This window comes from Flavonifractor sp. An92, from assembly GCF_002159175.1.
Classification (GTDB): Bacteria; Bacillota; Clostridia; order Oscillospirales; family Oscillospiraceae; genus Pseudoflavonifractor_A.
The window spans coordinates 57,672-114,807 of record NZ_NFGZ01000003.1; the positions used below are offsets into that span (position 1 = coordinate 57,672).

Here is a 57,136-nt window from a genome sequence, read left to right on the forward strand (position 1 = left end):
GACCTGGAGAGCGGAGAGATCCGGGTGTGGGAGATGGAACAGCCGGAGGTGGAGGGTAAGCGGATCCTGTGTCTGAAATACTCCAGGGTGCTGCTGGACCGGAACTTCCTGTACCTGGACGGCGAGCTGCTGGACCGGAACGAGGACGGAAAGATGGTTGAACAGGATGCCAGCCTTCGCTTTGATTTGGAAGCGGGGACATTCAGCCTGCTCTGGCAGGGAAATGGCTGGACGGGCTATGGAAAGCCCTGCTTCTTCGATTTTGACCATCAGATCATGTGGACCCATCCCCGGGAGATGGAGATGAAGCGCCGGGGCTGGGATGAAGAGGCCAAGAAGTTCCAGAAAAGCATGCTCCCCCTGGTGCCCCGCAAGCTGGCGCCCAACAGCCCCATCCTGGACACGAAGCCGGTCTGGTGGTTCCCGAAGGAGTATACCAACAACTGGAGTTATTTTGACGGGGCTAACGGCGTTGCCTATTACGCCGAATGTTATTGGAAGTTCCAATCGGTCCAGCAGGACGGCACACTCTCTCCCAGCTGGTGCAAGACCCCCCATGGCCGGACCGAGGAGAGCGTGGTGTGGAACGATTGCCTGCTGGCCGACCTGGATGCAGACTACTACTACACCATTTACCGGGGCCATCCCTTTGAGCGCCCCGAAACGGACTGGAATAAGGATCGCCTGAAGCCCGAGAAAGTGAGGGCATAACATCCCGCTGTGGGCAGTTGGGAAGGAGGAAGAGCCATGGAATCGAATTGGGAGAACCTGGACGCCTTTGTGGGCGGGCGGCCTCTGCGCCGCCGGCTCCTGCTGGCCCTCTCCCGGAGCGTGGGGCGGCGGCTGCTGGCCCAGTGCGCCCGCCGGGGGGTCCTGGTGGTGGGAGTGGAGGCCCATTCCCTCTTCACCCTGGCGCTGGAGCTGTGCGGCGGGGAGAAGCTGCGCTTTCTCACCCGGCTCCAGACCGAGGAAGAGGTGGCGTGGCTGCTGAGCCGGACGGAGGACCCGCTGCTGGCCCGCCCGGCCTTCCGCACCCCCGGCGCGGCGGGGGCGGTGTGGCGGCTGCTGGAGGAGCTGGAGCTCCATTGCTGTGAGCCGGTCCCCACGGAGGACCAGCCCCTGCTCAGGAGCCTGCTGTCCTTCGGGGCAACCCTGCGGAAGGAGCTGGCGGAGCGGGGATTGCTCACCCGGCCCGCCCTCTACCGCCTGGCCCTGGAGAAGCTGGAGCGGGACGAGATCGGCGTACCCGCTCAGCAATATGCCCGGCTGTCCACCGTGGAGCTCACCCCGCTGGAGGAGCAGCTCTGGCAGCGGCTCACCGGCGGGGCGGCGGAAGTGATCCCGGTGCCGGAGCGGGATGTGGTCCCGCTGGCTGAGGGCCTGAAGGGCCGCTGCCGCTTTGTCCGCTGCCGGGGCCGGGAGAACGAGCTGCGCTGGCTCTTTGCCGACCTGGCCAGGCGGGGAGAGCCTCTGGACCGCTCGGTGGTGGCGGTGACCGGACCGGACTACGGCCTCTCACTGTGGCGGGAGGGCCTCCGGCTGGGGGTCCCCGTGGCGGTGGATGGCGGCATCCCCCTGCGGCACAGTGCCCTCTTCGGCCTGCTGGAGGGCCTTTCGGACTGGCGGGAGAGCGGCTATGAGGCCGAGCGCTTCCTTCCGCTCCTCAGCTGCGCCGGGTTCCGGGTGGCGGGGAAGGGGAGACTCCAGAAGGAGCTGCGCCGCCGGAAGATCTGCTGGCAGAAGGAGCGCTACGCTCTGGTGTGGGCCCCGCAGGAGGACGACACCGAGGAGCTGACTGCCCTGCGGCGGGACTGGGAGGACCTGGTTGCCCGGCTCTTCGCCGCGCTGGAGCCGGGAACGGGTCAGAAGGAGGCGCTGCGGACGCTGCTGTTGGAGCGGTGGCAGACTACCTCCCGGGAGTCGGCGGCGGCGGGACTGCACACCCGCTCCCTGCTGGAGCAGCTGGAGCCTCAGCCGGAGCGCTCCATTCTGGAGGAGCTGCTCCGGGTGGTGGGGGACAGCCGCTACCTGACCGGCTCGCCCGGCGGGAATATCCTCTACTGCGGCAGTCTGGAACAGTGCCCCACCGCCGGGACGGGGACCCTTTACGTCCTGGGCCTGGACCAGTCCAGCCTGGAAGAGCGGCCTGCGTACTCGCCGTTCCTGTCACGGGAGGAGCGGCGGGCCCTGGGGCTGCCCGAGCGCACAGGGACCTCACCCTGGGCCGCCCTGGAGCGGTTGCTCTCCGGGTGGGAGGGAGAGGTAGTCCTCATCCGACCCGATTTCACGGTGGCGGAGCTCCAGGAGCAGCCCCCAGCCCCCTTTTATGAGGAATTGTTGGCCCTTTGCGGCGGGACAGAGGAGTTTTTCGGATTTCCCGACATGCCGCCCCTTCCCACAGCGGCAGCTCCGGCTCCTGTCCCCACCAGTGGGGATTCGCCGGAGGAGGCAGAGGTGGTGGAGGAGCCGGAAGAGCACGACGAGGTGACCTTCCCTGATCTGCGCGCCTGGGTGGAGCGCCACGTTTTTTCCGCCACAGCGTTGGAGCGGGCGCTGGAGTGTCCGTATCGCTTCTATCTGGAGTATGTGCTGAACCTGCGCCAGCCCCAGCCGGTGCGCCGCCCTCTGGAGCGCTGGCTGGAGCCGGGGCCCTTCGGTACCCTGGTCCACCAGGTGCTGGAGGACTATTTCGGCGCTGTGAAGGATGGAACTGTTCTGGACCCTAGAGCACTGCTGGAGGAGCGGGCGGCGGAGCTGCGGACGACGGAGCCCCCCGCCCCGCCGGAGCGGATGGCCGCGGATGTGGAGCGGGCCTGGTTGTACATCGAGCGGGCCATCGGGGACTTTGACCCGGCCCACCAGGTGGCGGGCACCGAGTACGCCTTCGGGCAGGAGGACGGCGGCCTGCCCATCCGGATCGGCAAGTACACCATCCACATCCAGGGCAGCATCGACCGGCTGGACCGGCTGCCGGACGGCACCTATGCCGTGGTGGACTACAAGACCGGCGACAGCAAAAAGTACCGGGACCACCCCCAGCGCTATGTCCAGCCGCTGCTCTACACCCTGGCGGCTCAGGCCCTGCTGGTGGAGGGGGCCCGGGTGTCCCAGGCGGGCTATCTCTTCCTCAAGAGCGAAGAGGACCGGGAGCTGGTCTATCCCCAGACCGAGGAGAGCCTGCGGGACGGCGTAAACAAGCTGGAGGCTCTCCTGGACTGGCTGTGTGCTCCGGAGGGCTGCCGGACGAAACACCCCTGTTTTACCTGGGACGGCACGGCCCTGGAGCCGGGCAGCGACAAGGAGCGGGCTGACCACAGGGCCTGCGGCACATTCTGCCCCTATCGGGAGCTTTGTGGGGAGGAGGGATGACCAATGACAGAACCGGAACTGCGTAACCACCTGATGGGGGAGGGGGACGACTCCAGTTTTCAGACCAACTGGCTGGTGGAGGCGGGGGCCGGCGCGGGCAAGACCTACACCATTGTCCGGCGTATCGTGAACCAGCTGCGCTCCGGCCACTGCCGGCCGGAGGAGGTGGTGGCCATCACCTTCACCAACAAGTCCACCAACGAGCTGCGGGAGCGGGTGACCCGGGCCCTGCGGGAGGCGCGGGACGCGGCCCAGGACGAGGTGGACCGGCAGAGGCTGGACGGGCTCTACCATCAGGTGGAGGCCATGCAGATCAGCACCATCCACGGCTTCTGCCAGACGCTGCTCACCGAGATGCCCCTCCAGGCCGGCCTGGGGCTGGACGCCCGGGTCATGGACGAGGAGGAGAGCAGTGCCTATGAGCGGGAGTTCTTCCGGGAGAGCTATCGCGCCCACCCGGCGTGGTTCGCCCCGCTGGAGGAGCACGGCCTCTCCTGGCGTCTGGCCGAGGGAGCGTTTCGGGAGGGGATGCGCCATAGCGGTGTGGAGCTCCAGGGCATTTCCATGGGCTCCCCGGCCTACGATGCCCTGTGCGGGGAGCTGATCCGGGAGGCGGAGAGCCTGCGTGCCCAACTCCACCGCCATTTCGACGCCCAGCCTCACCCTCTGCGTGGGAGCTGGCTGGGGGAGGCCCTTGCGGCCGACGCAATCACCACCGTCCGGGAGGCTCTGATGTGGAACGCCCGGATGGACCGCCTCTGGCGGGGAAATGGGAAGCCATGTAAGGTCCTCAGCGGCGGCACGCGGCCTGACGGGCGGGCAGACACCCGGAAATACGACCTCCAGGGTTTGGTGGCGGAGGACCCGTCGGTGCTGGACGCCTGGAAGGGGTATCTGGACGCGGCCAAGCAGCTGCGGGAGCTGCGAAAAGCCCTGGAAAAAGAGCGGCAGAAAAAGCGGCAGACTGACCTGGTCCAGGCGCTCATCCGGGACCTGGAGGCGCAGAGCCGTCGGGCGCAGACCGAACTGGAGCAGTGGGAACAGAAGCCCGCCTGCCGCATGGTGAGCGCCGCCATCGCCTTTCTCCAGAGCTGCGAGGGAAGCGATGGCCTCTCCAAAGCGGCGGGCCGTGTGTGCCACGCGCTCATCCTGGAGACGGCCCGCCGCTGTCTGGCGGCGGCTGAGGCAGAGAAGGCAGAGCGGAGCCTGCTGAGCTACGACGACCTGCTCCGCCGCACCCGGGATCTGCTCCGGGACGACCGGCAGGCCCGCAGTCGTTTCCGCTCCCGCTATCGGGTCCTCTACGTGGACGAGTTCCAGGACACCGACCCGGTACAGGCCCAGATCCTCTTCTACCTCACCACGCCGGAGGAGGATTTTTCCGCCGACTGGACGAAATGCCACCCCCGTCCGGGGAGCCTCTTTCTGGTGGGGGACCCCAAGCAGTCCATTTATCGCTTCCGGGGGGCAGACCTCAACATCTACAACCAGGTACACCAGCTGTTTGAGGAGGAGCGGGCCCGGAGCGGCGGCTATACCATCGCGGTACTGCGGCAGAATTTCCGCAGCACCCGGCGCATCTGCACAGATGTGACTGCCACCTTCCGGCCTCTGCTGACCGGGCGGGACGGACAGGCCGCCTTTACCGAGATGGAGGCAGCTGGCGCGGGCGCCGGGCAATCGGACGTGGGTTTTCGCTCTTTTGTGTCGGAAGGGGATGCCCAGTGCGCCGCTCAGATCGCCGCGTTCATCGAACAGGCCGTGCGGGACGGCAAGGCCCGCTTCGGGGACTTCCTGGTGCTCACGCCCCGGCGGAAGGACGCCAATCTGTACCGGGAGGCCCTGTGCCGCCGGGCCATCCCCACCGAGCTGAGCGGGCAGCATTTCCTGGGGGACACCGTCCCCATCCGCCGTGCGGCGGAGTGGTGCGATCTTCTGCTCCACAGCGGGGACGATGTGGCCCTCTACCAGGTGCTCCACAGCTGCTTCGGCGCGGAGCCGGAGGGGCTCTACGCCCTCCAACAGCAGACCGGCAAGAGCCTGCGGCAGCTGCGCTATGCCGGAGCGGAAGAGCTGGAAGCCCTGCGCGCCCAGGTCAAGCCGGAGCAGCAGACTTTGCTGGACGCTTTAAAAGTGGTGGAGCGGGTGACCGGCCTGGCCCGGAGCCTGCCGCCGGTGGCTCTGCTGAAGGAGCTTTTTGGGGGCGACTACGGCCTGTGGCCCGGCGGGACACGGGACGGGGAGGACTATGGCTGGGTGTGCCAGTACCTGGAGAAGCTGCGCAGCTTGCCCCGGCAGACCTTCCAGAGTGTACTGCGCGCCGCGGTCTCCCTGGCGGAAAGCCAGATGGAGCGGGCGCTTCCCCTGGACGCCGGAGAGGACCGGGTGCGGGTGATGAACCTCCACAAGGCCAAGGGCCTGGAGAGCCGGATCGTGATCCTGACCAGCTATTCCGTCCGCCACCGGGCCCCCATGTCCCATATTCAGGAGGGGAAAGGCTGGTTTGCCGCCCGTGAGACCAACTTTTTCCCCGATGGCAGCAGCTGTGCGATCCACGCCATGCCGCCGGACTGGGACCGGCTGGAGCAGCTGGAGGAGGCGGCCCATCGGGCGGAGGCGGAGCGGGTGCGCTACGTGGCCGCCACCCGGGCCAAGGAGCTGCTGCTGGTTTGCCGTCTGCCGAATGGGGCGGACGGAGAGCCCAAAGACACCGATTTCTGGCGGAGCATCCAGGCCCTTCCCTTAAAACGGGAGGATGCCCCGCTGGGGTGTTCCACCGCGCCGCTTTTTGACCCGGACGGGGTGACGCCCAAGCTGACGGCGGTGTGTCCGGTGCTGCCGGACGGGGCCTGGGACCGGGCACTGAAAGCGGCGGTCACCGCCCTCCCGCCCAGCGGAGACCTGGCCATCACTCCCAGCGGCCTGGACCACCCGGCCCCGCCTGCGGGCGGGGAGGAGGATGGGGCTTCCGCCGCCGAAGCCAGCCTTTCCGCCCCGGAACCCCGGGAGGAAGCGCCCGCTTCGGAAGGACCATTCCACCCCTACGGACCGGACTGGGGCACCATCGTCCACCGGACGCTGGAGCTGCTGGTGAACCGTGGGGACTATGGAGAAGAGAGCCGCCTTTCCTGTGCTGCCCGGGCAGTCCGGGAGACCCTCCCTCCGGAGGTCCCGCTCACGGCGGCACAGCGCCGGTATCTGGCCAATGGGGAGCCCATCGCCCCCGAGGCGCTGGCCGAGGATCTGAGCCGGGCGGCAGCGGCGGCTACCGCCTTCTTGGACCGGCCCGACAGCCCGCTGCGGGACGTGCTGGGGCGCGGGACGCCCTGGACGGAGCTGCCTTTCTACCTCCATGTGCCCGACCGGACTGACCCGCTCTATGCGCACATCACCGCCCATCTGAAAATGGGGAGCATCCCGCCGGAGACGCTGGACGTGCAGGGAGTCATCGACCTGGCGGTCCAGACGCCGGAGGGCTGGCTGGTGGTGGACTACAAGACCGACCGCCTTCGTCCCGGCGAGAGCGAAGCTGCCTACCGGCAGCGGCTGCGGGCGGAGTACGCCCCCCAGATCCGGGCCTATACCCTGGTGCTGGAGCGGCTGGGCATGGGCGCGGCGGGGGAGGCCTGGCTGTGCTCCATCCCGCTGGGCGGTGCGCTGATTCCGCTGTTTTCCGAGGATGACCCGCCACAGTCCCAAGGGGAGGAACAGAACGACGAAAAGGAGAGAGAACAAGGCATGGGACAGAATACCTCTAACATTTGGACGCTGACCGATTTCCCTCAGATGGAGAGCTGGACCAACACCCGGGCCGTAAAGCTGGAGATCTATAAGAACGGCGTACTGGACAAGTGCATGAAAGCCGACAACTGCAAGGCTAAGGCCACGGCCACCTATCTGCGCACCTTTCAGATGCTGCAGGACTACCTGAAGGAGGAGCCGGACTGGACCAATTGGCTGTCCGATTATCTGCTGAGGCAGGGACCCAATTACGCGGTGCGGACGGAAACGGAGATGACCGGCGAACCGAAGCGATACGCGCGGTGGAACAAAGCGCCCTATTCCCATCTGCCGGAGCTCTACGTCTATACCAACCTCAATTCCCGCAGAGAGTACACGGAAAAAAGCCCGGCCAGCACATTGGTGGGCCGTATCCATCTGATGGCCAAGGCACTGAAAGAAAAGCGCCCTGACCTGGAGCTGAAGCTCTATACCGAGACGGTTTCCGGAGCAAATGTGGGGCAGAAGGCCCCTTCCTCCGGAGCGAATCAGAGCGCCGACGGCGACGAGGAGGGAGACGGGGCGTCCGGGACAGAGAGCTGTGAGCTGGAGTTGAACACCATCCTCTACGGCCCGCCGGGCACCGGCAAGACCTACCACACCCGCTATTACGCCGTGGCCATCGCCCGGGATGAACCGCTGGAAAAGGTGCTGAAGGAGCCCTATGAGGACATCTGCAACGAGTATCAGGCGCTGGAGAAGGATGGTCGGGTGCACATGGTGACCTTCCACCAGTCCTACGGGTACGAGGAGTTTGTGCAGGGCATCCGCCCGGTGATGGAGGGGGAGAAGGGCGACAGCGGCGAGCTGCGCTATGAGGTCCGCAGCGGCAGCTTTGTGGCGTTCTGCAATCAGGCGCGGGAGCACCAGGAGCAGCACTACATCTTCATCATCGACGAGATCAACCGGGGCAATATCTCCCGGATCTTCGGCGAGCTCATTACCCTCATCGAGAAGTCCAAGCGGGAGGGAGGCTCTGAGCCTCTGAAGGTCCATCTGCCCTATAATAACGAAACCTTCTGTGTGCCGGCAAACGTGTACCTTCTGGGCACTATGAACACGGCGGACCGCTCTCTGGCGCTGCTGGATACAGCGCTGCGTCGCCGCTTTGCCTTCCGGTTCATGGCCCCGGACCCCACCTGTCTGCGTGGGATGGAGGTGCAGGACGCCAAGGGGGAGAAGCTGGAGCTGGATGAACTGCTTGAGAAGCTCAACGAGCGCCTGGAGCTGGCCCTGGACCGGGAACACACCCTGGGCCACGCCTATTTCCTCGATGTACAGACCATGGACATGCTGGCCGACGTGATGGAGCAGAAGGTGATCCCTCTGCTGCAGGAGTTCTTCTATGAGGAAGACTCGATGCTGGCGTGGGTCCTGGGCAAGCAGATCATCCGGGCAAAACCGGCCAACAGCAGGCTGGCGCAGAGCATACCGGGCCGCCGGAGCAGCCAGACGCCCTTGCTCTATACCGTGGACCGGGCAGCCCTGCGGCGGGTGAGCGCTTACCAGTCGATTCTGGGAAAGGCCGATCCGGAGAGCAGCGCAGATGAGTAAGACCGTCTGTCTGTTGGAGTACGAGCGCCTCAGCGAGCGGGACAGACGGCTGGAACCAGGGGATTTTTCGGCCATCCAGGCATACATCGGGGACTGCGAGGAGCAGAAGATTCCCTGCGGCCTGAAAATGGGCTGCCAGAAGGGGGCTCTCTATGTCACCGCTTCCAATTACGTGGGCCTCATTGCCTTTCCCGGGGATTTCAAGCTGGAGATCCTCCCCAAGCTGCACCTGAGCTGGGAAGGGGAGGATGAGGAGGCGCGACGGGACCGGACCCGGCAGTTTTTCTTCCATATGCTGACCAGCTGCGGGGTGATCCCCTCCCGGCCCTCCACCCACACGGGACTGGACCGCCGGGAGCAGGATATGCTGGAGTGCTTCTATGACGCCTTTGTGGCGCAGGCCCGCCGCCTGGTGCGGCAGGGCCTGGCCTCGGGCTACCACCCCCACACCGAAAACCAGCCCTTTTTAAGGGGACGGCTGGAGACAAACGGCCATCTGCGGTACAATCTGGCCCACCGGGAGCGTTTCTATGTGACCTATGAGGTGTTCGACCAGGACCGGCCGGAGAACCGGCTCCTCAAGACCGCCCTCACACTGGTGGGGCGGCGGACCGGCTCCCTGGAATTGAAGCGGCAGGTCCGGGGTCTGCTGGACGACATGGATGCCATTCCGCTCTCCGCCCATCCGGACATCGATTTCCAGCGCTGTACAGGGGAGCGCTCGGTACGGCGCTACGACTGCGCCCTGAGCTGGTGCCGCCTCTTCCTCCAGCACGAGAGCTTTACCACCTACTCCGGCGACAACGGGACTCAGGCGGTGCTCTTCCCCATGGAGCGGATCTTTCAGGACTACGTGGCCGGGGAGCTGGAGCGATGCCTGCCCGCGTGGAGCATCTCCACCCAGGAACACCGCCACCATCTCTTTTATCAGGATGGGCAAGGTAAATTCCGCCTGACACCGGACATTGTGGCCCGACACCGTCAGAGCGGCCATGTGGTGGTCATGGACACCAAGTGGAAGAAGCTGGACCGGACCAAGCAGGGCAACGGGATTGCCCAGGCCGACCTCTACCAGATGTACGCCTATGGCAAGAAGTACCGGGCGTCCCGGATGGTGCTGCTCTACCCGGACCCCGGCGAGGAGGGCGTCCGGGAGCTGGACGGCCTGCGCCTTCACAGCGGGACAGAGGAGCGGGAGCCGGTGGAGGTGCTTCTCCGCTTGGTGCGGCTGGACCGCCTGGAGAAGGAGCTGATCCCCGCCCTGAATACGGAACTGGAAGAGGTCCTTTCTTCCTAAAAGAATCAACACGGCCCGGGCAGACAAACGTCTGCCCGGGCCGTGTTTTAATTCTGGGGCCGGTAGAGGCGGCAGGGCCGCCCGCCGGTGTCGTAATTCACCGTGCTGGCCGCCTCGCCCCGCTTCACCAGATAGTTGACATAACGGCGCACCGTTACCACCGAGAGACCGGTCTGGCGGGAGACGGCCTCGCTGGTGAGCCCCTCCTTCGGGGCGGAGGCGAGGCACTGCCGGATGCGCTCCAGCGTGCTCTCCTGCATGCCCTTGGGAGCACCGGTCCCGGCGCTCCCGCCGTGGGCGAAGAGCCGGTCCAGCGCGCCCTGGGTGACCGCCTCTCCGGCCATGGCCTCCCGGTGGCGGCAGAAGGTGTCCAGCGCCTGCTGGAAGCGCTCAAAGGTGAAGGGTTTCACCAGATAATCCACCACACCCAGCTTCAGGAGCTGGTCCACGGTGGACGAGTCGTTGGCGGCGGTGACCATGATGGCGTCCACCGGGATGTCCCGCTCCCGCAGGGCGTGAAGAAGCTCCACACCGGTGAAGAGGGGCATGTACACATCCACCACCGCCAGATCGGCGGGGTTCTGCGACAGCCACTCCAGGGCGGACCGCCCGTCGGAAAAGGTCTGCACCACCCGGAAGCGGGGGTCTTTTTCGGTAAAGGTGCGGTCCAGCAGGGAGACCATGGGGTCGTCCTCCACGATGACAACGCGGTACAATGCGATCACTCCTTGACGGCCGGGGATTCCTCCTCCCGGCAAAAGCTGAGAAAGAACGACGTACCCACGCCGCTCTCGGATTCGACACGGATCTGGCCGTGATAGGCCTCGGTTACCTCCCACACCAGGGAGAGGCCGGTGCCGCGGCCCTTGCCCTTGGTGGTGGCGCCCCGCTGGAAGAGGGTCTGCTGCAACTCGGCCGGGATGCCCGGGCCGGTGTCCTCCACGCACAACAGCAGGCTCTCCTCGCTCTCCCGGATGCTGACGGTGATCTCCTTGGAGCCGCTCCGGGACTGATTGAGCCCCTCAATGGCGTTTTCGATGAGGTTGCCCAGAATGGTGACGTAGGCGTCGGGGGGGAGCCAGGGGCTCTCCTCGCTGAGAGTGCTCTCCCGGTCCAGGGTCAGGCGGATGCCCAGCTCGTTGGCCCGGCTGGTCTTGCCCACCAGCAGCGCCGCCACCGAGGGCTGATGGATCTGGTTCATGATGCGGCTGACGCCCTTGCGCTGGGTCTGGGTGGTGTCCATGATGTACTCCTGGGCCCGCTCGGGCTGGCCGATCTGCAACAGGCCCAGGATCACATGGAGCTTGTTCATGAATTCGTGGGTGTAGGCCCGCATGGCGTCCACCATGTGGCGCACACCGGTCAGGTCGTCGGCCAGCCGGGTGAGCTCGGTGCGGTTGCGGAAGATGCTCACCGCCCCGGCCAGCCGGCCGTCCTCGTAGAGGGGGAGGCGGTCGGCCAGGACGCGGATGTCCTTGAGGGAGCTCATGCTCACGTTGTACTCGGCCTGCCCGGTGCGGAGGATGCGGTCCAGGGTGGAGCGGGGGTAGACCTCGTGGAGGGGCTTGCCCAGCACGGTCTTGGGGTCCAGCGAGAGCATGGCTGCCGCGGCGGTGTTGAGGAAGATGACGTTTTTCGCCCCGTCGATGGCCAGGATGCCCTCCTCCAGGGCGTCCAGGATGTCCTCCCGCTGGTGGAACTGGTGGGCGAAGGCGTCGGGCTCATAGCCCAGAAGGGAGCGCTTGATGCGCTGGGACAGGCGCAGCGCCAGCAGGCACCCCAGGGCCGCGGCCACCACGCCCACGGCCAGCAGCTGGGCGGCCAGGCGCAGGGACACCAGGGCCATGCTGCGGAAGTAGACGCCCACGATGACGAAGCCGATGACCTGGCCGCTGCTGTCCCGCACCGGCGCGTAGGCCGAGTGGTCGGAGCCCATGGGTCCGGTCTCGTTGGAGGTATGGGGGGCGGCGCCCAGCAGGGCCTGCTCCTGGGCGGTACCCGTGTAGGTGGTGCCGATGAGGTCGTGGTCGGGCACGTAGAGAAGCTCCTTTTCGGTGTTGCCCACCAGGATCAGGTCGATGTCGGAGGTGTGCCGGATGGTCTCGTCCAGGTAGGAGGCCAGGTCCTCCTCGGACAGCTCCCCCTGGAGCGCCTCCTGGATGAGGGGCACCTGGGAGAGGATGGAGGCGGAGTTGAGCAGGTTGTTGTCCAGGGCGGCCTGTTCGCTGTTGAGGGTAAAATAGAGCGTACCGATCAGGGACAGGGTGATGGACACCACCACGATCACCAGGCTCAGCCACATGAGCTGGGAGCGGATGGAAGGTCTGGCCTGTACATGCATGGCGTTCCGCCTCCTTTTCTATCAGTATAGGGGAAATCGGGAGGGCTGTCAAACCGGTGGGGGAGGGGCCCAGTTTTTGGCTGTGGGAAAACCTTCGGTTTCGATACTTTTTTTACTTTCGAAAGGGTTACACAAATCCGGCGGAAGGAGTATGATAGCCCACGCGAAAACGAGGTGATGTGTTTGGATGCATTCAAGGAATCCCTGGTGGAAGAGCTGGGGAACCACACCGCCTTCACGATCCCGCTGCTGGGCGGTATCCAGGTGGCGGAGTCGGTGGTGGTGTCCTGGATCATCATGGCGTTGCTGATGGTGTTGACCCTCCTGCTCACCAGGAGGCTCAGCGTGCGGGAGCCGGGCAAGGTACAGACGGCGCTGGAGAGCGCGGTATCGTTCCTCAACGGTTTCGTCAAGACCAACATCGGCAGCCACTGGCGGTCCTTCGCCCCCTATCTGGGCACGGTGGCGCTGTACATCGCCCTGTCCAATGTCATTGGGATCTTCGGCCTGACGCCGCCCACCAAGGACATCAGTGTGACAGCGGCGCTGGCGCTGATGAGCATGCTGCTCATCTATGGAGCGCAGTTCCGGTACAACGGGCTGCTGGGCGGGCTGAAGAAGTTCGCCGAGCCCATGCCGCTGCTGCTGCCCATCAATCTGATGGAGGTGGCCATCCGGCCCCTGGCGCTGTGTATGCGGCTGTTCGGCAACATTCTCGGCGCGTTCATCATCATGGAGATGCTCAAGTTCGTCGTTCCGGTGGTCCTGCCGGCGGTGTTCAGCATCTACTTCGATCTGTTTGACGGGATCATCCAGACCGTTGTCTTTGTGTTCCTGACCACCCTGTTCACCGGTGAGGGCATCAAAGAGGAAGAGTAAAACCACGTGATTCATTGATTGGAGGAAACTACTATGTCTATGGGTATCATCGCTGCTGCTATCGCAGTTTTCACCGGCATCGGCGCCGGCATCGGCATCGGCTTCGCCACCGGCAAGGCCAGTGAGGCCATTGCCCGCCAGCCCGAGGCCTCCGGCAAGATCAACAGCGCTCTGCTGCTGGGCTGCGCCCTGGCGGAAGGCACCGCGATCTTCGGCTTCATCACCGCCCTGCTGATCATCTTCGTGGGTTAAGGGGGCGGCCCCGATGCTGGAGTTCCATGTTTCCACCATCCTCTTTACCGTGATCAATCTGCTGGTGCTGTACGCCTTCCTGCGCAAGTTCCTCTTTGGCCGGGTCAACGCCGTGCTGGAGGAGCGGTCCGCGCTGGTCCGGCAGGAGCTGGCCTCCGCGGAGGAGCAGAACCGCCAGGCGGAGGAGCGGAAGAACGAGTATGAGGAGAAGCTGACCGGCGCCCGCCAGGAGGCGGCCAAGATCGTGGCCGACGCCCAGACCCGGGCCCAGCGGGCCTACGAGGGGCGGCTGGCCCAGGCGGAGGCGGACGCCAAGCGTCTGCGGGGCGAGGCGGAGGCCCAGATCGCGTCCGAGCGGGACGCCATGCTGCGGGGCGTCCGGAGCGAGGTGGCCTCGCTGGCGCTGCTGGCCGCGTCCAAGGCGGCCCAGCGGGCCCTGGACGGCAGCGACGACCAGGCTCTGGTGGACGCTTTCCTATCGGAAGTGGGTGAGCGGGTATGAACGAGCTCTCCCGCCGCTACGCCCGGGCGCTCTACGCCGTCTCCCCGGACGGGGAGGGGCTGCGCGCCACGGCCGGAGCCCTGATGGAGGACGCCGCCCTGTGGGAGGCTCTGCGCTCTCCCGCCATCCAGTCCTGGGAGAAGGCCCGGGTGCTGGAGCGGCTGCCGCAGCTGGACGGCCACACGCTGCTGCGTCAGTTTTACCGCCTGCTGGCGGAGAAGGGGAGAATGGCCCTGCTGCCGGACATTCTGAAGGCCTATGAGGACCTGGAGCTGGCCGGGCGGGGGGCGGTGCGCTGCCGCATGACCTGCGCCCGCGTCCCCGGCGAGGCAGAGCAGGAAAAACTCAAAAAGGCCCTGTGCCGCCTCCATCACAAGGCGGACGTGGTCTTTGATATCCAGGTCGACCCGGCCCTGCTGGGCGGCTTCATTCTGGAGCTGGAAGGGGTCACCTATGACAAGAGCGTCCGCGGGGCGCTCTCCGGCCTGAGCCGGCAACTGGAAGAGAGGCGAATGGCATGAACGCAAAACCCGAAGAGATCGTCTCCATCCTGCGGGAGGAGATCGAGGGGTATGATACCCGCGTCCGGCGGGAGGAGACCGGCACCGTTCTGGAGGTGGGCGACGGCATCGCCACCGTCTACGGCCTGGACAAGGCGGTGTACGGCGAGCTGGTGGAGCTGGACACCGGCGTGAAGGGCATGGTAATGAACCTGGCCCGGGACAGCGTGGGCGTGGTGCTGCTGGGCAGCGACGCCGGCGTGAAGGAGGGCACCGTGGTGCGCCGCACCGGCCGTGCCGCCGACGTGCCGGTGGGGGACGCCCTCGTCGGCCGCGTGGTGGACGTGCTGGGCCAGCCCCTGGACGGCCTGGGCCCCATCGCGAGCACCGAGACCCGCCCCATCGAGCACGAGGCCAGCGGCGTGGTCACCCGCGAGCCGGTGAATGTGCCCCTCCAGACCGGCATCCTGGCCATCGACGCCATGGTGCCCATCGGCCGGGGCCAGCGTGAGCTCATCATCGGCGACCGCCAGACCGGCAAGACCGCCATCGCGGTGGACGCCATCCTGAACCAGAAGGGCCAGGACGTCATCTGCATCTACGTGGCCATCGGCCAGAAGGCCTCCACCGTGGCCCGCATCCAGGACACCCTGAAAAAGCACGGGGCCATGGAGTACTCCATCATCGTCTCCTCCACCGCCAGCGACCCCGCGCCGCTGCAGTATGTGGCGCCCTATTCCGGCGCGGCCATGGGCGAGTACTTCATGAGCAAGGGCAAGGACGTGCTCATCGTCTACGATGACCTCTCCAAGCACGCGGTGGCCTACCGCACCCTGTCCCTGCTCCTCAAGCGATCTCCCGGCCGTGAGGCCTACCCCGGCGACGTCTTTTACCTGCACTCCCGTCTGCTGGAGCGGGCCTGCCGTCTCACCAAGGAGTACGGCGGCGGCTCCATGACGGCTCTGCCCATCATCGAGACCCAGGCCGGCGACGTGTCGGCCTACATCCCCACCAACGTCATCTCCATCACCGACGGCCAGATCTATCTGGAGAACGACCTGTTCTTCGCCGGCCAGCGGCCCGCCGTCAACGTGGGCCTGTCCGTGTCCCGTGTGGGCGGCTCCGCCCAGACCCGGGCCATCAAAAAGACCGCCGGCACCCTGCGCATCGACCTGGCCCGGTTCCGCGAGCTGGAGGTGTTCACCCAGTTCGCCTCCGATCTGGACAGCGCCACCCAGCAGGCTCTGGACCACGGCCGGCGTCTCCTGGAGCTGCTGAAGCAGCCCCTCTACCACCCTATGCCGGTGAGCCGTCAGGCCATCATCCTCTATGTGGCCACCAACGGCCTGGTGGACGACGTGCCGCTGGACAAGGTGCGCTCCTTCGTCCTGGACTTCGCCCAGGAGATGGAGGACGAGCACGCCGACGTGGTGGAGGAGATCCAGACCACCGGCAATCTGAGCGGCCCGGCCATTGAGCTCATCCGCTCGGTGCTGGAGAACGCCAAGAAGCGGGTGAGCGCCACATGGCAAGCATAAAGGAGATCCGGACCCACATCAAGAGCGTGGAGCAGACGTTGAAGATCACCAACGCCATGTATCTCATCTCCTCCTCCAACCTGCGCAAGGCCCGCAAGCAGCTCAATGATGTGGAGCCCTATTTTCAGAAGATCGAGACCACCATCTCCGACATCCTCCACCATTCGCCGGAGATCGACCACCGCTTTTTCGACAAGCGCCCCGAAATTCCCGCTGAGAAGCGGAAAGTGGGCTACATCGTGGTCACCGGCGACAAGGGCCTGGCCGGCGCCTACAACCACAACATTCTGAAGCTGGCCGAGCACAAGCTGGAGAAAACACCCAACGCCTCCCTCTTTGTGGTGGGGCAGGTGGGGCGCTCCTACTTCCAGGAGCACGGCATCCCCATCGACGTGGAATTCCTCTACACCGCCCAGGACCCCAATATCGGCCGGGCCCGGGACATGTCCGAGCTCATGGTGGAGCTCTTTTTAAAGGAGAGCCTGGACGAGGTGTACATCCTCTTCACCAAAATGGTCAACTCCTTCCGCATGGAGCCCACCGTCCACAAGCTGCTGCCGCTGGACCCGGACGTGTTCCCCGTCTGTGAGGACCACTCGCCCTACCACCAGCATGTGACCTATGTGCCCTCGGTGAAGGCGGTCATGGACCGTCTGGTGCCCGGGTATGTGAAGGGCGACATCTTCGGCGCGCTGGTGGAGTCCTATTGCTCGGAGCAGAACGCCCGCATGACGGCCATGAAGTCCTCCAGCGACAACGCCCGGGCCATGCTCCAGAACCTGAACCTGTCCTACAACCGGGCCCGGCAGGCCGCCATCACCCAGGAGATCACCGAGGTGGTGGGCGGGGCCCAGGCTTCCATGTGACGGCCTGACCATCAACCAAAACGCCCGAAAGGGGATTATGATATGAGTGAGAACAAGGGAACCATCGTACAGGTCATGGGACCTGTGGTGGATGTGGCCTTTGAGAGCGGCGTGCTGCCGGAGATCAAGGAGGCCCTGGAGGTGGAGCTGGACGGCAAGCGCCAGGTCATGGAAGTGGCCCAGCACACCGGCGGCGACACGGTGCGCTGCATCATGCTCTCCCCCAGCGAAGGGCTGGGCCGGGGCATGGAGGTGACCGCCACCGGTGCGCCCATCTCCGTCCCCGTGGGCGAGGGCGTGCTGGGGCGCATGTTCAACGTTCTGGGCGACGCCATCGACGAGAAGGGCCCCGTGCAGACCAAGGAGAAGTGGTCCATCCACCGCCAGCCCCCCGCCTTTGAGAACCAGCGCCCCGTGGTGGACATCTTCGAGACCGGCATCAAGGTCATCGACCTGCTGGCCCCCTACGCCAAGGGCGGCAAGATCGGCCTCTTCGGCGGCGCCGGCGTAGGCAAGACCGTGCTCATCCAGGAGCTCATCCACAACATCGCTACCGAGCACGGCGGCTACTCCATCTTCACCGGCGTGGGCGAGCGTACCCGCGAGGGCAACGACCTGTGGCGCGAGATGACGGAGTCCGGCGTCATTGAAAAGACCGCCCTGGTCTTTGGTCAGATGAACGAGCCCCCCGGAGCCCGTATGCGCGTGGCTCTCACGGGCCTCACGATGGCCGAGTACTTCCGCGATCAGGAGAAGCAGAACGTGCTGCTCTTCATCGATAACATCTTCCGTTACGTCCAGGCCGGCAGCGAGGTCTCCGCCCTCATGGGCCGCATGCCCTCCGCCGTGGGCTACCAGCCCACCCTGGCCAACGAGATGGGCGCCCTCCAGGAGCGCATCACCTCCACCAAGGACGGGTCCATCACCTCGGTCCAGGCGGTGTACGTCCCCGCCGACGACCTGACCGACCCCGCCCCCGCCACCACCTTTGCCCACCTGGACGCCACCACCGTCCTCTCCCGTAAGATCGTGGAGCAGGGCATTTACCCCGCCGTGGACCCCCTGGAGTCCACCTCCCGCATCCTGGAGCCCGACGTGGTGGGCGAGCGGCACTACAAGGTCGCCCGCGGCACCCAGGAGCTGCTCCAGCGCTACCGGGAGCTCCAGGACATCATCGCCATCTTGGGCATGGAGGAGCTGAGCGAGGAGGACCGCCGCACCGTGGAGCGGGCCCGCCGCATCCAGCAGTTCTTCTCCCAGCCCTTCTCGGTGGCCGAGCAGTTCACCGGCCTGGAGGGCCGCTATGTGAAGCTGGAGGACACCCTCCGCTCCTTCGAGACCATCCTGGGCGGCGAGCTGGATAAGTACCCCGAGGCGGCCTTCAGCAACGTGGGCAACGTGGACGAGGTCATCGCCAAGGCCAAGAAGATGGGGGCGGTCTAAATGGCCGATCAGAGCACCTTCTATCTGGAGATCATCACCCCCGAGCGGCAGTTCTACATCGGCCCCGCCGAGGCACTGGTCTTTCCGGCGGTGGACGGCGAGATGGGCGTCTATCCCGGCCATGAGCCGGTGGTCACCGCCATCGAGCCAGGCGAGCTGCGCTACAAGGCCAACGGCCAGTGGGAGCCCGCCGCGGTGGGCTCCGGCTTTGCCGAGATCAAGCCGGACTACGTCATCCTCCTGGTGGGCTTTGCCGAGCACCCCGAGGAGATCGACCGCAAGCGGGCCGAGGCCGCCAAAGCCCGGGCCGAGGAGCGCCTGCGCCAGAAGCAGAGCATCCAGGAGTACTACCACTCCAAGGCCGCCCTGGCCCGCGCCATGGCCCGCCTGAAAGCAAAACGCTAACCCTCTCTCTTTGATATACGGCAGAGGTCCGGGAACCCCACGGGGTCCCGGACCTCTGTCGTTTTCGCATAAGGGGCTGCGCCCGGGCATAGGCTTGGGTCAGGGAGCGTGAGAGCGATGGAGAGCGCCGTGGAAACGCTGGTCCCCCTGAAGCGGGAGCTGATGCTCCAGGCGAACCAGCGGCTCTATGAACAAAAGACGATCCCGCGGGACCTGTACGAGGCCACGCAGCAGCTGATCCTGGCCTGGAAATCGACCTAGCGCAAAGCGGCAAGCCCTTTCAATTGAGGGCTTGCCGCTTTGCCATACTATGCACAGCGCATACTGGACAGGCCCTCTCTCCCGCGCTACAATGGCCATAAGAAGCGGAAGGAGGGTAAACCCATGAAGCTGCACATCGAAAACGGCCTGTTAAAACAGGTGGAGCTGGAGGAGGGTGAGACCGAGGTGGTCCTCCCGGAGGGAGTCACCGCCCTGGCGCCCGGCGCATTTGACGGCTGCACGGCGCTCCGGTCCGTCACCATTCCCCAGAGCATCCGGGAGGGGAACCCCGAGGCCTTCGCGGGCTGCAAGCAGCTGCGCCGGGCCACTCTGCCCTTTGGCTGGAAGATCCGGGATTTCTTCGATCTGAAACGGATGGGGGCCTTTTCCTTTTCCGTCTCCACCTCCGGCGCGGAGGGCTGGGTGGGGGGCGACGGCTGGCAGACTCGCAGACACGAGACAGCCTACGGCTATACCATGGCTTTCCGGGGACCCAAGCGGGCCATGACCCACCTGCTGGAGGCCATCCTGGAGCGGGCAGGCGACCAGGACGCCGGAGGCTGTCTGGCCACGCTGGAGATGTTCCAGGGCTCCTATCTGGACCACTGCTCCGGCGGGGCGAAGCTCAGCGCCTCTTTTGCCGACCTGGGGGAGGAGGAAGAGGCGTGGTTCGTGTCCGGCGGCGGCTTTCTGGACGAGATGCTGGACGGACTGCCGGAGGCGGTGCGGGAGCACTTCCGCTGGCTGCTGACCCGGGAGCCGGAGCTGGAAGGCTGCATCCGTGCGGCGGATGGGGGACAGAATGACTGCCCCGCCGAGCAGGAATTCTGGTTCTACACCCCTGCCGGGTCCGATGAGGTGCGGGAGGGGACCTTGGATGCCCTGGAATCCCCGGAGTTGGAGTATGACGAGGACTGGGAGGACCTGGGCGACCTCTGCGCCGTCTCCGTGGACCCGGCGGATCGCGAGGCCTGGTTCCCGGCTGCGTTGGGCCGGAGCTATGCCGATCTCTGCGCGCTGCTGGATGACCTGGACGAAGAGGACGAGGAAGAAGAGGAGGACTGGGAGGACGAGGAGAATGGCCCAGTGGACGGACTCACAGAGGAATCCCCGGTCCTGGACGAGTACCGCCGCCGCCTGCGGGAGAAGCGGCGGGAGTAAACACATCGAAAGGGGAACCGGAACATGAGTGTTGGCTATCAGATGCAGTATACCGCCATCATCAAGGGTGGGAGGAGCGACTTTGCGCAGATCCCCAGCATCGTAAAGCAGGTCCTGGACGACTATACGGCCCGTCTGGAGGCGGCCCGGAACGAGGGCAAGCTGGGTTGGGACCTGACGTGGTGCTATCGGAAGTGGATGCAGACCTTCACGGAGCAGGCGGAGGAGGCCCTGGAGCGGGGGGAAGAGCCCATGTTCCTCCACCTGGAGAGCGAGGACGGGGACGATACCCACGGGATTTTTGAGGCATTTATGGACGCCCTGGATGAACAGCTTCCGGGCCTTGCCAGCGTGGTGGCCATCTCCCAGATCGATACCGAGTACGGCCAGGACGACGAACACTACATCCGCTATTCTCCTGCCAACAGCGGCGTGTTTCTGCATCTGGATCCCATGAAGCGGTACGACACGCCCTGGGTAATGTCCCCTCCGCTGCCGGAGGAGGATTGGATCCCCTACGGCTGGCGGCACCCGGAGATCAAGGCCCCCGCGGCCAAGGCCGAGGGCGTCCTCTCCTTCCTGGGGGCGTGGAGCGAGGAGGAGCAGGAGCGCCTGGAACAGCTCCTGATGGAAAAAGAGCTGCCCAAAGCACTTTACCTCTATCAGAGCCCCGACGCCGGGGATCGTCCCCTCTTTGTCAAAACAGAGGAGGGACTCCGGTTCTCCCTGTGTGGCCGGAGCGAATTCATCCCGCTGGTGCAGAATCTGGAGTTTGCCCTGGGGGCCTATATCCGGGGGCACGCTGAGACCTATGGGGCTTTCTGTCAGAGGATGCGGGAGAAGCGGCAGCTTCTGCACTTGGCGTTCGACGCCTATTCCGGTGTCAATGAGGCCTGGCACTACGGCAACCACACCAAATGCCATTTCCTGCTCTCCAGCGATGGCGCGCATCTGATCTCCACCGGCACCTGGTTCGCAACCCAATCGTCCGGCACCTATTTTTGCCCGGAGACGCCGGCCCGCGATGTCTATCAGATGCTCACCGGCGCAGAGGACGGGGAGGTCTGGCTGGACCCCGATACCGCCTTTACACTGGAGTGGGCCCTGTATCACTTCAGCGCTGCCACGGAGCCCATCCGCAACTTCCGGGACTTCGAGGCAGCCAACCAGAGTGACGACGAGTACGATGAGGACTACGACGAGTATGATGAGGACGAGGACTATGACGACGAGGACGGGTACTACGATGAGGAGGCCTGCTACGACGCCTATCGGGAGGCCGTCCGGACCTATGTCAAGAAATACCGGAAGAAGTTGCTCCCCCTCTTCCGGCAGGCCGGGGCCGCGGCCAACCCGCCGGTGCCGGAGCGCTTCCGCCCCGAGACCTTTGACGGCCGCTTCCAGGGTAAGAAATTCGTCGTGAAGGGGGAGCGCACCGGCTATGCCACCGAAGAGCTGGCCGCCATCCTCACCGGCTTCGGCGCGGAGGTGGAGGAGGAGGTCACCGAACAGACCGACTACCTTATCTGCGGCAGCGGCGTAGGGGAGCCCTTCCGCACGGCGCTGGCGCTGGGCACGACCATCCTCACGGCGGATTATCTGGAGGATTTGATGAAATAACGCGCTTTGACCCTGAACGCACCCCGCTGGTCCGGCCATAGACGGCTGACCGGCGGGGTGCTTGCTGTCATAGCTGAAGGACTGAATCGACTCATAGTTCAGCTTGTCTACGAACAGCCCGACGTGGACGACCTCTTCCTGCATGTGATCAACTCCCTGCCCTATCCGGGCAGTCGTGGATATCAACATGCTTCGAAGGTCAGACGCATCTGATACCAGGTCACATCTCCATGCACCGATTGGGACACGCCCTCGCAGGAAAAGCCAAACTTGGCATAATAATGGATCAGATGCTCCCTGCAGGTCAGCACCAGACCTTTACGGCCTTCCGCTCTGGACACCGCGATCACATACTCCAGCAGACGGGCTGCACATCCCTGCCGACGGCGACTTGGAACAGTATCCACACCAAAAATCATCTGCCATTCTCCTGTTTCCTTGTGGAGCGTGGGGTCGGTATACATCTCGTCACGAAGATCTGGCTCATCAGTGCACATCCCATTTACGAATCCAATCACCGCGCCGCCATCCAGCAGAAGCCAGAAGCGGTCCGGATAAGCAGCCAGACGTCCGGCCATATCAGTACGGGAGGCGGCCTGTTCAGCTGGAAAGCAGGCCGCTTCAATGGCGGTTACGGCTTCCAGATCGGTGGGAATTGCGGTACGAATTTCCAATGTATGATCTCCTTATATACTAAGATTTGCAGACAGTTGGACGCGCTACTTATACTACCGGCATTACGCCGTCTGTGTCAAGACTCAAGCCTTGAAAACCCTATGCCCGGTAGACATAGAGACCGAAGAGGTGTCATATGGTTGTCCCATGGGGGGATGCGATATTGGCAAAAGGGAAAAGAGCTTTGGTCCTGGAAATCATGCTGCAAGCAAATGAAAAACTGTACATAAAAGGGAAAATCAGCCGTGAGCTGTATGAGCAGGCAAAATTGAAGATCGTGGAGATGGGCGGCGGAGGAGGATAAGGGCTGCCTGAAGCGGTGAGAGAGAACGGTTGCCCCGATGGCTCTTTCACCGCTTTTCTATTTGCACAGAAGGAACATGAAACAAACAGAAGTTGAGGAGGGGCATTCCTTGGATATATATGATATTCGCACTGCTCTTCACTCCGGTAAGAGCATCTATGACCTTCCCCTTAGAGTGACCTATTATGCCCGGGTATCCACGGATAAGGATGAGCAGATCCACTCCTTGACGGCTCAGGTACGGTATTATACGGAGTATATCCAGCGTAATCCCCAGTGGGTATTCGTCGAAGGCTATGTGGACGAGGGAATCAGCGGTACGACGGTTGGGAAGCGTGAGAACTTTCTGAAGATGGTGCAGGACGCGGAAGCGGGGCACTTTGATTTCATTCTGACGAAAGAGATCTCCCGTTTTTCCCGCAATACCCTGGACAGCATCAAGTATACCCAGGACTTGCTGCGCTTCGGCGTTGGGGTGCTGTTTGAGTCGGACAATATCAATACCCTCATGCCGGACGCAGAGCTGCGGCTGACCATCATGTCCTCTATCGCCCAGGACGAGGTACGCAAGATCTCCGAGCGGGTGAAGTTCGGCTTCAAGCGGGCCATCGAAAATGGCGTTGTACTGGGGAATAACAAGATCTGGGGCTATGAGAAGAGAGACGGTCGTCTGGTCATCCAAGAAGAGGAGGCCGAGATGGTACGTACCATCTTCAACCTCTATGCCAATGAGCGGGTGGGAATCCGCGGTATCGCGCAACACCTTGCCAGTATGGGCTATAAAAATACCCGTGGAAACGATTTCTCATTCAGCACGATTCGCGGCATCCTGTCCAATCCCAAATATAAGGGATATTACTGCGGCAGAAAGAGCAGCAAGCTGGATTATCGCACCAAGGACATCAAGGTCTTTGATCCGGAGGATTGGGTCCTATACAAGGATGAGAGCGGACAGGTCGTGCCTGCCATTGTCTCGGAGGAGCTTTGGGACAAGGCCAACCGGATTTTGGAAAAGCGTTCTGTGAAGCAGAGCGAAGACGGCAAAACAAGCTATCAAAACCGCTACCCGTACAGCGGGAAAATCATCTGCGGCGTCCACAAGCAGCCCTATTACCGCTCGCTCTACCGATATAAGAGTGGCAATAAGGAGGTTTGGCAGTGCCAGGAGTACAGCCGAAAGGGGAGAGCGGGATGCTCGTCTCCCGTCCTCTATACGTCTGAGCTGGATGCAATCATGCGTCAGGTGCTGGAGGAACTGTCGCTCAACAAGGCGGAGATCATTCAGGACCTGCTTCGCCTTTATACCTCAATCGGAAATGGGAGCAATGTCGAAGAGGAGATCGGCAGATGTAAGGGCAATATCGAAGCGATCTTAAAACGGAAGGACAAGCTTCTCGATTTGAGTATCGACGGAAAAATCGCTGATGATGAATTTGCCCGGCGCAACGATCGCTTCAATGACGAAATTCAGCGTCTGAGACAGCGGCTGGATACACTGGAGCAGGAGCGGAGCAAGAATCGGGAGATGCTTCAGTCGATTGACACGCTGCGGCAGGCGATCACCCGAGATCTGGACTTTACCGACGGTTTTTCCATCGGTGTGATTGATAGCCTTCTGGATCGCATTGAAGTACACCCCCAGGACGGGGAAAAGAAGTCAGAGATCCATGTTTCCGTCTACCTGAATGTCATCTCTGAGGAGGAGCAGTTCACCATCCGGCGAGGGCGCGGAAAAACTTCGGTTTGTACCAGACAACACACATGATCCGGGCCGATATTGAGACCGAGGTGGCCCCCATCGTGGGCAGCGAGAAGCAGAGCGAGGAGATGGTGCGCTATCTCCTCCAGGAGTTCGAGGGGGACACCAAGGCCATCTGGCAGTCCAATATTTTCGGCAAGTCCTTCCACGAGCTGGTCAGCGAGGACCTGAACACCAAGCTGCGCCGCATGCCCGACGATGCCCGCACCAAGCTCCAGGAGACCCTCCAGCGCATCCTCAACGAGGGCTCCGGCGGGCTCATCTGCATCCTCTTATAAAAGAAAAGAGCCGCTCTCCCGTTGTCCGGGAGGGCGGCTCTTGTTGTCAGCGTTCCTCTTCACACAGGTTTTCCAGGGCCTTGCGGTCCAGCAGCTCCACCGAGCGGTAGCCGGTGCGCAGCCAGCCGTTGTGGGCGAAACGACTGAGCACCCGGCTCACCGTCACCCGGCTCACCCCCACCGACGCGCCGATGTCCTCATGGGTGCAGGGGATGGCGCCGTCCTCGCCGGGGGTGAGGGAGAGAAGGTGCCGTGCCACCCGCTGGTCGGCCTGGAGGAAAGCCCCGTCCACATGGCCGGAGAGGAGGCGCACCCGCCGGGCCAGGTTCTCCAGCATGGCGATGGCCAGCTCCGGGTGGAGGCGGAACACCTGTGCCAGCCGGGCGTGGTCCACCTCCACCAGCTCGCATTTCGTCACCGCCACCGCCGAGGACATCCGGGGCTGTTTATCGAAGAAGGCGGCTTCTCCGATCAGCTCCCCTGCCCGCAGGAGAGTGAGGGTCCGCTCCTCGCCGCTCTCGGCGCTGAGGAAGCACTTCACCGTCCCGGACACGATGTAGTAGAAGCGGTCGGCCTGGGTGTCCTGGAGGTAGATGAACTGGCCCGGGGCATAGTGCAGTACCGGCTGGCCCTCGGCCAGGGGAGTCCAGGTGTCGTTCATAGCGTTCCTCCTTCCAGACAGGGGGTGAGCCGCCCCCGCAAACCGGGCACAAAGTCGCTGGATGCCACCAGTTCCACCAACTCCTCCCGGCTGAGCCAGCGGTACGCGATTGTCTCTCCGGCCTGGAGGTGCACGGCGTCCTTGGGGCGGTCGGTCACGCAGAGAAAGCCGCCGTAGAGGGCGTGTTTTTCCTCACTGCGTACCTGGTAGAGCGGGGAGAGGGCATCGGCCTCGATGCCGGTCTCCTCCCACAGCTCCCGCCGGGCCCCCTCCAGGAGGTGCTCACCCTTGCACACGCTGCCCCCCGCGCCGGCCTGCCACAGCCCCGGGGCGTTGGGCAGATCCTCGCAGCGGCGGGTGACCAGGTAGGTCCCGTCGGTGTGGCGCACCACCACATCCGCCACCAGGTGATAGAGCCCCTCCGGGATGGGCTCTCCCCGCACCAGGTCCACCCCGGTCTGATTCCACTGCCCGTCGTATCCGTCCCAAAGCTCCATGGCGCATCCTCCTTCCGGCTTTTTCAGCATTGTATCATAGTTTACATTCTTTTGGCAAGGGTTCTGGCATAATAGGAGCTACCATGACAGCACAAGTGAACACGAGGAGGAATATCACGATGGGAATGACCATGACCCAGAAGATCCTGGCCCGCTGCGCCGGCAAAGACCGGGTAGAGGTGGGCGAGCTCATCGAGGGCAAGCTGGACCTGGTGCTGGGCAACGACATCACCACCCCGGTGGCCATCACCGAGTTTAACAAGGCTGGACTGACCCAGGTGTTCGACAAGGACAAGATCGCCATTGTCCTGGACCACTCCACCCCCTGTAAGGATATCAAATCCGCGCAGCTCTGCGCCCAGGCGCGGGAGTTTGCCCAGCGGTTCGACATCACCCACTTCTATGATGTGGGCTGCATGGGCGTGGAGCACGCCCTCCTGCCCGAAAAGGGCCTGACCGCCCCCGGCGAGGTCATCATCGGCGCCGACTCCCATACCTGTACTTACGGCGCGCTGGGCGCCTTCTCCACCGGCGTGGGCTCCACCGACATGGCCGCCGGCATGGCCACGGGCCTGGCCTGGTTCAAGGTCCCCGCCGCCATCAAGGTCACCCTCACCGGCAAACTGGCCCCCTTTGTGAGCGGTAAGGACATCGTGCTCCACCTCATCGGCACCATCGGCGTGGACGGCGCGCTGTACCAGTCCCTGGAGTTCGCCGGGGACGGCGTGGCGCAGCTCACCATGGACGACCGCTTCACCATCTCCAACATGGCCATTGAGGCCGGTGCCAAGAACGGCATCTTCCCAGTGGACGACGTGACCCGGGCCTACCTCGACGGCCGGGTGGACCGCCCCTGGCAGGCCGTGGAGCCCGACCCCGACGCCGAGTACACCCGCGAGGTGGTCATTGACCTGAGTACCCTCCGGCCCACTGTGGCGCTGCCCCACCTGCCCTCCAACACCCGCACCGTGGACCAGGTGGCCGGCACTCCCATCCAGCAGGTGGTGATCGGCTCCTGCACCAACGGACGCCTGAAGGACCTGCAGGAGGCCGCCGCCATCCTCAAGGGCCGCAAGGTGGCCAAGGGCGTACGCTGCATCGTGCTGCCCGCCACCCAGCAGATCATGCTGGACGCCATGGCCCAGGGCCTGGTGCAGATCTTCATCGAGGCCGGCTGCGCCGTCTCCACCCCCACCTGCGGCCCTTGCCTGGGCGGACATATGGGCGTGCTCTCCAACGGGGAGCGGGCCATCTCCACCACCAACCGCAACTTCGTGGGCCGCATGGGTCCCACCGATTCCGAGATCATCCTGGCCAGCCCCGCCGTGGCCGCGGCTTCCGCCGTCACCGGCGTGGTCACCGACCCGGCCAGCCTGTAATGGAAAGGAGCACGCTTCGACATGAAGGTCTATAAATACGGCGACAACGTGGATACCGACGTCATCATCCCCGCCCGCCACCTGAACAACCCCGACCCTAAGGCCCTGGCCTCCCACTGCATGGAGGACATCGACGCCAACTTCGCCTCCACCGTGGAGACCGGCGACATCGTAGTGGCGGGCGCCAACTTCGGCTGTGGCTCCTCCCGGGAGCACGCCCCCCTGGCCCTGAAGTCCTGCGGCGTGCAGTGCGTCATCGCCAAGAGCTTCGCCCGCATCTTCTACCGCAACGCCATCAACATCGGTTTCCCCATCCTGGAGTGCCCCGAGGCCGCCGAGGAGATCGTCCCCGGCGACACCCTGAGCGTGGACTTTGCCAAGGGCACCATCACCGCTGAGACCTCCGGCAAGACCTACCAGGCCGCGCCGTTCCCCGCCTTTGTGGACGGCATCATCCAGCACGGCGGCCTCCTCAATTCTCTGAAAGCGAGAGGTGTGGCGAAATGAATTACAAAATCGCTTTGATCCGGGGCGACGGCATTGGCCCCGAGGTGGTCGGGGAGGCCGTGAAGGTCCTCAACGCCGTGGGCGAGAAGTTCGGCCACACCTTTACCTATGAAGATGTGCTTCTGGGCGGCTGCGCTACCGACGCAGTGGGGAAGAGCTACCCCGACGGCACCGCCGAGAAGTGTAAGGCCTGCGACGCCGTGCTGCTGGGCGCGGTGGGCGGCCCCAAGTGGGGCAGTGACAAGCCCGCCGAGCAGCGGCCCGAGACCGCGCTGCTGGCCATCCGCAAGGACCTGGGCCTGTACGCCAACCTGCGCCCCGCCGCCCTGCGCCCGGCCATGGCGGATGCCTGCCCCCTGAAGAAAGAGACCGCCGAGAAGGGCATCGACCTCATGATGGTGCGGGAGCTCACCGGCGGCATCTACTTCGGCAAGCGGGACAAGTATGAGACCGAGGACCGCGGCCTGGAGGCCACCGATCTGATGGCCTACTCCGAGAAGGAGATCGAGCGCATCGGCCGCCGGGCCTTTGAGCTGGCCCGCCTGCGCCGGAAGAAGGTCTCCAGCGTGGACAAGGCCAACGTCCTGGAGACCTCCCGCCTGTGGCGGAGCGTCATGCACCGCCTGGCGGAGGAGTACTCCGACGTGCAGTACGAGGACGTGCTGGTGGACAACTGCGCCATGCAGCTGGTCCGGGACCCCGGCCAGTTTGACGTGGTGGTCACCGAGAACATGTTCGGCGACATCCTCTCCGACGAGGCCTCCATGGTCACCGGCTCCATCGGCCTGCTGCCCTCTGCCTCCATCGGCGACACCGCCCCCGGCCTCTATGAGCCCATCCACGGCTCCGCCCCCGACATCGCCGGGCAGGACAAGGCCAACCCCATCGCCACCATCCTGTCGGTGGCCATGATGTTCCGCTATTCCTTCCAGCTCCCCGCCGAGGCCGACGCAGTGGAGCAGGCCGTGGACGCCGTCCTGGCCGACGGCTGGCGCACCGCCGATATTGCCGAGCCGGGCGTCACCCCCATCGGCACCAAGCAGATGGGCGACCTCATCTGCGCCAAGATCAAGGGCTGATCCCCGCTTGCCAGCGGGCGGGAAGTTTGATACAATATCCCTTGCTGAAAAACGTGAGCAGGGGAGGGGTCTTTGTGATCTTGGCCGTGGATATGGGAAATTCCGTCACCACCGTGGGGATGTTCAGTGAGGAGGGGAAGCTGCGCTTCCGCTCGGAGCTGCCCACCGTCAAGGGTGGGACACAGGACCAGTACGCCATTCAGCTGCTGGACGTGTTCCGGCTCCACCGCTGCAGCGCGGAGGACGTCACCGGGGCCATTCTCTCCAGCGTGGTGCCGCCTGCCACCGCCGCGCTGTGCGGCGCGGTGCGCTTCCTCACCGGGAAGGCCCCCATGGTCATGGGCCCCGGCGTGCGCACCGGTCTGAATATCAAATCGGACCTCCACGCCCAGCTGGGCAGCGACATCGTGGCCTTCTCCATCGCCGCAGCGGAGCACTACCCCAGCCCCCTCATCGTCATCGACATGGGCACCGCCGTGACCATGTCCCTCCTGCGGGGGAACGTGTACGAGGGCTGCATCATCATGCCGGGGGTGTGCCTGTCGGTGGAGGCCCTGTCCCAGGAGGCCGCCGAGCTGCCCCACATCTCCATCCAGGCGCCCGCCGCCCTGCTGGGCCACAACACCGTGGACGCCATGCGCTCCGGGGTGGTGTACGGCAGCGCCAGCATGATCGACGGCATGATCGACCGGGTGGAGGAGGTCAACGGCGGACCTGTGGCGGCCGTGGTGGCCACCGGCTCCAACGCGCCGGAGGTACTGCATTACTGCAAGCACACCATCGTCTATGACGCCGACCTCATTCTCCACGGACTCTACCTCATCTATCGCAAGAACACCGCCCCGCGGCAGCGGAAAGGCTCCTGAATTGCAGCATCTTGATTCGGGGGTTCCTGCGTTTTGTGGAAAAAGCACAGGAACCCCCGAAAATTTTGCGCTTTTTCCGGGCTGATTGGTCAAAAGGCGCAAAGATTTGAAAGTTACAAGAAATCATCTTGCATTTTCGGTCCGCTGAGCATATAATAGTGCGTACCGAAACTGTTGTTTGTGTTTGGAGGAGATTCATCGTGAAAGAGCTCTCTACGATCGCCCAGGCCGTCCAGGCGTCCACCACCATGGCCATTGACGCCATGTTCAAGCAGATGAAGGCGGACGGTGTGGACGTCATCGGATTTGGCGCGGGCGAGCCGGATTTTGATACGCCCGACGAGATCAAAGCCGCGGGCATCGCAGCCATCGAGCAGAACGTCACCCGCTACACCCCCGCCGCCGGCACCGTGGAGCTGCGCAAGGCGGTCTGTGAGCGGATGCAGGCCGACTGCGGACTCTCCTACAAGCCCAACCAGGTGGTGGCCACCAGCGGCGCCAAGCACGCGGTGTACCTGGCCCTGCGGGCTCTGGTGAACCCCGGCGACGAGGTGATCCTCCCCGCGCCCTACTGGGTGAGCTACTACGAGCTCATCAAGATGGTGGGCGGCGTGCCCGTGGTGGTCACCGCCACCGAGGCTGAGCACTTCAAGCTTACCCCGGAGAAGCTCTCCGCCGCCATCACCCCCAAGACCAAGTGCCTCATCCTCAACAACCCCTCCAACCCCACCGGCATGATGTACGGGGAAGAGGAGCTGTGCGGCATCGCCGATGTGGTGGTGAAGAACGACCTCTACGTCATCAGCGATGAGATCTACTACGGCCTGGTCTATGACGGAAAGCCCTTCGTCAGCTTCGCCTCCCTGAGCTCCGAGGTCTGGGAGCGCACCATCCTCATCAACGGCGTCTCCAAGTCCTACGCCATGACCGGCTGGCGCATCGGCTACGCCTGCGCCAACGACCAGGTGGCCAAGGTCATGGCCAACTATGTGAGCCACTCCACCGGCTCTGCCTCCGCCATCTCCCAGAAAGCCTCCGTCACCGCGCTCACCGCGCCCCAGGAGAAGATCGAGGAGATGCGCCAGGCCTTTGAGGCGCGGCGCAACTACATCGTGGAGCGCATGAACGCCATCCCCGGCGTCAGCTGCATCCGGCCCGAGGGCGCCTTCTATGTGATGATGAACCTGGAGCAGCTCATCGGCAAGACCATCCACGGCGTCACCATCACCAACGACGACGTGTTTGCCGACGCCTTCCTGAAGCACGGCCTGGTGGCCGTGGTCCCCGGCTCCGGCTTCGGCGCGCCCAACTTCGTGCGCTGGTCCTATGCCACCTCCCTGGACAACATCAAGGAGGGCCTGAACCGCCTGGAGAAGTTCCTGGCGGACTAAAGAGAGCCCGGTCTGCGAAATGCAGACCGGGCTCTTTGCATGCAGGGAAAAAGGGAAGCGGGCCGCGGAGAAGGATTCTCTCCGCGGCCCGCTTGACGTGTCAGGCCTTGGGCCCCGGCCGGACACGAGATAGGTTTTAGTGGACCAGCTTCTTGAATTCGTCGGCCACGAACTGGACCTTGGGCCCGATGATGACCTGAACACTGGTCTTGCCCGGGCGGACCACACCGGCGGCGCCGGCGGCCTTGATCTTCTTCTCATCCACCAGCAGGCGGTCCTTGACCTCCAGGCGCAGGCGGGTGATGCAGTTGTCCACGTTGGTAACGTTGGCAGCGCCGCCCACGCCCTCCAGGATGGCCTTGGCCATAGCGGCGTAGTCGCTGCTGCCCAGCTCGATGTTCATCTCGGCGCTGTTGTCGTCGTCCTCACGGCCGGGAGTCTTGAAGTTGAAGGCGGTGATGAGGGCACGGAACACCACATAGTAGATGACAAAGAAAGCCACACCGATGGGAATCAAGAGGATGGGATTCAGGGCGAAGGGGGCCTTGAAGGACAGGAACCAATCCACGAAACCGGCGCTGAACTGGAAGCCGGCGCGGACGGGCAGGGCGGCCACGATACCCACGGAGATACCGGTCAGGATGGCGTGGACCACATACAGGGCGGGAGCCAGGAACATGAAGGAGAACTCCAGGGGCTCGGTAACGCCGGTGAAGAAGGAACACAGAGCGGCGGACATCAGGATGCCGGCGGCGACCTTCTTCTTGTTGGTCTTGGCGGTGTGGTACATAGCCAGAGCAGCGCCGGGCAGACCGAACATCATCACGGGGAAGAAGCCGGCCTGGTACTGGCCGGTCTGGCCCAGCACGCCGCCTTCCAGGATGCCCCAGAAACGGTTGATGTCAGAGATATTGGCCACATCGAACCAGAACACGCTGTTGAGGGCGTGGTGCAGTCCGACCGGGATGAGCAGGCGGTTGAGGAAGCCGTAGATACCGGCGCCCACAGGGCCCAGGCCCAGGATGGTCTCGCCGACGCCCACCAGGAAGCTGTACACCACGGGCCAGACGAAGTAGAGGGGGATGCACACGATGAGGGTGGTGACCACGGTCATGATGGGCACGAACCGGCGGCCGGCAAAGAAGCCCAGGAAGTCGGGCATATTTGCCTTGTAGAACCGGTTGTAGCAGCCGGCGGCGATGAGGCCGCACAGGATGCCGATGAACTGGTTGTTGATCTTGGTAAAAGCGGCGGGGACGGTGGCGTCAGCACCGAGGATGAGCTGCACCACGCCGGCACCCAGCATGGTCTGGACGGTCAGCCAGGAAATGATGGCCGCCAGAGCAGAGGTGCCCTCCTGGTCCTTGGACATGCCGATGGCAACGCCCAGGGCGAACAGGATCGCCATGTTGTCGATGAGGATACCGCCGGACTTGATGAGCAGCAGGGCCAGCAAGTTGTTGGCGCCCCATCCGGAGGGATCAATCCAGTAGCCGATACCCATGAGCAGGCCGCCGATGGGGAGGCACGCCACGGGGAGCATCAGAGATTTGCCCAGTCTTTGGAAAAATCGCATCATAGAAACAAAACTCCTCTCCTATATGAACTTGTCGTTGCGATATGCAGGGACGTCGGGGAGGTGACACACAGTTCCCCGCCCGTCCCCCAAAGGAGCGCCGGCCCACAGCGCCCCTGTGGTGCCAGGGGGATTACTTCACCAGGCCGATGACCTTGTCGCCCACCGCCACGGCGGCGCCGGTGTAGGTCTTGACCTCCTTGAAGTTGTCGGAATTGCAGATGACCATGGGGGTGATGGTGTCGAAGCCCTCAGCGGCGATGGCCTCCCGGTCGAACTCGATGAGGAGCTGACCGGCCTTGACGGAGTCGCCGTTGGCGGCGTGGACGGTGAAGTGCTTGCCGCCCAGGGACACGGTCTCCAGACCCACGTGGATGAGGATCTCAGCGCCGTTCACGCCGGTCATGCTGACGGCGTGGCCGGTCTCGAACATCATGTCCACGGTGCCGTCGCAGGGGGCGCAGACCTGGTTGCCGGTGGGGCGGATGGCGATGCCCTTGCCCAGGATCTCCTCACCGAAGGTGGGATCGCTCACCTCGGACACCGGAACGGCCTGGCCGGCCACGGGGGCCTTCAGCTCGATCTCGGAGGAACCGCCTCCGAACAGCTTATTCAGAAAACCCATACTTCTCTTTTCTCCTTTCATTCCTCAGACGAACATGTAGTGATTCGGTGGATGTATACGCACAGATAGGCGATACATTCATCCGGAAGGGGACAATGGCTCTGCCTGGACAGATACTGGATCATAGCCTCGGCACAGGCGTACTCCGTGGGGAAGAGCTGCCGCACCAGAGCGACAAAATCCCGCTCCTCCCGCACATTGGGCTGACCGGAAAAGGCGCTGAGGGCGACGAATTTCAGATGGACGATCAGCTCGTCGAAGTAGAGCGAGCCGTGGTCCACATTCAGCCCCTCCCACTGGTCCAGCAGCCCCACCAGATCGTGCATGGCCTGGACGGTGTGCATGGTCACGCTGATGGAGGTGGAGTACTCGGCGTTGACGATGTGCAGGGCGATGGTGGCGGCCTCATCCTCCGGCAGGCGCATCTTGAGCTGCTGCTCGATGAGGTCCAGCGCGTGCAGCCCCACGGCGTACTCCTTGGGGTAGAAGATGCGGACCTCGGTCTGCAGGGCGTTGGAAAACTGAACGCCCTTGCGGATGCGCTGGAGGGTGAAGCTGATGTGGTCGGTGAGGGTGTAGTAGATGCCCTCGTTGAGCTCCTTGCCCAGAGTCTCCTTGGCGTACTCGATGATGGAGGCGCACAGGCGGATCTGCTCGGGGGGAAGGGCGGCGAACAGGCTTTTCAGGCGGTTGGCCTCGGTGGGGTCCTCCATGCGGAACACCTTTTCCACCCGGTCCTCGCTGAGCCGTGCGCCGCTTTTGACGCCGAAACCAAGTCCACGCCCCATGATGATAAGCTCTTTTCCCTGGGCGTCTACGCAGCTGACGATGTTGTTGTTGATGGTCTTCAACACGAGATAGGACATCGGGCTCACCTCCGTAGAATCGGCTCGGCCGATGGCCGCTTTTCCCCGGGAAAAGCGCATGGCCCATGGGCCATGATCGGTCATTGCCGGCAAAAAGGGACAAAAAAAGCAAGCCTCGAAAGGGGCACCCACGAACCTATGTCGTGCGTGAACTCCGTTCAAGGCTTGGTTTTGCCTGTTTCCAGTAACAACCCAAGCTGTCTGCTGAAAGCATAACAGACTTGTTCACAGTTTGTCAATAAGTTTGAATCTTGAAAAAATTTTTCAGAGACTTTGCCAGAAAACGGGGATACAATTTGTGAGAATTTCCGAAATTCGAAGGGTTATAAAGTGCGTTCTTTCTCTGAATGACGAAAGGGTCGCTGAACCTCCGCTCAGAGGATTTTCACATCGGTGAGGACGCCGCCCTCCAGTGTGCAGCGGTAGCCCCGTCCGTTTTTCACCTGGTAGGAGAAGTACGTGCGCTCCGGTTTGGCGAAGCCGGAGAGGATGGCCATGATGGTGCCGCCGTGGACCACCAGAGCGGTGACGCCCTCCGCCGGATGCTCCAGCAGAGGGGCGAAGGCGGCCCGGCAGCGCGCCATGAACTGGTCGGGGTGCTCCCCGCCGGGGATGGGCCCGGCGCAGTTGCCCTCCACCCAGGCGCGGTAGGCCCCGTCGTGCTCCAGGTCGTGAAAATTCCGGTTCTCAAAGTCCCCAAAGTCGCACTCCCGAAAGTCCTCCACCACAACGGGTTCCAGCCCCGGGAAGAGGATGGCGGCGGTCTGGCGGCAGCGGAGCATGGGGCTCACATAGAGCCGGTCCGCCGGATAGCGGTGGAGGGCCTCCAGCTCGGCCACCCCCTGGGGGCACAGGGGCTGGTCGGTGCGGCAGCCCACATAGTTGCCGGTGAGATTCCCGGCGGTTTTGCCGTGCCGGAGGAAGAGGAATTCCGTCATTTCAGCCGCACCCCCAGTCCGCAGCACACCCGCTCCACCCGCTCCGAGGCGGCGGCCAGACGGCACAGGGCCCGGCCGGTCTCCTCCCGCCAGCGGCGCTCGAAGGGGTCCATAGGCACGACGCCCAGACCGATCTCGTCGCTCACCACCACCACGCCGGGGTTTTCAGCCAACAGCCGGTCTACGAAAGCGTTCACCTCGCCATCCTGTTCCAGAATGGCCCGGCAGAGGAGATGGAACTGGTCGATGGCAGAGGAGGAGAGTGCCTCCTCCGGCGCGGCACAGGGTACGGGGGTGTGGCCGGTGACGGCGGCGGCGTACTCCGCCTGACCCTGGGCCTGTCCGCCCACAAAGAGCATCATAGGGATCACCTCAAACCAGCGGCGCGGTGAAGGCCAGGGCCAGAGCCACGGCCAGCTCGCACAGCTGCACAAAATAACCGGCCAGATCGCCGGTGATGCCGCCGAAGCGGGAGTAGGAAATGTGGCGATAATGGAGGAATGCCAGCCCCGCCGCAATCAGGGCCACACCGCCCCGGATGGGGGAGAGCAGGAGCATCCCGGCGGCGGAGAGGACCAAAAAGACCACCATGGTAATGGTGACCGCCTTCCGGTGGGAGGCGTCGGCGAAGGCCTGGAGCATGCCGGAGGGCCGGGCGCCCTTCCAGTTGGCCAGCGCCAGACCGCTGAGGGCGCGGGAGAGCACAAACCCCAGGGCCAGGAGGCCCGCCTCCCGCAGCGAATTTACCGACTGCACGGCGGCGGTGTACAGCAGCAGCCACACCCCGGCGAAGATGACGGCGAAGGCCCCGCAGTGGGAGTCCTTCAAAATTTCCAGCATCCGCTCCCGGGTCTGGTGGGAGGAGAGGGCGTCCACCGTGTCGCAGAAGCCGTCCATGTGGATGCCGCCGGTGAGGAGGAGGGGGAGAGCGGTGAGCCCGGCGGCGGGCAGGAGCCCGGTCAGCCCCAGCGCCCCGCACAGCCACACCCACAGAAGGGCGCACACACCCACCGCCGCCCCCACCAGGGGGAAGAAGCAGATGGCGTATTTCATGGCCCGCTCGCCCCACTCCACCCGGGGCATGGGGATGCGGGAGTAGGTGGAGAAGGCGATCACGAAGGAATCTCGCATGGGGGAAGGGCTCCTTTCAGCACCAGCGGCAGGCCGCACACCACCTCGGCCACCAGGTCGGCCCGCTGAGCCAGTTCCCGGTTCAGGGCGGCCAGAGCGGTCACAAAGGCGGTGGTGTCCGGGTCGTAGGACCTGCCGTCGGAGAAGATCTCGTTGCTTACGATGATGAGGTGGCCGCAGCGGGGGAGAAGGGTGTTCAGGCCCTCCAGCACCGCGGAAACCGGGTCCGTGGGCGGCTCCGGGGAGAAGAGAAGATTGGCCAGGAGGTTGGAGAGGTCCTCCAGCAGCACCGTGCTCCCGGCGGGGATCTCCTCCGGAGTCGGGATACCGGGCCGCTCCAGGGTGGAAAATCCCTTGCCCGCGCGAAGGGAGCGGTGCCGGGCGATGCGTTTGTCTGCCTCCGCTCCGCCCGGAGCCATGGTAGCCCAGTAAATTTTCTCGCCCGGGCAGAGGGCCGTAGTGAGGCCCTCCGCCCAGGCGGATTTTCCGCTGCCGCTGCCGCCGGTAATGAGCGCCAGCATCACTGCTTGCCCAGGGCGGTGTTCTTCTTCCACGCGGCGATCACCGCGTCCATGACCACACCCCGGAAGCCGCCTCGCTCCAGCGCGGCCACGCCCTCGATGGTGGAGCCGCCGGGGGAGCACACCGCGTCCTTCAGCGCGCCGGGGTGCTCCTCGCTCTCCAGCACCAGACAGGCCGCGCCGATGAGGGTCTGGGCGGCGAAGGCCATGGCCTTCTGCCGGGGGAGGCCAGCCAGCACGCCGCCGTCGGCCATGGCCTCGATGAAGGGATAGACGAAGGCGGGGCCGCACCCGGCTACCGCCGAGAACGCGTCCATAAGCCCCTCATCCAGCCGCTCCACCCGCCCGGCAAAGCGGAGGATGTGCTCCACCGCCTGAAGGTGGGAGGCCTGGGCGTTGGGACCGGCGCACAGGGCGATCATACCCTTGCCGATGGAGCAGGGGGTGTTGGGCATGATGCGCAGGATGGGGGTGCCCGGAGGGGCCCAGCCGGCCAGGGTCTCGGCGGTGAGGCCGGCGGCCATGGACACCAGTACCTGGCCCGGGGTGAGGACGGGGCCGATCTCCTCCAGCAGGGCGCGCATCATGTGGGGCTTCACGCCCAAGAAGAGGTAGCGGGCGGCACAGGCGGCCTCCAGGTTGTTGGCGGCCACGGTGCAGCCCGTGTCGTTCTCCAGGTCCAGGGCCTTGGAGCGGGTGCGGTTGGAGATGATGACGTCCTGAGGGGGCACCGACTGACAGGCCGCCCGGACCAGCGCCCCGCCCATGTTGCCCGTGCCGATGAATGCGGCTTGTTTCATGTGTAAGACCTCGCTTTCCCTTGATTTCGTCCAGTGTACCACATCCCGCTGTCCCAGGCAAGCAGGGGCATAGGACGGGCCGGTGGAGGCATACAATGTCGCCAGCCGGAGGAAAGGAGCGAGGGCCATGGGCGAGCGGGTGACGGAGCTGCGCTGCAAAGAGATCATCGGACTGGGAGACGGGATGCGCTACGGCTATGTGGGGGACGTGGAGGTGGACCTGGACAGCGGCAAGGTGCTCGCGCTGGTGGTGCCGGGGCGGCTGCGGCTGTTGGGACTGCTGGGCCGGGAGCCGGAGCGGGTATTTGCCTGGGAGCAGGTGAAGCGCATCGGGGCGGACATCGTGCTGGTGGAGGGCTTGCCCCGCCCGCCGGAGGAGCGGCAGCGCCGCCGCCGTCCGCCCCACACCCGGGCGCGGGAAGAGCGGTCGGATTTCCAAAGTTAAGACAGGAAATCGTACGGAACCTCTTTACGAGGGGCGATTCTGTGGTATAATACGGTTATGGTGGTGGAATAGTTTTTAAACTCACCAGTATAAAAATCTATGGACCGTTCCGGGGGAGCGAATCGAATATGTGTGGAATCGTGGGATTTGTAGGAAGAAAAGAGGCCGCACCCATCTTGCTGGAGGGCCTGCGCCGGCTGGAGTACCGCGGATACGACTCCGCCGGCGTGGCGGTCTACGGATCGGACGGCCTCCAGGTCGTCAAGACCAAGGGCCGCATCCAGGCTCTGGCCGAACAGGTGGAGACCCGCGGCGGGCTGAACGGGTCCATTGGCCTGGGACACACCCGCTGGGCCACCCACGGCGCCCCTTCCGACATCAACTCCCATCCCCACGTCAGTGAGAACGGCCGCATTGCGGTGGTCCACAACGGCATCATCGAGAACTATGCCGAGATCCGGGAATTCCTGGAGTCCACGGGGGTCCACTTCGTCTCGGAGACCGATACCGAGGTGGTGGCCCAGCTGCTGGAGTACTACTACCAGGGCAACATCCTGGACGCGGTGACCAAGGCGCTCCACCGCATCCGGGGCGCCTATGCGCTGGGCATCCTGTGCGCCGACTGCCCGGACCGGCTCATCGCCGCCCGGAAGGACAGCCCCCTCATCCTGGGCTTCGGCGAGGGCTTCCACGTGCTGGCCAGCGATGTGACCGCCGTCATCGAGCACACCCGTGACGTGTGCTACCTGGACGACGGGGAGATCGCCGAGCTCACTGCCGACCACTGCTGGGTGTACGACGCCTACCTCCGCCCGGTGGAGAAGGAGCACCGCCACGTGGACTGGGAGATCTCCGCCGCTGAGAAGGGCGGATACGAGCACTTCATGCTCAAGGAGATCATGGAGCAGCCCAAGGCGGTGCGGGACACCATCACCCCCCGCATCCGGGACGGAAAGGTGGTGCTGGACGAGCTGGAATTCTCGCCGGAGTACCTGAAAAACCTGGACAAGATCTACATCATCGCCTGCGGGTCCTCCTACCACGTGGGTATGGCGGCCAAGTATGTGCTGGAGCGGCTCCTCCGCAAGCCGGTGGAGGTGGCTCTGGCCTCGGAGTTCCGCTACTGTGACCCCATCGTCACGGAGAAAACCCTGGCCCTGGTCATCAGCCAGTCCGGCGAGACTATCGACACCCTGGCCGCCCTGCGGGAGGCCAAGCGCCTGGGGGCCCGGGTGCTGTCCATCGTCAACGTGGTGGGCTCCTCCATCGCCCGGGAGAGCGACGGAGTGCTCTACACCTGGGCCGGGCCGGAGATCGCCGTGGCCACCACCAAGGCCTATTCCACCCAGCTGGCGGTGGTGGACCTGATCGGCCTGGCCTTCGCCAGGGCCATGGGCACCATCGGGGAGGAGGAGTACGCCAAGCTGCTCGCCGCGCTGGAGGACCTGCCCCGGCAGCTGGAAGAAGTGCTCTCCCACCGGGAGCAGATCCAGTATCTGGCCTCCATCTACTTCAACCACCCCTCGGTGTTCTTCATCGGGCGGAATCTGGACTACGCCGTGGGTCTGGAGGGCTCCCTGAAGCTGAAGGAGATCTCCTATCTGCACTCCGAGGCCTACGCCGCCGGAGAGCTGAAGCACGGCACCATCTCCCTCATCGAGTCGGGCACCCTGGTGGTGGCTCTGGCGGGCTGCCGCCCGGTCTTTGAAAAGACCATGAGCAACGTGGTGGAGGTCAAGAGCCGCGGGGCCGACGTGCTGGGCCTCACCATCGCCCCGCTGGAGGAGGCGGTGGGCAAGGTGGTAGACCACACCCTCACCGTGCCGGAGACCCACCCGCTGCTGCTCCCCTCGCTGGAGGTGGTGCCCATGCAGCTGTTCGCCTACTATGTGGCGCTGATGCACGGTTGCGATATCGACAAGCCGCGCAACCTGGCCAAATCCGTAACGGTGGAGTAACGAGAGCTCCAACCGTGGATTTCTGCAAGACGCGCGCCCATGGCTCCCGCCTGCCGGGAGCAGGGCGCGCGCCCCTGTTGTTTCAAAGAGAGAAAGGAAGGATCACTTGAAGAAGAGACCGATCGCCCTGGCAGCGGCCCTGACGCTGACGGTCAGCCTGACCGCCTGTAACCAGGCAGCCCCCGCTCCCAGCGACAACCAGCCTCAGACCACCTCGGACGCGCCTGTTGTGGTGAGCTACGGCATTTCCAACCCCTGGGACTCCCTCATGCCCTACAACAGCGCCTCGGGCAGCAACTACTCCCGCATGATCTATGACAAGATCTACGACCGCCTGGCCTATGTCCACGCCGACGGCACCCTCAGCCCCCGGGCCGCCAAGTCCTGGGAGAGCGCCGACGACGGGCTCTCGGTGCGCTTCTTCCTGGACGAGAAGGCCGCCTTCCACGACGGCACCCCGGTGACCGCCCAGCACTGGGTGGACACCATCCTGCGCATGACCGATCCGGAGTGTCCCACCCTGGGCCGCTCGGCCTTCTCGGTCCTGGCCGGCACCGACTCCAGCGGCGTGGCCGTGGCAGGTGAGACGGTGGGCGTGGTAGCGGAGGACGACTACACCCTGAAGCTCACCTTCAAGACCCCCACCACCCCGGAGGACTTCCTGCTGGACCGCAATCGGGAGTACTATGTGCTACCCACTCACCTGATGGAGGACGTGGCCCCGGCGGACACCATGACCATGGACCTGTGGTCGGCTCCCATCGGCTCCGGCCCCTGCAAGTTTGAGTCGGAGGTGATGGGTTCCTCCATGGTCCTCACCGCCAATGAGGACTATCAGCTGGGGGCCCCCGGCTTTGACGAGCTGGACATCACGGTGATGGACAAGAACAGTCTCCTCACCGCCCTCATCGCCGGGGATCTGGACTACTACGCCATCGGTGGCAGCGTCTCGGCCAACGACCAGCCCACGGCGGAAAATGCCGGGTTCCAGGTGCTGGAGGGCACGGTGCCCAACACCTTCTTCGAGCTGATGCTGAATAACAAGTCCATCGACGACGCCCGCATCCGCCGGGCCATCGAGCTCGCCTTGGACAAGGAGCTGCTGTGCGAGCAGTCCACCCAGGGCCACGGAACGGTGACCGGCACGTCGGTGCTGCCCACCTGCGCCAGCTACGCCGGGGACTATAACGTAGAGTACAATGTGGACGCCGCCAAGGAGCTCCTGGACGAGGCGGGGTACGACGGCACCACGTACAGCCTGGCCTGTACCTCCAACCGCCAGGGCCTGGCCGCCCTCATGCAGCAGCAGCTGGAGGAGGCGGGCTTCTCCATCCAGGTGGAGACGGTAGACTCCACCACCATGTTCGCCGGCATGGCCGACGGCACCTACGACATGGGCATCGCCAGCCACACCCCCAACGCGCTGCCCCTGTGGTTCACCGAGAGCCGCTTCAACGCGGAGAATAACATCTTCCGTGTGCCGGACACCGCGCCCTATGAGGAGCGCATCGCCGCGGTGAAGAACGAGACCGACCCGGACAAGCGCACCGCCGCTCTGGCGGAGCTGGAGGACTATCTGGCCCAGGAGCGGCCCTTCATCCCCCTGTGGTTCGGCACCGCCCTCCACGTCCAGTCCAACACCGTCTCCGGCATCGACTACCCCTCCGCCAGCTTCTCCAACGAGAACGTGTGGGAGTGGGTCAAGGAATAACCCAAGTTTGACCTCCGTAGGGCTGTTGCGAGCGGCCCATGCTCCCCGGGGTGACCCGGGGAGCCGGAAGTGCAGGAGGAACCAAGATTGATTCGTTACGTTCGCAGGCGGCTTATGACCGTCATCCCCGTTTTTTTTGGCATTACCCTTTTGGTATTCATTTTTCTCAGCATCGCCCCCGGCACCATCGCCGACCTGATGGGGGAGGGGGGCAACGCCATCTCCTCCGATCAGGCCGCGCTGGAGGAGCGCCTGGGGCTCAATGACCCGCTGCCGGTGCGCTATCTGGAGTGGCTTGGGAACCTCTTCCACGGGGACCTGGGCCTCTCCTGGCAGACCGGCCGCCCGGTGGCCGAGAGCATCGCCCAGCGGGTGGGGCCCTCTCTGATCCTCACCGGCACCGGAGTGGCGCTGGCCATTTTGCTGGCCATCCCGCTGGGCACGCTGGCCGCGTGGAAGCCCCGCTCAATCTGGAACAAGCTGGCCTCTGTTTGCTCTATGGTGAGCTTCGGCGTGCCCGGTTTTCTCCTCAGTCTGGTGCTGGTCTACATCTTTTCCCTCACGCTGGGCCTGCTGCCCGCCTCCCGGATGTACACCACCGGCTCGTCGGGGAGCTTTGGAGATCTCCTGTACCATCTGGCCCTCCCGGCGGCGGTGATCTGCATCAGCAACCTGGGCGAGCTGGTGAAGCAGACCCGGGCGGCCTGTCTGGAGACCATTGGTGAGGACTACATCCGCACCGCCTGGGCCAAGGGCCTCAAGGGGCGGGTGGTGCTGGTCCGCCATGTGTTCCGCGGGTCCCTCACCCCCATTCTCACCACCGTGCTCACCCACATCCCCCACATCATCGGCGGTTCGGTGGTGGTGGAGCGGCTCTTCGGCTGGCCGGGGATGGGGAGCCTCATGTTCACCGCCATCCTCAGCCGGGACTACGCCATGGTCATGGGGGTGACGGTGGTCATCGCGCTGACCGTGTTCTCCACCAATCTGCTCCTGGACCTGGTCTACGGTCTGGTGGACCCCCGGGTGCGGCAGGGGAGGGGCGGCGTATGAGAGCGAAAAAGGTACGCGGCTCCGGCCCCTGGCAGCGGTTCCGCCGGGACCGCTGGGCCATGGTGGGCCTGGGCATCCTGATCGCGGAAGTGCTGCTGGTCCTGCTGCTGCCCCCGCTGATGGGCCTGGAGCCCAACGCTACCGACCGCGTCGCCGGGTTCTGGGCGCCGCCCTCCTGGGAGCACTGGCTGGGCACCGACGACGTGGGCCGGGACGTGTTCGCCCGCCTCGTCTACGGCGGGCGGATCTCCCTGCTGGTGGGCTTTTCCGCCGCCGCCATCAGTGTGGCGGTGGGTGTGCCGCTGGGGCTGCTGGCGGGCTACCGCCGGGGCGCCTGCGAATTCTGGATCATGCGTCTGGCCGACGTGTTCCAGTCCTTTCCCACCACTGTGCTGGTGCTGTGTCTGGTGGCGCTGGTGGGCGCTTCGGTGTGGAACATTGTGGTGGTAATCGGCCTACTGGGCTGGACCTCCATCGCCCGGCTGGTGTATGGAAATACCCTCTCGGTGCGGGAACAGGAGTACATCCTGGCGGTGCGGGCCCTGGGCGGCAGTACCGCCACCATCCTGCGGCGCAACGTTCTGCCAAACGCCGTCTCGCCGGTGTGGGCGGCGCTGGCCCAGCGGGTGGGACGGGCCATCCTGTCCGAGTCCAGCCTGAGCTTTCTGGGCGTGGGTATCCGCACCCCCCAGGCCTCCTGGGGCAACATCGTGCAGTATGCCACCAACGTCACCGTCTTTGCCGAGCGCCCCTGGATCTGGGTGCCCCCCAGCATCTGCATCGTGGTGACAGTGTTCGCCCTCCAGTTCGTGGGGGACGGGCTGCGGGACGCCATGGACCCCAAATATGTCTCCTCCACCGGCGTGGAAGAGAGCCCGGTGTTCTGCCGGGAGACGCCGGAGGAACTGCTGTCCGTCCTGGAAGAGGACGCGGAAGCATAAAAAAGGCCTGACACCTTGGTGTCAGGCCTTTTTTTCCTGTGATTCCTGTGAGCCGGTGAGCCGCTCCAGCAGCGAGAGCGCCTGGCTGCGCCCCTCCTCGGAGATGGAGTAGTGCATCCACTTGCCCTCCTTGCGTCCGGTGACCAGGCCGGAGTCGCACAGCACCTTCATGTGGTGGGAGAGGGTGGGCTGGCTGATCTCCAGCTGCTCCAGCAGCGCACAGGCGCAGACCTCTCCGGTTTGCAGCAGTTCCAGGATCCGTACCCGGTTGGGGTCGCACAGAGCCTTAAAGACCCGCGCGGCCTGCGTATAGGACGTGTCCACTTGCTGACCTCCCTTTCGGACAGTCTTTGGAATCAGTATACCGGATAAATCGAATGCTGTCAATCTGATTCCCGGAGGGAAGGACCGGCCTCCTCTTCCGTTGAGGAACTCTTGCACTTTTGGACAAGATATGGTATTCTGAATCGTAAATGTGTAGCCCACCCTGTGGGCAAGTTGAGATTTCACGAGAAAGAAGGCAAGTTCATGTCCCATCAGACTGTGATCGTCCTGGACTTTGGCGGTCAGTACAACCAGCTCATCGCACGCCGGGTGCGTGAGTGCAGCGTGTACTGCGAAGTCAAGCCCTATACCACACCCCTGGCTGAGCTGAAAGCCATGAATCCCATCGGCTTCATCTTCACCGGCGGCCCCAACAGCGTGTATGACGAGAAGGCCCCCCACGTGGACCCGGCCATTTTTGAGCTGGGGGTGCCGGTGCTGGGCATCTGCTACGGCTGCCAGCTCATGGCCCACACCCTGGGTGGCGAGGTCACTGCCGCTCAGGACGACACCGCCCGGGAGTACGGCAAGACGGAGACCTTCTTTGACACCTCCTGCAAGCTCTTCAAGGGCCTGCCCGAGCGGGGCATCTCCTGGATGAGCCATGGAGACTATATGGCCAAGGTGCCCCAGGGCTTCGCCCTCACCGCCCACAGCGCCGCCTGCCCCAACGTGGCCATCGCCGATGAGTCCCGTGGCTTTTACGGCGTGCAGTTCCACCCCGAGGTCAACCACACCCAGCACGGCGTGGACATGATCCGCAACTTCCTCTATGAGGTCTGCCACGCCGCCGGCGACTGGACCATGGGCGACTACCTCAAGACCGCCGTGGCCTCCATCCGCGAGAAGGTGGGCGACGGCAAGGTGCTGCTGGCCCTCAGCGGCGGCGTGGACTCCTCCGTGTGTGCCGCTCTGCTGGCCGAGGCGGTGGGATCTCAGCTCACCTGCGTGTTCGTGGACCACGGCCTCATGCGCAAGAACGAGGGCGACGAGGTGGAGCAGGCCTTCTCCAAGTGGGCCATGAACTTCGTCCGGGTGGACGCCGAGACCCGCTTCCTCCTGAAGCTGGCCGGTGTCACCGAGCCTGAGCACAAGCGCAAGATCATCGGCGAGGAGTTCATCCGCGTCTTTGAGGAAGAGGCCAAGAAGATCGGCGCCGTGGACTTCCTGGCCCAGGGCACCATCTATCCCGACGTGATCGAGTCCGGCGCCGGCGATGCCGCCGTGATCAAGAGCCACCACAACGTGGGCGGCCTGCCTGACTACGTGGACTTCAAGGAGATCATCGAGCCCCTGCGCCTCCTCTTCAAGGACGAGGTGCGCCAGCTGGGCCGTGAGCTGGGTCTGCCCGAGTACCTGGTCATGCGCCAGCCCTTCCCGGGCCCCGGTCTTGCCATCCGCATCATCGGCGACATCACCAAGGAGAAGGCCGACCTGCTGCGGGAGGCCGACGCCATCTTCCGGGAGGAAGCTGCCCGCTCCGGCGAGGACAAGAAGATGAACCAGTTCTTCGCGGCCCTCACCAACATGCGTTCCGTGGGCGTCATGGGCGACGGCCGGACCTACGACTACGCCGTGGCCCTGCGCGCCGTCACCACCGACGACTTCATGACCGCCGACTGGGCCCGCATCCCCTATGAGCTGCTGGACCGCATCAGCGTGCGCATCGTCAACGAGGTGCCGGGCATCAACCGTGTGCTTTACGACATCACCTCCAAGCCCCCCGCCACCGTGGAGTTCGAGTAATCCAATCAAATGAACATGGCCGGAGACCCGATGACGGGCCTCCGGCCATATTTTTATGCGTTGTGGTTGAGGAGCGTGATACAGCTCACGGCGTCGTCCGTGAAATAGAAGAGGATGGCGGCTCCCCAGCCGTCGGAGCGGCGGCAGTACCAGAGATATTCGTCCGTTTTGTCGTAGATGTTGGTGATGTCGTCGCCGGCGTCGTCCCAATAGGGCGTGTCGTAGAGTTGATCGCCGTAGGCCGCCTCCACCTCGGCCCGGGTGGAGCCGATGCCGATGCCGCGGGTGGTGACGATATCCGCCCGGGTGGTGGAGAGGGATTCGATGGAGTAGGTGTCTACATCGTCCAGAGAGTGAAAGTCGGTCTCGCTCATGCTGCACACGGCGACAAAGTCGCTCCACTCCAGGCGATACCAGGCATAGCCTTCGCTGCTGGGGGTACGGTCCTCAAGAGGGATGCGGCCGTAGGGCAGGTCGATCATGAACCGGATGCCGCTCGCCCCCGGCCCAGCGGGGATGGGATAGCCCAGACGCCAGAAGGCAACTTCGCCATCCACCAGCTGGTAGGCCTGCCCCAGCAGGGCGTTGCTGGAGTTCTCAGAGGGGGCACCCTCCGCCGAAACCGTGCTGAAGCTCTCGTCCATCTGGAGACGCAGCAGCACCTGGGTGGGTTCCAGGGAAGTCCAGGCGCCGTTTTCATAGCGGCTTTTTTCCACGAGATATGACACGCCCTGAGCCTCATAGAGGAAGCAGAACTCAACAAATTCCGTGCGGTCGATGCGCAGGGACCCTTCGGGCACGGAGAGAGGCGGCGTGTCCGCGAAGAACACCGGCGCGCCCCAGTTACTTGCGCCCTGCTGGTCGTAGTAGAAGGTCAGAAGCACGGACCGGGCGGACTGGGGCATAGGGGCGTCCTGCAGCATGGCGGCGGTGTCTGGGAGATCGGTGAGGACACCGGCCTCCAGCAGGACCGCGCGTACCCGTGCGTTGTAGGGCCCCACAGAGGCCAGACGGGTGGGTTCCACCAGGTACTCGTTGTCGGAGAAGGCACCCAGGTAGGTGTAATCCTCTCCCTTGCGAAGAAAGACCAGGTGGGCGGCGGCGGTGGTGTCAGGGAGGGTGTAGAGGACGCGGTAGGTCTCCACGGCGTCGTAGCCGTCCCAGCCCTCGGCCCAGGAGAGCCCGCTCAGGTCGGGAAAGGCGGCATAGAGCAAGGTCTGGTCCGGCGGAGCGTAGTAGCCCTGCTCCTCCAGATAGGCCTGGGCCTGCGCCTCGACTTCCTCCGGGATGTGGGTGAGGGCGAAGCCGCCCTCGGGCTCACCGTCGGCTGGGCCCCACTGGTACCAGAGGGGATCGTCCAGGGCGGTCAGCTCCTCCGCGGGGACCAGCAGGGCGTTGGGGTCCGTGCTCCCGGCGTGGCAGTTGTAATGAGTGTAGGTGCCGTCGGAGCACGCCAGCAGGTGCTGCCAGCCGTCAAAGGCGTCCTGACTCGGGTCGGCGTCGTCCACCAGACAGGTGAGGTAGAAGTCCGCCCCGCCGTCCTCCCGCAGGCGGAAGCCGGTCACGGTCGCGTCCCGGGCGGCCAGGGCGTACTCCCCGTCCAGGGTGGAATCCAGAAAGGCCTCCGCGCCGCGGCACAGCTCGGGCTCGGTGGTCCCGGCCAGGGCCAGGGCATCGCTCAGGTCCACCAGCCGGTCCTCCTGCCGGTCGTAGGTGAGGGTATACACGTCGCCGTCGTTTCCGGAGCTGGAGGAGTCCAGGTAAAAGACCAGACTGTCGTAGCGTTCCGTGATGGTGGGGTAAAGTACACAGTGGTTGTCTCCCACCTGGTTATAGGGAGTGTCCATGACGGCCTGGTACTGGCTTTTCAGGACGGCCAGCGCGTCATTGGCGGCCTGAGCCCCGTCGGGGAGGTCCCCGCTGGACATGGTAAAGGCGGGAATCTCCACATAATTGCCCAGCGCGTCATAGTACTGGGTGTCCATGGTGAGGCCTACCGAGGGGGGCGTGCTCTGACAGGACACCAGCGCGCCGCACAGGGCGATGAGCCCCGCCGCCGCCAGCATCAACGCCAGGGCGGGGCGGCGATGGTCCCCAAAGAGGGCCCGGACCCGCCGCTCGGTCTCCCTGGCCGAGCCGGACATGCGGGTAGAGAAGGGGGTCTTGGGAGGTATCATAGGATCATAGCTCCTTTCCGGCCGCGGCGGCCTGCAAGATGGCCCGGCCATAGGCGGCCCGCTCGCCGCAGGAGAGCCATTTCAGGGCCCCCTCGTCGCAGGCCAGTTCGGTGTCCCGCTCTACTGCCTGGGCCATGAGCCAGACGGCGGGGTTGAACCAGTGGAGGGCGCACACCCAAACCATCAGGGTTTTGAGCCAGATGTCCCGGCGGCGGTAGTGGGTGAGCTCGTGGAGAAGGGAATAGCACCGGGCTTTCCCGGGCGGAAAATCCTCGGGCAGCAGAAGGACCGGCCGGACCACCCCGGCCAGCATGGGCACGGTGAGCCCGGCGCAGGTGCGCAGCTGGGGCATCCGGCGGAGGTTTAGGCGCTCTCCCAGCCACTGGTACTCCCGAAGCAGCTGGGGGTCTTCCGCGGGGGCGCTCCACCGGCGCAGGTACCGGCAGAAGCGCAGGTGCGCCGCGCCATTCCACACCAGCACGCCCACCGCACCCAGGAGCCAAACCCCCAGCAGCACATCCCCCAGGGTGAGGGAGAAGGCCGTTTGCGTCGCCTCCGGAGCGGCTGGGACAGTCTGCACTCCGCGGTCCGATTCCGTTTCCGGGGGATCTGTTGCCGGAACAGGGGAAGAGGCCGACGGGAGCTGGAGCCCAGTCTGTGCCTGGACGGTGGGGGCGGCGCGGTAGAGGACAGCGTTTTCCGGTGCGGAGAGGACGATGGGGGCGGGGCGTGCGGTATTCTCCACGGGCAGGGGAGGGGAGAAGGGAAGGGCCAGCCGCAGCCCTAGCAGCACCCAGGCCCAGCACCGCCACCGGGCGGCATAGCGCCCGCCGGTGAGCTTCGTGAACAGGAGCAGCAGCAGGATCACCCCGCCCGCCCCCAGACTGATCCCGGCCAGATCCAGCAGGAAGTCCATCACTGGTCCCCTCCGCTCAACTCGTCCAGCAGGGAGCGCAGGTCATCCAGCTCCTCCTGCTTGAGGCCGTTCCGGGCCAGGGCGGCCACGAAATTCCGGGGCGAGGAGCCGTAGAGCTTATTGAGCACCGCATGGCTGTCGAAAGCCAGGTATTCCTCCCGGCTCACCAGGGGGGTGTAGCGGTTGCTCTTTCCGTCCCGGCGGGCGGAGACAAAACCCTTCTCCTCCAGGCGCTTCAGATAGGTGTTCACCGTGTTGGAGGCCCAGCCGAAGGGGGCGAGCGCCTCCTCCAGCTCGGCCCGGGCGGTGTCGGGCCCGGAGGCCCACAGGGCCTTCAGGACTTCCAGTTCGGTATCGGGCAGTCGTTTCATTTCCATCACTCACTTCATTTGTAGTAGGTAGTTATATACTACAATTGAAGTTGATGATTGTCCAGTTACAATTCGGATACAAATCCAGGCGGGATTTCTTGACAGTTGTCGGAAAATCAGTTAAACTGAACTCAGAAGTAAGAAAAACGGCATCCAGCACTTCATCTCCGCATCGCGACATCCCGGAAGAGCACGGCGGGCAGCTACGCCCTCCGTCAGGCACAGACAGGTCCACGGGAAGGGGACCGGAAAGGGAGCGTGCGCAATGAAAACGAGGATCGTCACCATCAGCCGGGAGTACGGCAGCGGCGGCCGGGCCGTGGGCCAGCAGCTGGCGGCCAGACTGGGCATCGCCTGCTATGACCAGGCCCTCATCGGAAAGATCGCCATGGAGACCGGCTTTGCCCGGGAGTACATCTCCAAGCGAGGGGAGGACGCGCCCCGGGGCGCGTGGCTGGGCGGCGTGTTCGCCGGGAAGGATTTTTACGGCCTGTCCATTCAGGACGAGCTGTGGAACGCCCAGCGGAAGGTGATCCTGAGCCTGGCGGAGCGGGAGCCCTGCGTCATCGTGGGCCGGTGCGCCGACTACATCCTGCGGGAGCGGGAGGACTGCCTGACGGCGTTCATCCACGCAGATATCCGGGTGCGGGCCAAGCGCATCGTGGAGGAATACGGCGAAAAGCCGGACAATCCGGAGAAACGCCTGCGGGACAAGGACAAGCGCCGGGCGGCGTACTACCAGGTCTACACCGACCAGGTGTGGGGCGACCCGCACCACTACCATCTGATGCTCAACAGCGGCGTGCTGGGCATTGAGCGCTGTGTGGACCTGCTGGCTGGCCTGTACGGGCAGGATTTCCACGCATAATGCCCCAGTGAGACCCAGCGCCCCCGGAGCAGCACGCTCCGGGGGCTTTTTGACCGGTGTCCGCCGATTGAAATTTGGGTACAGATGGGGTATACTATCTCAGTTCAGGAAACTACTTCTATTATCATAGACAGGAAAGGGGAATCGGTCTATGGAATTGACCTTAAAGGAATATCTCTCCGGCCTGAAGGGACAGCGGGTAGCCGTGGTGGGCATCGGCGTGTCCAACACCCCCCTCATCAAGCTTCTGGTCCGCGCGGGCGTGAAAGTGACCGCCTGCGACAAGCGCACCCGGGAACAGTTTGACGGCCAGGCCGCCGCGCTGGAGAGCCTGGGCGTGGAGCTCCATCTGGGGCCGGACTATCTGGACGGCCTGCGGAATTACAGCGTGATTTTCCGCACGCCTGGCCTGCGGCCCGACGTGCCCCAGCTTCTGGACGCCGTGGAGCACGGCGCAGTGCTCACCTCCGAGATGGAGGTGTTCTTCCAGACCTGCCCCTGCCGCATCATCGCGGTGACCGGCAGCGACGGCAAGACCACCACGACTTCTATCATTGCGGGCCTTCTGGAGAAGGCGGGCTACAACACCTACGTGGGCGGCAACATCGGCCGGCCTCTGCTGGCGGACGCCGAAGGCATGTCCCCCGAGGACATGGCGGTGGTGGAGCTGTCCTCCTTCCAGCTCATGACCATGGACCGCAGCGCCGACATCGCCGTGGTCACCAATCTGGCTCCCAACCATCTGGACGTCCACACCTCCATGGAGGAGTATGTCACCGCCAAGCAGAACATCTACCGCCACCAGAACGCCGGCGGGCTGGTGGTGCTCAACCACGACAACGACATCACCCGGGGCTTTGCCGCCGACGCGGTGGGGGAGGTCACCTTCTTCAGCCGCCGGGAGCGCCTGGAGAAGGGTGTGTTCGTGGAGGACGGGGCCATCTGGGTGTCTGACGACAACGGCATCCGGAAGGTGCTGCCGCTGCTGGACATCCTGCTGCCCGGCGACCACAACGTGGAGAACTACATGGCGGCCATCGGTGCGGTGAACGGTCTGGTGCCTGATGAGGTCATCCGGGCCTTCGCCTCCTCCTTCCAGGGCGTGGAGCACCGCATCGAGCTGGTGCGCACTCTGCGGGACGTGCGGTATTATAACGACTCCATCGCCTCCAGCCCCTCCCGCACCATTGCGGGGCTGCGCTGCTTCCCGGAGAAGGTGATCCTCATCGCCGGCGGATACGACAAGCACATCCCCTTCGACACCCTGGGGCCGGAGATCGTGGAGCATGTGAAGAAGCTCTTCCTCACCGGCGCCACCGCCGCCAAGATCCGCGCCGCTGTGGAGGCCTCTCCCAACTACGCCCCCGGCGCGCCGGAGATCGTGGAGATCGACGATTTCCGGGAGACCGTCCTGGCGGCGCACAAGGCTGCCGAGCCCGGGGACGTGGTGATCCTCTCTCCGGCGGGAGCCGCCTTCGACAAATTCAAGAACTTCATGGAGCGGGGCGCTTTCTTCAAAGAGATCGTCAACGGCCTGGAGTAAGGGAGAAGAAGATACATGGATTCACTGCATACGCTGGAGGCCCTCTGCGCGCAGAACGCCCCCTCCGGCTTTGAAGGACCGGCGGCCCGCACCGCCGCGGGCCTGCTGGCGCCGCTGATGGATCAGGTGACGGTGGACCGGATGGGCAACGTCATCGGCGTGCGCCGCTGCGGCAAGCCGGGCGCCAAGCGCCTGCTGCTGGACGCCCACCTGGATGAGATCGGCCTCATCGTCACCGGCGTGGAGGACGGCTTCCTTCGCTTCCAGACCATCGGCGGGGTGGACCCCCGGATGCTGCCTGACCGGGAGGTGACCGTCCTCACCGAGCCGCCCCTCTTCGGCGTGGTGGCCTGCCTGCCCCCCCACGTCCAGAAGAAGGGGGATGAGAACCGCTCGGTGCCCATCGACGAGCTTTTCGTGGACATCGGCATGGACCAGGAGACGGCCGAAAAGACCGTACCCATCGGCACGCCCATGGTGTTCCGGGGCGGCTGTTTCCCTCTGAGCCACGGCAAGATCTGCGGCAAGGCCATGGATGACCGCTCCTGCTTCACGGCGCTGGTGCGCTGCGCGGAACTGCTGCGGGGCGAGGCACTGGATGTGGACCTCTATATCATGGGCTCCACCCGGGAGGAGATCAGCGGCGCGGGGGCCCTGTGCGCCACCTTCGCTCTGGAGCCCGACTGCTGCGTGGCGGTGGACGTGACCCACGGCGCCACCCCCGACGCCCCCAAGGACAAGTGCTTCACCCTGGGCGGCGGCCCGGCCATCGGGGTGGGCCCCAACATGACCGGCTGGATGACCCGGCTCCTGTGCAGCCGGGCGGAGGCCGCGGGCATCCCCTACGACCTGGAGGTCATGGGAGGTCACACCGGCACCAACGCCTGGGAGATGCAGATCTGCCGGGAGGGGGTGGCCACCGCGGTGGTGAGCCTGCCCCTGCGGTATATGCACAGCCCCATTGAAGTGCTGGACAGCGGCGATCTGGAGCAGACCGCCCGCCTGCTGGCCTCCTTCGTGCGGGCGCTGGGAAAGGAGGGAGACCTGTGCTGAATCTGGTGAAGGAGCTGTGTGCCCTCAGCGGCGTATCCAGCTTTGAGGAGCCGGTGCGGGACTTCATCCGGCAGCGAGTGGCCCCCTATGCCGACGAGGTGCGGGTGGACGCCCTGGGCAACCTCATCGTCTTTAAGAAGGGCAAGAAGAACACCGGCAGCCGCTTTGTGGTGTGCGCCCATATGGACGAGGTGGGCCTGATGGTCCGCCGCATCACCCCGGAGGGCTATCTGAAGGTGACCACCGTGGGCGGCATCGACCGCCGGGTGCTCATCGGAAAGCCGGTCAAGGTCGGGCCCAATCAGGTGCCCGGTGTCATCGGCCTGAAGGCCTACCACCTGGTCAGCGACGAGGAGGAAAAACGGGTCCCCAAGCTGGAGGACCTCTATATCGACATCGGCGCGGGCAGCAAGGCGGAGGCCGAAGCCATGGTGTCCCTGGGGGACTGCGCGGTCTTTGACAGCGACTGCGTGGAATTCGGCCAGGGCATGCTGAAGGCCAAGGCTCTGGACGACCGCATCGGCTGCGCGGTGATGATGAAGCTGCTGGAGGAGGAACTTCCCCTGGACGTGACCTTCGTCTTTGCCGTGCAGGAGGAGGTGGGGAACCGGGGCGCCTTCGGCGCGGCCTTTTCAGTGAAGCCGGAGGCGGCGCTGGTGCTGGAGACCACCACTGCCGCGGATCTGCCCGGCATGGAGGACTACCAGAAGGTGTGTCTCCCCGGCAAGGGGCCGGTGGTGCCCTTCATGGACATGGGCTCCATCGCCGACCGGGAATACTATCGCCTGCTGCGGGATCTGGCCCGGAAAAACGGCATTCCCTGGCAGACCAAGCACTACCTCTCCGGCGGCAATGACGCCGCCGCGTTCCAGCGCTCCCGGGCCGGTGTGCGTACCGCCACCATCGCCGCCGCGGTGCGCTATCTCCACGCCCCGGCCAGTGTGTGTGCGATCCGGGACCTGGAGGACATTCTGAAACTCTCGCGGCTCTTCCTCGGCGCAATGGCCGAGGGCCTGTAAAGGAGCGATCTTATGGATTTATTGGAAATTCTCCGCACCCTCAACGCCAGCCACGGCCCCACCGGGGACGAGGGCGGCGTGCGCGCCGCAATCCGCGCCCTGGCCGAGCCTCTGGCCGATGAAGTGAAGGAGGACGCCCTGGGCAACCTCATCGTCCGCCGGAAGGGGAAGGGCCCCAAGGTGATGCTGGCGGCCCACATGGACTCCATCGGCTTCATCGTCACTCACATTGAAGAAAACGGCTACCTGCGCTTCGGCCGCCTGGGCGGCCTCTCGGCCATCGAGCTGTGCGCCACTCCGGTGCGCTTCGCCAACGGCGTGAAGGGCGTGGTGTGCCTCCCCGAGGACGCCGACCCCAAGGATCTGAAGCTGGACCAGCTCTCCATCGACGTGGGCGCGGAGAGCGCCAAAGCCGTGGAGGCCCTGGGCCTGGACCTGGGGGACACGGCGGTGTATAACACCGGCCTCTTCACCACCGGCGAGCGGGTGGTGTCCCCCTACCTCGATGACCGCATCGCCTGCGCGGTGCTCCTCCAGGTGCTGGAGGCGCTGAAAGGGGAGAAGGTCAAAAACGACCTCTACTTCGTCTTTACCGTCCAGGAGGAGGTGGGCCTGCGGGGCGCCCGCACCGCCGCCTTCGCGGTGAAGCCGGACTACGCCCTGGCTATGGACGTCACCTCCACCGACGACGAGCCCGGTTCCAAGCACACCTCCACCGCCCGCCTGGGCAAGGGCGCGGCAGTGAAGGTGATGGACCACTCGGTGCTCTGCCACCCCCAGGTGGTGCAGAAGCTGCGGGACCTGGCGGCGGAGGGGAATATCCCTGTCCAGACCGACATCATGCGCTCCGGCGGCACTGACGCCGGGGCCATCCACCAGAGCCGCAAGGGTGTCCTCACCGGGGGCATCTCGGTGCCCTGCCGGTATATCCACACCCCCCAGGAGATGGCCGACCGCCGGGACGTGGCGGCCTGCGTGGACCTGGCGCTGGCCTTTGTGCGCGCCGAGCTCCCCGCCCTTTAATACACAAGGAAGGAAACCGAAATCATGTCGCTTGAGATCAGTCAGCCGGTCCGGGATCTGGCGGCCCGGGCCCAGGCCGGACTGCGGGAGCAGTTCGACCGCATCGACGCCATTGCTGAGTTCAACAGTCTGAAAGTCCTCTCTGCGTTCCAGAAGCACCGGGTGGCCGAGGCCTACTTTGCCGGTACCACCGGCTACGGCTACGACGACCTGGGCCGGGACAAGTTGGAGGAGATCTATGCCGATATCTTCCACACCGAGGACGCCCTGGTCCGCATCGGCTTTGTGAACGGCACCCACGCCATCGCCTGCGCCCTGTACGGGGCGCTGAAGCCGGGAGACATCCTGGTCTCCGCCGTGGGGGCCCCCTACGACACCATGCTGGGCGTCATCGGCGTGTCCGACAAGGGCCCCGGCTCCCTCATGAGCTATGGCGTGGAGTACCGCCAGGTGGAGCTGAAAAACGACGCCCCCGACCCGGAGGGGCTGGCCGAGGCGGTGAAGGACCCCCGGGTAAAGGCGGTGCTTATCCAGCGCTCCAAGGGCTACTCCACCCGCTCGTCCCTGTCCGTGGACGAGATCGGGGCCCTGTGCGCCGTGGTGAAGGCCAACAACCCGGGTGCCGCTATCCTGGTGGACAACTGTTACGGCGAGTTCGTGGAGGAGAAGGAGCCCACCGAGGTGGGCGCCGACCTGGTGGTGGGCTCGCTCATCAAAAACCCCGGCGGCGGCCTGGCCCCCACCGGCGGCTACATCGCCGGGCGGAAGGACCTCATCGAGGGCGCAGCGGCCCGGATGACCGTGCCCGGCATCGGCCGGGAGTGCGGCTCCACCCTGGGCAACAACCGGCTGCTCTATCAGGGCCTGTTCCTGGCCCCCCACACGGTGGCCCAGGCGGTCAAGACCGCCGTGTTTGCCGCCAAGGTCATGGAGGAGCTGGGCTATAAGACCGAGCCCACCTCTGACCAGGTGCGCCACGACATCATCCAGATGATCCACTTCGGCTCCCCTGAGCCCCTCAAAAAGTTCTGCAAGGGCATCCAGTTCGGGGCGCCGGTGGACTCTTACGTTACCCCGGAGCCTTGGGACATGCCGGGCTATGACTGCCCGGTCATCATGGCGGCGGGCGCCTTCATCCAGGGCGCGTCCATCGAGCTCTCCTGCGACGCCCCCATGCGGGAGCCCTACACCGCCTATCTCCAGGGCGGCCTCACCTTTGAGAGCGGCAAGGCCGGTGTGATGCTGGCGGTGGAGGAGCTGCTGCGCCAGGCATAATCCGCCCTTCTTTGCGCATAGGCTCTCCCGGGAGGTGAGGGCCTGTGGCGCGATGGCTGCGCCGGGTGTGGCCCCGGCGGCTCCGGCAAAGTTCTGACAAGCAAAAAGGCTTTACCATTCTTCCGGCCCTGCTGGGAGTGGCGGCGGCGCTGCTGCTCTTGGCGTGGTTGGAGAGCACGATCCAGCCCACCCTGGCCGATCTGGCCGCCGCCCAGGTGGAGCAGGCGGTGCGCAAAGCGGCAGAGGAGGCCTTTGGGCAGCTTCTGGCCGAGGAGCCGGACCTGTGCCGGGAGCTGTACACGGTTGGGACCGGTCCGGACGGAGCGGTGGCGACCCTAGAGGCCGACTCCGCCAAGCTCAGCGCCCTGCGCACTGCGCTTTTGGAGCGGATCACCCAGCAAGTGGAATCCCTTGACAGCCAGGAGCTGTCCATCCCCCTGGGCAGCCTCACCGGTTGGAGCCTGCTGTCTAACCGTGGCCCGTCCCTGGGTGTGGAGGTGCTGGCGGTGAGTATCCCCTCGGCGGAGTTTCGCAGTTCCTTCCAGGCCGCCGGGGTAAACCAGACCCTCCACCGGGTCACCCTGGAGGTAAATGTGGAGGTAACGCTGCTGCTGCCCGGCGGTACCACCGTGGAGAACGTAGACCTCTCCCTGCCGGTCAGCGAGATCGTGGTGGTGGGGGAGGTGCCCCAGACCTACCTGAGCCTGACACCATGAGAGAACCCTTTGACACCATGTATGGAGGTCCCAATGGACGAGAGACTGGAAGTGGAGGCCCTCCGGCGGGAGCTGGAGCAGGCCAACTATGAATACTACGTGCTGGACACCCCCAGCATGAGCGACTACGACTTTGACCACAAGCTCCGCCGCCTGGAGGAGCTGGAGGCCGCCCATCCCGACTGGGTGACCCCCGACTCGCCTACCCAGCGGGTGGGGGGCAAGGTGGCCGACGGCTTTGCCGAGGTGGTCCACCGGGTGCCTCTGGAGAGTTTGCAGGACGTGTTCTCCCTGGAGGAATTGGGGGAGTTCGGCCAGCGGGTGGGGGAGACCCTCGCCCATGGCGTGGAGTACGACGTGGAGCCCAAGGTGGACG

53 protein-coding genes and 1 pseudogene (2 of these 54 only partly in view) are annotated in these 57,136 nt (G+C 64.6%); 37 read left to right on the forward strand and 17 right to left on the reverse strand.

Annotated elements, in window-relative coordinates; translation table 11 throughout:
• The 4 genes in view from B5G43_RS03365 to B5G43_RS03380 are tightly spaced (at most 36 nt apart) and all read left to right on the forward strand, a layout consistent with a single transcriptional unit that may run on beyond the window.
• Positions 1-711, forward strand: partial view of a zinc ribbon domain-containing protein gene (locus tag B5G43_RS03365; protein WP_158097347.1) — the 3' portion only. Its footprint begins 651 nt before the window's first position; 711 of the gene's 1,362 nt are visible here — the last part of the coding sequence; the start codon falls outside the window, past its left edge; it ends in the stop codon at positions 709-711.
• A 36-nt stretch (positions 712-747) separates the two neighbouring features.
• Complete coding sequence (locus B5G43_RS03370; protein ID WP_087259065.1) at positions 748-3,369, forward strand: PD-(D/E)XK nuclease family protein; 2,622 nt, start codon at positions 748-750, stop codon at positions 3,367-3,369.
• Between the two features lie 3 nt (positions 3,370-3,372).
• The gene (locus tag B5G43_RS03375; RefSeq protein WP_087259066.1) at positions 3,373-8,703 is read left to right on the forward strand and encodes a UvrD-helicase domain-containing protein; all 5,331 of its coding nucleotides are present in this window, start codon (positions 3,373-3,375) and stop codon (positions 8,701-8,703) included.
• On the forward strand, positions 8,696-10,000 hold the full coding sequence (locus B5G43_RS03380; protein ID WP_087259067.1) for an McrC family protein: 1,305 nt from the start codon (positions 8,696-8,698) through the stop codon (positions 9,998-10,000). The genes B5G43_RS03375 and B5G43_RS03380 overlap by 8 nt, the downstream gene beginning before the upstream one ends.
• A gap of 47 nt (positions 10,001-10,047) precedes the next feature.
• Here the strand turns inward: B5G43_RS03380 and B5G43_RS03385 are convergent, their stop codons facing one another.
• Both B5G43_RS03385 and B5G43_RS17535 read right to left on the reverse strand, forming a co-directional pair.
• Positions 10,048-10,716 (reverse strand): response regulator, encoded by a 669-nt coding sequence (locus B5G43_RS03385; protein ID WP_087259068.1) that lies wholly within the window; start codon positions 10,714-10,716, stop codon positions 10,048-10,050.
• Positions 10,717-10,721: 5 nt separating this feature from the next.
• Positions 10,722-12,341 (reverse strand): sensor histidine kinase, encoded by a 1,620-nt coding sequence (locus B5G43_RS17535; RefSeq protein WP_206405000.1) that lies wholly within the window; start codon positions 12,339-12,341, stop codon positions 10,722-10,724.
• A 177-nt stretch (positions 12,342-12,518) separates the two neighbouring features.
• Here B5G43_RS17535 and B5G43_RS03400 point away from each other — a divergent pair, with 177 nt between their 5' ends.
• From B5G43_RS03400 to B5G43_RS03445, 11 genes are all read left to right on the forward strand, one after another.
• A complete protein-coding gene (locus tag B5G43_RS03400; RefSeq protein WP_087259070.1) occupies positions 12,519-13,220 on the forward strand; it encodes a F0F1 ATP synthase subunit A in 702 nt (233 codons plus the stop codon).
• A 33-nt stretch (positions 13,221-13,253) separates the two neighbouring features.
• The gene (gene atpE, locus B5G43_RS03405) at positions 13,254-13,472 is read left to right on the forward strand and encodes an ATP synthase F0 subunit C (protein ID WP_087259071.1); all 219 of its coding nucleotides are present in this window, start codon (positions 13,254-13,256) and stop codon (positions 13,470-13,472) included.
• Between the two features lie 13 nt (positions 13,473-13,485).
• On the forward strand, positions 13,486-13,974 hold the full coding sequence (gene atpF / locus B5G43_RS03410; protein WP_087259072.1) for a F0F1 ATP synthase subunit B: 489 nt from the start codon (positions 13,486-13,488) through the stop codon (positions 13,972-13,974).
• Positions 13,971-14,495, forward strand: a complete 525-nt coding sequence (gene atpH, locus B5G43_RS03415) for an ATP synthase F1 subunit delta (RefSeq protein WP_087259073.1) — start codon at positions 13,971-13,973, stop codon at positions 14,493-14,495. Before atpF ends, atpH begins: the two co-directional genes overlap by 4 nt.
• Positions 14,492-16,012 (forward strand): F0F1 ATP synthase subunit alpha, encoded by a 1,521-nt coding sequence (gene atpA / locus B5G43_RS03420; protein ID WP_087259074.1) that lies wholly within the window; start codon positions 14,492-14,494, stop codon positions 16,010-16,012. Before atpH ends, atpA begins: the two co-directional genes overlap by 4 nt.
• Positions 16,000-16,878, forward strand: a complete 879-nt coding sequence (atpG, locus tag B5G43_RS03425) for an ATP synthase F1 subunit gamma (RefSeq protein ID WP_087259075.1) — start codon at positions 16,000-16,002, stop codon at positions 16,876-16,878. The genes atpA and atpG overlap by 13 nt, the downstream gene beginning before the upstream one ends.
• A gap of 42 nt (positions 16,879-16,920) precedes the next feature.
• Positions 16,921-18,321 (forward strand): F0F1 ATP synthase subunit beta, encoded by a 1,401-nt coding sequence (gene atpD / locus B5G43_RS03430; RefSeq protein ID WP_087259076.1) that lies wholly within the window; start codon positions 16,921-16,923, stop codon positions 18,319-18,321.
• On the forward strand, positions 18,322-18,726 hold the full coding sequence (atpC, locus tag B5G43_RS03435; RefSeq protein ID WP_087259077.1) for an ATP synthase F1 subunit epsilon: 405 nt from the start codon (positions 18,322-18,324) through the stop codon (positions 18,724-18,726).
• A gap of 117 nt (positions 18,727-18,843) precedes the next feature.
• Positions 18,844-18,987, forward strand: a complete 144-nt coding sequence (locus B5G43_RS17265; protein WP_158097348.1) for a hypothetical protein — start codon at positions 18,844-18,846, stop codon at positions 18,985-18,987.
• 123 nt (positions 18,988-19,110) lie between these two features.
• Complete coding sequence (locus tag B5G43_RS03440) at positions 19,111-20,148, forward strand: leucine-rich repeat protein (RefSeq protein ID WP_087259078.1); 1,038 nt, start codon at positions 19,111-19,113, stop codon at positions 20,146-20,148.
• Positions 20,149-20,172: 24 nt separating this feature from the next.
• Entirely contained in the window at positions 20,173-21,768 is a 1,596-nt protein-coding gene (locus B5G43_RS03445) for a BRCT domain-containing protein (protein ID WP_087259079.1), read from the forward strand.
• A 182-nt stretch (positions 21,769-21,950) separates the two neighbouring features.
• On the opposite strand, the gene B5G43_RS03450 is transcribed toward B5G43_RS03445, so the two are convergent.
• A complete protein-coding gene (locus B5G43_RS03450; RefSeq protein WP_087259080.1) occupies positions 21,951-22,442 on the reverse strand; it encodes a GNAT family N-acetyltransferase in 492 nt (163 codons plus the stop codon).
• A 137-nt stretch (positions 22,443-22,579) separates the two neighbouring features.
• Here B5G43_RS03450 and B5G43_RS17270 point away from each other — a divergent pair, with 137 nt between their 5' ends.
• The 3 genes and pseudogenes from B5G43_RS17270 to B5G43_RS03460 form a co-directional block, all read left to right on the forward strand.
• Positions 22,580-22,747, forward strand: coding sequence for a hypothetical protein (locus tag B5G43_RS17270; RefSeq protein WP_158097349.1), 168 nt, complete (start codon positions 22,580-22,582; stop codon positions 22,745-22,747).
• 76 nt (positions 22,748-22,823) lie between these two features.
• Positions 22,824-24,512 (forward strand): recombinase family protein, encoded by a 1,689-nt coding sequence (locus B5G43_RS03455; protein ID WP_242960438.1) that lies wholly within the window; start codon positions 22,824-22,826, stop codon positions 24,510-24,512.
• A pseudogene (locus B5G43_RS03460) lies at positions 24,506-24,784 on the forward strand (sporulation stage IV protein A); the annotation flags it as partial. The gene B5G43_RS03455 and the pseudogene B5G43_RS03460, both read left to right, overlap by 7 nt.
• A gap of 46 nt (positions 24,785-24,830) precedes the next feature.
• Here the strand turns inward: B5G43_RS03460 and B5G43_RS03465 are convergent.
• Together B5G43_RS03465 and B5G43_RS03470 are read right to left on the reverse strand one after the other, a co-directional pair.
• Entirely contained in the window at positions 24,831-25,445 is a 615-nt protein-coding gene (locus B5G43_RS03465) for a Crp/Fnr family transcriptional regulator (RefSeq protein ID WP_087259083.1), read from the reverse strand.
• Entirely contained in the window at positions 25,442-25,942 is a 501-nt protein-coding gene (locus B5G43_RS03470) for an NUDIX hydrolase (RefSeq protein ID WP_158097350.1), read from the reverse strand. Before B5G43_RS03470 ends, B5G43_RS03465 begins: the two co-directional genes overlap by 4 nt.
• 119 nt (positions 25,943-26,061) lie before the next feature.
• On the opposite strand from B5G43_RS03470, the gene leuC reads away from it, so the two are divergent.
• From leuC to B5G43_RS03495, 5 genes are all read left to right on the forward strand, one after another.
• Entirely contained in the window at positions 26,062-27,321 is a 1,260-nt protein-coding gene (gene leuC, locus B5G43_RS03475) for a 3-isopropylmalate dehydratase large subunit (RefSeq protein WP_087259085.1), read from the forward strand.
• A gap of 21 nt (positions 27,322-27,342) precedes the next feature.
• Complete coding sequence (locus tag B5G43_RS03480; protein WP_087259086.1) at positions 27,343-27,828, forward strand: 3-isopropylmalate dehydratase small subunit; 486 nt, start codon at positions 27,343-27,345, stop codon at positions 27,826-27,828.
• Positions 27,825-28,907: a 3-isopropylmalate dehydrogenase gene (leuB, locus tag B5G43_RS03485; protein ID WP_087259087.1), complete on the forward strand. Its 1,083-nt coding sequence runs from the start codon at positions 27,825-27,827 to the stop codon at positions 28,905-28,907. The genes B5G43_RS03480 and leuB overlap by 4 nt, the downstream gene beginning before the upstream one ends.
• Positions 28,908-28,981: 74 nt before the next feature.
• Positions 28,982-29,773: a type III pantothenate kinase gene (locus B5G43_RS03490; RefSeq protein WP_087259088.1), complete on the forward strand. Its 792-nt coding sequence runs from the start codon at positions 28,982-28,984 to the stop codon at positions 29,771-29,773.
• A gap of 200 nt (positions 29,774-29,973) precedes the next feature.
• Positions 29,974-31,164 (forward strand): pyridoxal phosphate-dependent aminotransferase, encoded by a 1,191-nt coding sequence (locus B5G43_RS03495; RefSeq protein WP_087259089.1) that lies wholly within the window; start codon positions 29,974-29,976, stop codon positions 31,162-31,164.
• Between the two features lie 136 nt (positions 31,165-31,300).
• Here the strand turns inward: B5G43_RS03495 and nagE are convergent, their stop codons facing one another.
• The 8 genes from nagE to proC all read right to left on the reverse strand — a co-directional run bounded on the left by nagE (position 31,301) and on the right by proC (position 37,621).
• On the reverse strand, positions 31,301-32,743 hold the full coding sequence (nagE, locus tag B5G43_RS03500; protein WP_087259090.1) for an N-acetylglucosamine-specific PTS transporter subunit IIBC: 1,443 nt from the start codon (positions 32,741-32,743) through the stop codon (positions 31,301-31,303).
• A gap of 130 nt (positions 32,744-32,873) precedes the next feature.
• Entirely contained in the window at positions 32,874-33,365 is a 492-nt protein-coding gene (locus B5G43_RS03505) for a PTS glucose transporter subunit IIA (RefSeq protein ID WP_087259091.1), read from the reverse strand.
• A 17-nt stretch (positions 33,366-33,382) separates the two neighbouring features.
• Positions 33,383-34,231 carry a PRD domain-containing protein gene (locus B5G43_RS03510; protein WP_158097351.1) on the reverse strand — a complete coding sequence of 283 codons (849 nt, stop codon included), beginning with the start codon at positions 34,229-34,231 and terminating at the stop codon, positions 33,383-33,385.
• Positions 34,232-34,605: 374 nt separating this feature from the next.
• Positions 34,606-35,169 carry a histidine phosphatase family protein gene (locus tag B5G43_RS03515; protein ID WP_087259093.1) on the reverse strand — a complete coding sequence of 188 codons (564 nt, stop codon included), beginning with the start codon at positions 35,167-35,169 and terminating at the stop codon, positions 34,606-34,608.
• Complete coding sequence (locus tag B5G43_RS03520; RefSeq protein WP_087259094.1) at positions 35,166-35,531, reverse strand: bifunctional adenosylcobinamide kinase/adenosylcobinamide-phosphate guanylyltransferase; 366 nt, start codon at positions 35,529-35,531, stop codon at positions 35,166-35,168. Before B5G43_RS03520 ends, B5G43_RS03515 begins: the two co-directional genes overlap by 4 nt.
• Before the next feature lie 10 nt (positions 35,532-35,541).
• A complete protein-coding gene (locus B5G43_RS03525; RefSeq protein WP_087259095.1) occupies positions 35,542-36,300 on the reverse strand; it encodes an adenosylcobinamide-GDP ribazoletransferase in 759 nt (252 codons plus the stop codon).
• Positions 36,282-36,821 (reverse strand): bifunctional adenosylcobinamide kinase/adenosylcobinamide-phosphate guanylyltransferase, encoded by a 540-nt coding sequence (locus B5G43_RS03530; RefSeq protein WP_087259096.1) that lies wholly within the window; start codon positions 36,819-36,821, stop codon positions 36,282-36,284. Before B5G43_RS03530 ends, B5G43_RS03525 begins: the two co-directional genes overlap by 19 nt.
• Positions 36,821-37,621, reverse strand: coding sequence for a pyrroline-5-carboxylate reductase (proC, locus tag B5G43_RS03535; RefSeq protein WP_204244588.1), 801 nt, complete (start codon positions 37,619-37,621; stop codon positions 36,821-36,823). Before proC ends, B5G43_RS03530 begins: the two co-directional genes overlap by 1 nt.
• Before the next feature lie 127 nt (positions 37,622-37,748).
• Between proC and B5G43_RS17950 the strand changes: the two genes are divergently transcribed.
• The 5 genes from B5G43_RS17950 (at position 37,749) to B5G43_RS03560 (ending at position 43,729) form a co-directional block, all read left to right on the forward strand.
• Positions 37,749-38,066, forward strand: a complete 318-nt coding sequence (locus B5G43_RS17950) for a YlmC/YmxH family sporulation protein (RefSeq protein ID WP_087259210.1) — start codon at positions 37,749-37,751, stop codon at positions 38,064-38,066.
• Positions 38,067-38,194: 128 nt separating this feature from the next.
• The gene (glmS, locus tag B5G43_RS03545) at positions 38,195-40,024 is read left to right on the forward strand and encodes a glutamine--fructose-6-phosphate transaminase (isomerizing) (RefSeq protein ID WP_087259098.1); all 1,830 of its coding nucleotides are present in this window, start codon (positions 38,195-38,197) and stop codon (positions 40,022-40,024) included.
• Positions 40,025-40,130: 106 nt separating this feature from the next.
• A complete protein-coding gene (locus B5G43_RS03550; RefSeq protein ID WP_242960439.1) occupies positions 40,131-41,735 on the forward strand; it encodes an ABC transporter substrate-binding protein in 1,605 nt (534 codons plus the stop codon).
• Between the two features lie 87 nt (positions 41,736-41,822).
• Positions 41,823-42,788, forward strand: a complete 966-nt coding sequence (locus tag B5G43_RS03555) for an ABC transporter permease (protein WP_087259099.1) — start codon at positions 41,823-41,825, stop codon at positions 42,786-42,788.
• A complete protein-coding gene (locus B5G43_RS03560; protein ID WP_087259100.1) occupies positions 42,785-43,729 on the forward strand; it encodes an ABC transporter permease in 945 nt (314 codons plus the stop codon). The genes B5G43_RS03555 and B5G43_RS03560 overlap by 4 nt, the downstream gene beginning before the upstream one ends.
• Before the next feature lie 21 nt (positions 43,730-43,750).
• Here the strand turns inward: B5G43_RS03560 and B5G43_RS17675 are convergent, their stop codons facing one another.
• Positions 43,751-44,053 (reverse strand): metalloregulator ArsR/SmtB family transcription factor, encoded by a 303-nt coding sequence (locus B5G43_RS17675; RefSeq protein WP_242960440.1) that lies wholly within the window; start codon positions 44,051-44,053, stop codon positions 43,751-43,753.
• 204 nt (positions 44,054-44,257) lie between these two features.
• On the opposite strand from B5G43_RS17675, the gene guaA reads away from it, so the two are divergent.
• Positions 44,258-45,799 (forward strand): glutamine-hydrolyzing GMP synthase, encoded by a 1,542-nt coding sequence (guaA, locus tag B5G43_RS03570; protein ID WP_087259101.1) that lies wholly within the window; start codon positions 44,258-44,260, stop codon positions 45,797-45,799.
• Positions 45,800-45,852: 53 nt separating this feature from the next.
• Here guaA and B5G43_RS03575 read toward each other — a convergent pair whose 3' ends face one another.
• Genes B5G43_RS03575 through B5G43_RS03585 form a run of 3 tightly spaced genes read right to left on the reverse strand, consistent with a single transcriptional unit; the run spans position 45,853 to position 49,263 of the window.
• On the reverse strand, positions 45,853-47,976 hold the full coding sequence (locus B5G43_RS03575) for a hypothetical protein (protein ID WP_087259102.1): 2,124 nt from the start codon (positions 47,974-47,976) through the stop codon (positions 45,853-45,855).
• A 4-nt stretch (positions 47,977-47,980) separates the two neighbouring features.
• Positions 47,981-48,892, reverse strand: coding sequence for a M56 family metallopeptidase (locus tag B5G43_RS03580; RefSeq protein ID WP_087259103.1), 912 nt, complete (start codon positions 48,890-48,892; stop codon positions 47,981-47,983).
• Positions 48,892-49,263, reverse strand: coding sequence for a BlaI/MecI/CopY family transcriptional regulator (locus tag B5G43_RS03585; RefSeq protein ID WP_087259213.1), 372 nt, complete (start codon positions 49,261-49,263; stop codon positions 48,892-48,894). The genes B5G43_RS03580 and B5G43_RS03585 overlap by 1 nt, the downstream gene beginning before the upstream one ends.
• 265 nt (positions 49,264-49,528) lie before the next feature.
• On the opposite strand from B5G43_RS03585, the gene B5G43_RS03590 reads away from it, so the two are divergent.
• From B5G43_RS03590 to ligA, 8 genes are all read left to right on the forward strand, one after another.
• Positions 49,529-50,131: a cytidylate kinase-like family protein gene (locus B5G43_RS03590; protein WP_087259104.1), complete on the forward strand. Its 603-nt coding sequence runs from the start codon at positions 49,529-49,531 to the stop codon at positions 50,129-50,131.
• Between the two features lie 151 nt (positions 50,132-50,282).
• Positions 50,283-51,674 (forward strand): UDP-N-acetylmuramoyl-L-alanine--D-glutamate ligase, encoded by a 1,392-nt coding sequence (murD, locus tag B5G43_RS03595; RefSeq protein WP_087259105.1) that lies wholly within the window; start codon positions 50,283-50,285, stop codon positions 51,672-51,674.
• A gap of 15 nt (positions 51,675-51,689) precedes the next feature.
• Entirely contained in the window at positions 51,690-52,727 is a 1,038-nt protein-coding gene (locus B5G43_RS03600) for a M42 family peptidase (RefSeq protein ID WP_087259106.1), read from the forward strand.
• Entirely contained in the window at positions 52,721-53,746 is a 1,026-nt protein-coding gene (locus tag B5G43_RS03605) for a M42 family metallopeptidase (protein ID WP_087259107.1), read from the forward strand. The genes B5G43_RS03600 and B5G43_RS03605 overlap by 7 nt, the downstream gene beginning before the upstream one ends.
• A 12-nt stretch (positions 53,747-53,758) precedes the next feature.
• Entirely contained in the window at positions 53,759-54,769 is a 1,011-nt protein-coding gene (locus B5G43_RS03610; protein WP_087259108.1) for a M42 family metallopeptidase, read from the forward strand.
• 24 nt (positions 54,770-54,793) lie between these two features.
• Complete coding sequence (locus B5G43_RS03615; protein ID WP_087259109.1) at positions 54,794-56,044, forward strand: methionine gamma-lyase family protein; 1,251 nt, start codon at positions 54,794-54,796, stop codon at positions 56,042-56,044.
• Positions 56,045-56,088: 44 nt separating this feature from the next.
• On the forward strand, positions 56,089-56,760 hold the full coding sequence (yunB, locus tag B5G43_RS03620) for a sporulation protein YunB (protein ID WP_087259110.1): 672 nt from the start codon (positions 56,089-56,091) through the stop codon (positions 56,758-56,760).
• A 33-nt stretch (positions 56,761-56,793) separates the two neighbouring features.
• Positions 56,794-57,136 carry the beginning of an NAD-dependent DNA ligase LigA gene (ligA, locus tag B5G43_RS03625; protein WP_087259111.1) on the forward strand. 1,637 nt of this gene lie beyond the right edge of the window, so the window shows 343 of its 1,980 coding nt (coding positions 1-343); the start codon lies at positions 56,794-56,796; its stop codon lies off the right edge, out of view.

Coding starts and splice junctions, on each gene's coding strand:
- B5G43_RS03370 (WP_087259065.1), top strand. CDS start 748: ATGGAATCGAATTGGGAGAACCTGGACGCCTTTGTGGGCGGGCGGCCT.
- B5G43_RS03375 (WP_087259066.1), top strand. CDS start 3,373: ATGACAGAACCGGAACTGCGTAACCACCTGATGGGGGAGGGGGACGAC.
- B5G43_RS03380 (WP_087259067.1), top strand. CDS start 8,696: ATGAGTAAGACCGTCTGTCTGTTGGAGTACGAGCGCCTCAGCGAGCGG.
- B5G43_RS17535 (WP_206405000.1), bottom strand. CDS start 12,341: ATGCATGTACAGGCCAGACCTTCCATCCGCTCCCAGCTCATGTGGCTG.
- B5G43_RS03400 (WP_087259070.1), top strand. CDS start 12,519: ATGTGTTTGGATGCATTCAAGGAATCCCTGGTGGAAGAGCTGGGGAAC.
- atpE (WP_087259071.1), top strand. CDS start 13,254: ATGTCTATGGGTATCATCGCTGCTGCTATCGCAGTTTTCACCGGCATC.
- atpF (WP_087259072.1), top strand. CDS start 13,486: ATGCTGGAGTTCCATGTTTCCACCATCCTCTTTACCGTGATCAATCTG.
- atpH (WP_087259073.1), top strand. CDS start 13,971: ATGAACGAGCTCTCCCGCCGCTACGCCCGGGCGCTCTACGCCGTCTCC.
- atpA (WP_087259074.1), top strand. CDS start 14,492: ATGAACGCAAAACCCGAAGAGATCGTCTCCATCCTGCGGGAGGAGATC.
- atpG (WP_087259075.1), top strand. CDS start 16,000: ATGGCAAGCATAAAGGAGATCCGGACCCACATCAAGAGCGTGGAGCAG.
- atpD (WP_087259076.1), top strand. CDS start 16,921: ATGAGTGAGAACAAGGGAACCATCGTACAGGTCATGGGACCTGTGGTG.
- atpC (WP_087259077.1), top strand. CDS start 18,322: ATGGCCGATCAGAGCACCTTCTATCTGGAGATCATCACCCCCGAGCGG.
- B5G43_RS17265 (WP_158097348.1), top strand. CDS start 18,844: ATGGAGAGCGCCGTGGAAACGCTGGTCCCCCTGAAGCGGGAGCTGATG.
- B5G43_RS03440 (WP_087259078.1), top strand. CDS start 19,111: ATGAAGCTGCACATCGAAAACGGCCTGTTAAAACAGGTGGAGCTGGAG.
- B5G43_RS03445 (WP_087259079.1), top strand. CDS start 20,173: ATGAGTGTTGGCTATCAGATGCAGTATACCGCCATCATCAAGGGTGGG.
- B5G43_RS17270 (WP_158097349.1), top strand. CDS start 22,580: ATGGTTGTCCCATGGGGGGATGCGATATTGGCAAAAGGGAAAAGAGCT.
- B5G43_RS03455 (WP_242960438.1), top strand. CDS start 22,824: ATGAAACAAACAGAAGTTGAGGAGGGGCATTCCTTGGATATATATGAT.
- B5G43_RS03465 (WP_087259083.1), bottom strand. CDS start 25,445: ATGAACGACACCTGGACTCCCCTGGCCGAGGGCCAGCCGGTACTGCAC.
- B5G43_RS03470 (WP_158097350.1), bottom strand. CDS start 25,942: ATGGAGCTTTGGGACGGATACGACGGGCAGTGGAATCAGACCGGGGTG.
- leuC (WP_087259085.1), top strand. CDS start 26,062: ATGGGAATGACCATGACCCAGAAGATCCTGGCCCGCTGCGCCGGCAAA.
- B5G43_RS03480 (WP_087259086.1), top strand. CDS start 27,343: ATGAAGGTCTATAAATACGGCGACAACGTGGATACCGACGTCATCATC.
- leuB (WP_087259087.1), top strand. CDS start 27,825: ATGAATTACAAAATCGCTTTGATCCGGGGCGACGGCATTGGCCCCGAG.
- nagE (WP_087259090.1), bottom strand. CDS start 32,743: ATGATGCGATTTTTCCAAAGACTGGGCAAATCTCTGATGCTCCCCGTG.
- B5G43_RS03505 (WP_087259091.1), bottom strand. CDS start 33,365: ATGGGTTTTCTGAATAAGCTGTTCGGAGGCGGTTCCTCCGAGATCGAG.
- B5G43_RS03510 (WP_158097351.1), bottom strand. CDS start 34,231: ATGTCCTATCTCGTGTTGAAGACCATCAACAACAACATCGTCAGCTGC.
- B5G43_RS03515 (WP_087259093.1), bottom strand. CDS start 35,169: ATGACGGAATTCCTCTTCCTCCGGCACGGCAAAACCGCCGGGAATCTC.
- B5G43_RS03520 (WP_087259094.1), bottom strand. CDS start 35,531: ATGATGCTCTTTGTGGGCGGACAGGCCCAGGGTCAGGCGGAGTACGCC.
- B5G43_RS03525 (WP_087259095.1), bottom strand. CDS start 36,300: ATGCGAGATTCCTTCGTGATCGCCTTCTCCACCTACTCCCGCATCCCC.
- B5G43_RS03530 (WP_087259096.1), bottom strand. CDS start 36,821: ATGCTGGCGCTCATTACCGGCGGCAGCGGCAGCGGAAAATCCGCCTGG.
- proC (WP_204244588.1), bottom strand. CDS start 37,621: ATGAAACAAGCCGCATTCATCGGCACGGGCAACATGGGCGGGGCGCTG.
- B5G43_RS17950 (WP_087259210.1), top strand. CDS start 37,749: ATGGGCGAGCGGGTGACGGAGCTGCGCTGCAAAGAGATCATCGGACTG.
- glmS (WP_087259098.1), top strand. CDS start 38,195: ATGTGTGGAATCGTGGGATTTGTAGGAAGAAAAGAGGCCGCACCCATC.
- B5G43_RS03560 (WP_087259100.1), top strand. CDS start 42,785: ATGAGAGCGAAAAAGGTACGCGGCTCCGGCCCCTGGCAGCGGTTCCGC.
- guaA (WP_087259101.1), top strand. CDS start 44,258: ATGTCCCATCAGACTGTGATCGTCCTGGACTTTGGCGGTCAGTACAAC.
- B5G43_RS03575 (WP_087259102.1), bottom strand. CDS start 47,976: ATGATACCTCCCAAGACCCCCTTCTCTACCCGCATGTCCGGCTCGGCC.
- B5G43_RS03580 (WP_087259103.1), bottom strand. CDS start 48,892: ATGGACTTCCTGCTGGATCTGGCCGGGATCAGTCTGGGGGCGGGCGGG.
- B5G43_RS03585 (WP_087259213.1), bottom strand. CDS start 49,263: ATGAAACGACTGCCCGATACCGAACTGGAAGTCCTGAAGGCCCTGTGG.
- B5G43_RS03590 (WP_087259104.1), top strand. CDS start 49,529: ATGAAAACGAGGATCGTCACCATCAGCCGGGAGTACGGCAGCGGCGGC.
- murD (WP_087259105.1), top strand. CDS start 50,283: ATGGAATTGACCTTAAAGGAATATCTCTCCGGCCTGAAGGGACAGCGG.
- B5G43_RS03600 (WP_087259106.1), top strand. CDS start 51,690: ATGGATTCACTGCATACGCTGGAGGCCCTCTGCGCGCAGAACGCCCCC.
- B5G43_RS03610 (WP_087259108.1), top strand. CDS start 53,759: ATGGATTTATTGGAAATTCTCCGCACCCTCAACGCCAGCCACGGCCCC.
- B5G43_RS03615 (WP_087259109.1), top strand. CDS start 54,794: ATGTCGCTTGAGATCAGTCAGCCGGTCCGGGATCTGGCGGCCCGGGCC.